Origin of the sequence: Ruegeria sp. HKCCA5929 (assembly GCF_013034525.1) — a bacterium.
Taxonomy (GTDB): domain Bacteria; phylum Pseudomonadota; class Alphaproteobacteria; order Rhodobacterales; family Rhodobacteraceae; genus Ruegeria.
Window position 1 is genome coordinate 1 of sequence record NZ_WQGE01000010.1, and the last position, 55609, is coordinate 55609.

At 56.9% G+C, this 55609-nt stretch carries 56 protein-coding genes (1 of these 56 cut by a window edge); 25 read left to right on the top strand and 31 right to left on the bottom strand.

Annotation, left to right across the window (positions count from 1 at the left end; genetic code table 11):
- Positions 1-338: 338 nt before the first annotated feature.
- From GOV90_RS18805 to GOV90_RS18830, 6 genes are all read right to left on the bottom strand, one after another.
- Complete coding sequence (locus GOV90_RS18805) at positions 339-1853, bottom strand: sulfatase-like hydrolase/transferase (protein WP_171172878.1); 1515 nt, start codon at positions 1851-1853, stop codon at positions 339-341.
- Positions 1854-2116: 263 nt separating this feature from the next.
- Positions 2117-2947 (bottom strand): alpha/beta fold hydrolase, encoded by an 831-nt coding sequence (locus tag GOV90_RS18810; protein ID WP_171096319.1) that lies wholly within the window; start codon positions 2945-2947, stop codon positions 2117-2119.
- 35 nt (positions 2948-2982) lie between these two features.
- Positions 2983-4134, bottom strand: coding sequence for a CaiB/BaiF CoA-transferase family protein (locus tag GOV90_RS18815; RefSeq protein WP_171096317.1), 1152 nt, complete (start codon positions 4132-4134; stop codon positions 2983-2985).
- Positions 4134-4778, bottom strand: a complete 645-nt coding sequence (locus tag GOV90_RS18820; protein WP_171096314.1) for an enoyl-CoA hydratase/isomerase family protein — start codon at positions 4776-4778, stop codon at positions 4134-4136. Before GOV90_RS18820 ends, GOV90_RS18815 begins: the two co-directional genes overlap by 1 nt.
- Complete coding sequence (locus GOV90_RS18825; protein ID WP_171096312.1) at positions 4775-5503, bottom strand: class II aldolase/adducin family protein; 729 nt, start codon at positions 5501-5503, stop codon at positions 4775-4777. Before GOV90_RS18825 ends, GOV90_RS18820 begins: the two co-directional genes overlap by 4 nt.
- A complete protein-coding gene (locus tag GOV90_RS18830) occupies positions 5503-6591 on the bottom strand; it encodes an aromatic ring-hydroxylating dioxygenase subunit alpha (RefSeq protein ID WP_171096310.1) in 1089 nt (362 codons plus the stop codon). Before GOV90_RS18830 ends, GOV90_RS18825 begins: the two co-directional genes overlap by 1 nt.
- 134 nt (positions 6592-6725) lie before the next feature.
- On the opposite strand from GOV90_RS18830, the gene GOV90_RS18835 reads away from it, so the two are divergent.
- Entirely contained in the window at positions 6726-7625 is a 900-nt protein-coding gene (locus GOV90_RS18835) for a LysR substrate-binding domain-containing protein (RefSeq protein ID WP_171096308.1), read from the top strand.
- A 31-nt stretch (positions 7626-7656) separates the two neighbouring features.
- Here the strand turns inward: GOV90_RS18835 and GOV90_RS18840 are convergent, their stop codons facing one another.
- Positions 7657-8529, bottom strand: a complete 873-nt coding sequence (locus GOV90_RS18840) for a LysR family transcriptional regulator (RefSeq protein ID WP_171096307.1) — start codon at positions 8527-8529, stop codon at positions 7657-7659.
- A gap of 99 nt (positions 8530-8628) precedes the next feature.
- On the opposite strand from GOV90_RS18840, the gene GOV90_RS18845 reads away from it, so the two are divergent.
- From GOV90_RS18845 to GOV90_RS18865, 5 genes are read left to right on the top strand one after another with little or no spacing between them, the layout of a single operon-like run.
- The gene (locus tag GOV90_RS18845; RefSeq protein ID WP_171096305.1) at positions 8629-10074 is read left to right on the top strand and encodes an aldehyde dehydrogenase family protein; all 1446 of its coding nucleotides are present in this window, start codon (positions 8629-8631) and stop codon (positions 10072-10074) included.
- Entirely contained in the window at positions 10074-11048 is a 975-nt protein-coding gene (locus GOV90_RS18850) for a membrane dipeptidase (RefSeq protein WP_171096303.1), read from the top strand. The genes GOV90_RS18845 and GOV90_RS18850 overlap by 1 nt, the downstream gene beginning before the upstream one ends.
- 4 nt (positions 11049-11052) lie before the next feature.
- Complete coding sequence (locus tag GOV90_RS18855; RefSeq protein WP_171096301.1) at positions 11053-12741, top strand: hypothetical protein; 1689 nt, start codon at positions 11053-11055, stop codon at positions 12739-12741.
- A complete protein-coding gene (locus GOV90_RS18860; protein WP_171096299.1) occupies positions 12738-13367 on the top strand; it encodes a DUF3726 domain-containing protein in 630 nt (209 codons plus the stop codon). Before GOV90_RS18855 ends, GOV90_RS18860 begins: the two co-directional genes overlap by 4 nt.
- Before the next feature lie 12 nt (positions 13368-13379).
- Positions 13380-14387: an Ldh family oxidoreductase gene (locus GOV90_RS18865; RefSeq protein ID WP_171096297.1), complete on the top strand. Its 1008-nt coding sequence runs from the start codon at positions 13380-13382 to the stop codon at positions 14385-14387.
- 123 nt (positions 14388-14510) lie between these two features.
- Here GOV90_RS18865 and GOV90_RS18870 read toward each other — a convergent pair whose 3' ends face one another.
- From GOV90_RS18870 to leuB, 5 genes are all read right to left on the bottom strand, one after another.
- The gene (locus tag GOV90_RS18870) at positions 14511-16046 is read right to left on the bottom strand and encodes a trimethylamine methyltransferase family protein (RefSeq protein ID WP_171096295.1); all 1536 of its coding nucleotides are present in this window, start codon (positions 16044-16046) and stop codon (positions 14511-14513) included.
- Positions 16033-17379, bottom strand: coding sequence for an MmgE/PrpD family protein (locus GOV90_RS18875; RefSeq protein ID WP_171172879.1), 1347 nt, complete (start codon positions 17377-17379; stop codon positions 16033-16035). The genes GOV90_RS18870 and GOV90_RS18875 overlap by 14 nt, the downstream gene beginning before the upstream one ends.
- Before the next feature lie 166 nt (positions 17380-17545).
- Positions 17546-19027, bottom strand: a complete 1482-nt coding sequence (locus GOV90_RS18880) for an aldehyde dehydrogenase (RefSeq protein WP_171096291.1) — start codon at positions 19025-19027, stop codon at positions 17546-17548.
- The gene (locus GOV90_RS18885; RefSeq protein ID WP_171096289.1) at positions 19024-20676 is read right to left on the bottom strand and encodes a GMC family oxidoreductase; all 1653 of its coding nucleotides are present in this window, start codon (positions 20674-20676) and stop codon (positions 19024-19026) included. The genes GOV90_RS18880 and GOV90_RS18885 overlap by 4 nt, the downstream gene beginning before the upstream one ends.
- Entirely contained in the window at positions 20673-21758 is a 1086-nt protein-coding gene (gene leuB, locus GOV90_RS18890; RefSeq protein WP_171096287.1) for a 3-isopropylmalate dehydrogenase, read from the bottom strand. The genes GOV90_RS18885 and leuB overlap by 4 nt, the downstream gene beginning before the upstream one ends.
- Positions 21759-21857: 99 nt before the next feature.
- Between leuB and GOV90_RS18895 the strand changes: the two genes are divergently transcribed.
- On the top strand, positions 21858-22751 hold the full coding sequence (locus GOV90_RS18895) for a LysR substrate-binding domain-containing protein (protein ID WP_171172880.1): 894 nt from the start codon (positions 21858-21860) through the stop codon (positions 22749-22751).
- Between the two features lie 181 nt (positions 22752-22932).
- On the opposite strand, the gene GOV90_RS18900 is transcribed toward GOV90_RS18895, so the two are convergent.
- Complete coding sequence (locus GOV90_RS18900) at positions 22933-24135, bottom strand: zinc ABC transporter substrate-binding protein (protein WP_171096283.1); 1203 nt, start codon at positions 24133-24135, stop codon at positions 22933-22935.
- Between the two features lie 57 nt (positions 24136-24192).
- Here GOV90_RS18900 and GOV90_RS18905 point away from each other — a divergent pair, with 57 nt between their 5' ends.
- Genes GOV90_RS18905 through GOV90_RS18915 form a run of 3 tightly spaced genes read left to right on the top strand, consistent with a single transcriptional unit; the run spans position 24193 to position 26251 of the window.
- Entirely contained in the window at positions 24193-24705 is a 513-nt protein-coding gene (locus GOV90_RS18905; RefSeq protein ID WP_171096281.1) for a transcriptional repressor, read from the top strand.
- A 2-nt stretch (positions 24706-24707) separates the two neighbouring features.
- Positions 24708-25454 (top strand): metal ABC transporter ATP-binding protein, encoded by a 747-nt coding sequence (locus tag GOV90_RS18910; RefSeq protein ID WP_171096279.1) that lies wholly within the window; start codon positions 24708-24710, stop codon positions 25452-25454.
- Positions 25454-26251 (top strand): iron chelate uptake ABC transporter family permease subunit, encoded by a 798-nt coding sequence (locus GOV90_RS18915; protein WP_171096276.1) that lies wholly within the window; start codon positions 25454-25456, stop codon positions 26249-26251. The genes GOV90_RS18910 and GOV90_RS18915 overlap by 1 nt, the downstream gene beginning before the upstream one ends.
- 12 nt (positions 26252-26263) lie before the next feature.
- Here GOV90_RS18915 and GOV90_RS18920 read toward each other — a convergent pair whose 3' ends face one another.
- Together GOV90_RS18920 and GOV90_RS18925 are read right to left on the bottom strand one after the other, a co-directional pair.
- Positions 26264-27778 (bottom strand): malonyl-CoA synthase, encoded by a 1515-nt coding sequence (locus GOV90_RS18920; RefSeq protein ID WP_171172881.1) that lies wholly within the window; start codon positions 27776-27778, stop codon positions 26264-26266.
- 81 nt (positions 27779-27859) lie between these two features.
- Positions 27860-28456, bottom strand: coding sequence for a LysE family translocator (locus tag GOV90_RS18925; RefSeq protein WP_171096272.1), 597 nt, complete (start codon positions 28454-28456; stop codon positions 27860-27862).
- A gap of 73 nt (positions 28457-28529) precedes the next feature.
- Here GOV90_RS18925 and GOV90_RS18930 point away from each other — a divergent pair, with 73 nt between their 5' ends.
- Together GOV90_RS18930 and GOV90_RS18935 are read left to right on the top strand one after the other, a co-directional pair.
- Entirely contained in the window at positions 28530-28982 is a 453-nt protein-coding gene (locus tag GOV90_RS18930; protein ID WP_171096270.1) for an Lrp/AsnC family transcriptional regulator, read from the top strand.
- Positions 28983-29101: 119 nt separating this feature from the next.
- Entirely contained in the window at positions 29102-29680 is a 579-nt protein-coding gene (locus GOV90_RS18935) for a PA14 domain-containing protein (protein WP_171096268.1), read from the top strand.
- A 45-nt stretch (positions 29681-29725) separates the two neighbouring features.
- Here GOV90_RS18935 and GOV90_RS18940 read toward each other — a convergent pair whose 3' ends face one another.
- Positions 29726-30688, bottom strand: a complete 963-nt coding sequence (locus GOV90_RS18940) for an L-malyl-CoA/beta-methylmalyl-CoA lyase (RefSeq protein WP_171096266.1) — start codon at positions 30686-30688, stop codon at positions 29726-29728.
- Positions 30689-30983: 295 nt separating this feature from the next.
- Between GOV90_RS18940 and dgcN the strand changes: the two genes are divergently transcribed.
- From dgcN to GOV90_RS18955, 3 genes are all read left to right on the top strand, one after another.
- Positions 30984-31985, top strand: a complete 1002-nt coding sequence (gene dgcN, locus GOV90_RS18945; protein WP_171096264.1) for an N-acetyltransferase DgcN — start codon at positions 30984-30986, stop codon at positions 31983-31985.
- Positions 31986-32059: 74 nt separating this feature from the next.
- On the top strand, positions 32060-33025 hold the full coding sequence (dgcA, locus tag GOV90_RS18950) for an N-acetyl-D-Glu racemase DgcA (protein ID WP_171096263.1): 966 nt from the start codon (positions 32060-32062) through the stop codon (positions 33023-33025).
- Positions 33026-33035: 10 nt separating this feature from the next.
- Positions 33036-33896 (top strand): D-amino-acid transaminase, encoded by an 861-nt coding sequence (locus GOV90_RS18955; RefSeq protein ID WP_171096260.1) that lies wholly within the window; start codon positions 33036-33038, stop codon positions 33894-33896.
- 39 nt (positions 33897-33935) lie between these two features.
- Here GOV90_RS18955 and GOV90_RS18960 read toward each other — a convergent pair whose 3' ends face one another.
- The 3 genes from GOV90_RS18960 to GOV90_RS18970 all read right to left on the bottom strand — a co-directional run bounded on the left by GOV90_RS18960 (position 33936) and on the right by GOV90_RS18970 (position 35395).
- Complete coding sequence (locus GOV90_RS18960; RefSeq protein ID WP_170469595.1) at positions 33936-34250, bottom strand: DUF1244 domain-containing protein; 315 nt, start codon at positions 34248-34250, stop codon at positions 33936-33938.
- Between the two features lie 80 nt (positions 34251-34330).
- Positions 34331-34570, bottom strand: a complete 240-nt coding sequence (locus GOV90_RS18965) for a DUF6868 family protein (RefSeq protein ID WP_171096259.1) — start codon at positions 34568-34570, stop codon at positions 34331-34333.
- Positions 34571-34657: 87 nt separating this feature from the next.
- Positions 34658-35395 (bottom strand): N-formylglutamate amidohydrolase, encoded by a 738-nt coding sequence (locus GOV90_RS18970; protein ID WP_171096257.1) that lies wholly within the window; start codon positions 35393-35395, stop codon positions 34658-34660.
- Between the two features lie 141 nt (positions 35396-35536).
- Here GOV90_RS18970 and pyk point away from each other — a divergent pair, with 141 nt between their 5' ends.
- The 6 genes from pyk to GOV90_RS19000 all read left to right on the top strand — a co-directional run bounded on the left by pyk (position 35537) and on the right by GOV90_RS19000 (position 40893).
- Complete coding sequence (pyk, locus tag GOV90_RS18975; RefSeq protein ID WP_171096255.1) at positions 35537-36982, top strand: pyruvate kinase; 1446 nt, start codon at positions 35537-35539, stop codon at positions 36980-36982.
- Between the two features lie 252 nt (positions 36983-37234).
- A complete protein-coding gene (locus tag GOV90_RS18980; protein ID WP_171096253.1) occupies positions 37235-37672 on the top strand; it encodes a universal stress protein in 438 nt (145 codons plus the stop codon).
- Positions 37673-37685: 13 nt separating this feature from the next.
- Complete coding sequence (locus GOV90_RS18985; protein WP_171096251.1) at positions 37686-39236, top strand: sodium:alanine symporter family protein; 1551 nt, start codon at positions 37686-37688, stop codon at positions 39234-39236.
- Positions 39237-39420: 184 nt separating this feature from the next.
- On the top strand, positions 39421-39621 hold the full coding sequence (gene rpmI / locus GOV90_RS18990) for a 50S ribosomal protein L35 (RefSeq protein ID WP_005981143.1): 201 nt from the start codon (positions 39421-39423) through the stop codon (positions 39619-39621).
- A 14-nt stretch (positions 39622-39635) separates the two neighbouring features.
- Positions 39636-40001, top strand: a complete 366-nt coding sequence (gene rplT, locus GOV90_RS18995; protein WP_152457001.1) for a 50S ribosomal protein L20 — start codon at positions 39636-39638, stop codon at positions 39999-40001.
- 181 nt (positions 40002-40182) lie between these two features.
- The gene (locus tag GOV90_RS19000; RefSeq protein WP_171096250.1) at positions 40183-40893 is read left to right on the top strand and encodes a hypothetical protein; all 711 of its coding nucleotides are present in this window, start codon (positions 40183-40185) and stop codon (positions 40891-40893) included.
- Positions 40894-40908: 15 nt separating this feature from the next.
- Here the strand turns inward: GOV90_RS19000 and GOV90_RS19005 are convergent, their stop codons facing one another.
- The gene (locus tag GOV90_RS19005; RefSeq protein WP_171096248.1) at positions 40909-41370 is read right to left on the bottom strand and encodes a hypothetical protein; all 462 of its coding nucleotides are present in this window, start codon (positions 41368-41370) and stop codon (positions 40909-40911) included.
- Positions 41371-41494: 124 nt separating this feature from the next.
- Positions 41495-42886: an aspartate aminotransferase family protein gene (locus GOV90_RS19010; protein WP_171096246.1), complete on the bottom strand. Its 1392-nt coding sequence runs from the start codon at positions 42884-42886 to the stop codon at positions 41495-41497.
- 222 nt (positions 42887-43108) lie between these two features.
- Here GOV90_RS19010 and GOV90_RS19015 point away from each other — a divergent pair, with 222 nt between their 5' ends.
- Complete coding sequence (locus tag GOV90_RS19015; protein ID WP_171096244.1) at positions 43109-44737, top strand: acyl-CoA synthetase; 1629 nt, start codon at positions 43109-43111, stop codon at positions 44735-44737.
- Here GOV90_RS19015 and GOV90_RS19020 read toward each other — a convergent pair.
- The 8 genes from GOV90_RS19020 to hmgA all read right to left on the bottom strand — a co-directional run bounded on the left by GOV90_RS19020 (position 44734) and on the right by hmgA (position 52041).
- A complete protein-coding gene (locus GOV90_RS19020; protein WP_171096241.1) occupies positions 44734-45069 on the bottom strand; it encodes a DOPA 4,5-dioxygenase family protein in 336 nt (111 codons plus the stop codon). The two genes, GOV90_RS19015 and GOV90_RS19020, sit on opposite strands and share 4 nt — an antisense overlap.
- Before the next feature lie 86 nt (positions 45070-45155).
- A complete protein-coding gene (gene maiA / locus GOV90_RS19025) occupies positions 45156-45794 on the bottom strand; it encodes a maleylacetoacetate isomerase (protein ID WP_171096239.1) in 639 nt (212 codons plus the stop codon).
- An 11-nt stretch (positions 45795-45805) separates the two neighbouring features.
- Positions 45806-46003, bottom strand: coding sequence for a DUF2783 domain-containing protein (locus GOV90_RS19030; RefSeq protein ID WP_171096237.1), 198 nt, complete (start codon positions 46001-46003; stop codon positions 45806-45808).
- A 5-nt stretch (positions 46004-46008) separates the two neighbouring features.
- Positions 46009-47619 (bottom strand): FAD-dependent oxidoreductase, encoded by a 1611-nt coding sequence (locus GOV90_RS19035; protein WP_171172882.1) that lies wholly within the window; start codon positions 47617-47619, stop codon positions 46009-46011.
- Positions 47620-47750: 131 nt separating this feature from the next.
- Positions 47751-48701, bottom strand: a complete 951-nt coding sequence (locus GOV90_RS19040; protein WP_171096234.1) for an MBL fold metallo-hydrolase — start codon at positions 48699-48701, stop codon at positions 47751-47753.
- Positions 48702-48787: 86 nt separating this feature from the next.
- A complete protein-coding gene (fahA, locus tag GOV90_RS19045) occupies positions 48788-50044 on the bottom strand; it encodes a fumarylacetoacetase (RefSeq protein ID WP_171096232.1) in 1257 nt (418 codons plus the stop codon).
- A 21-nt stretch (positions 50045-50065) separates the two neighbouring features.
- Positions 50066-50689, bottom strand: coding sequence for a LysE family translocator (locus GOV90_RS19050; RefSeq protein ID WP_171096230.1), 624 nt, complete (start codon positions 50687-50689; stop codon positions 50066-50068).
- A complete protein-coding gene (gene hmgA / locus GOV90_RS19055) occupies positions 50686-52041 on the bottom strand; it encodes a homogentisate 1,2-dioxygenase (RefSeq protein WP_171096228.1) in 1356 nt (451 codons plus the stop codon). Before hmgA ends, GOV90_RS19050 begins: the two co-directional genes overlap by 4 nt.
- A 57-nt stretch (positions 52042-52098) precedes the next feature.
- Here hmgA and GOV90_RS19060 point away from each other — a divergent pair, with 57 nt between their 5' ends.
- Positions 52099-52551, top strand: a complete 453-nt coding sequence (locus GOV90_RS19060; protein WP_171096226.1) for a MarR family winged helix-turn-helix transcriptional regulator — start codon at positions 52099-52101, stop codon at positions 52549-52551.
- A gap of 39 nt (positions 52552-52590) precedes the next feature.
- Positions 52591-53862 carry an adenylate/guanylate cyclase domain-containing protein gene (locus tag GOV90_RS19065; RefSeq protein ID WP_253284814.1) on the top strand — a complete coding sequence of 424 codons (1272 nt, stop codon included), beginning with the start codon at positions 52591-52593 and terminating at the stop codon, positions 53860-53862.
- Positions 53863-54029: 167 nt separating this feature from the next.
- Here the strand turns inward: GOV90_RS19065 and GOV90_RS19070 are convergent, their stop codons facing one another.
- Both GOV90_RS19070 and GOV90_RS19075 read right to left on the bottom strand, forming a co-directional pair.
- Positions 54030-54311, bottom strand: coding sequence for an HlyU family transcriptional regulator (locus GOV90_RS19070; protein WP_171096224.1), 282 nt, complete (start codon positions 54309-54311; stop codon positions 54030-54032).
- A gap of 196 nt (positions 54312-54507) precedes the next feature.
- Positions 54508-55317, bottom strand: coding sequence for a division plane positioning ATPase MipZ (locus tag GOV90_RS19075; protein ID WP_171096222.1), 810 nt, complete (start codon positions 55315-55317; stop codon positions 54508-54510).
- 218 nt (positions 55318-55535) lie between these two features.
- On the opposite strand from GOV90_RS19075, the gene GOV90_RS19080 reads away from it, so the two are divergent.
- A protein-coding gene (locus GOV90_RS19080; protein ID WP_171105546.1) for an AEC family transporter crosses the window boundary here: on the top strand, positions 55536-55609 show its start. It continues 814 nt past the right edge of the window; only the first 74 of its 888 coding nucleotides appear in the window; it begins with the start codon at positions 55536-55538; the stop codon falls past the right edge of the window.

Below are 55609 nucleotides of genomic sequence, written 5' to 3' on the forward strand. Positions count from 1 at the left end.
TCCTACTCCCGCAACCAACGTCGGAAAATCACAACACAGACCCCTCGATCTACAAAAAGTCCAACAGACTGTGGGATTAACGATCAAACCTCCGCAGGATCATAACCAAAAGGTCAGAGGTTCAAATAGCGGAAATGTCAACTTTGACATATTTGACCGTCTAGTGATCGCTTTATCAAGATAATCCGAATTGCGTTAGCGCTCCGAAAGTTCGTCGATCCACAGCTTAGATGACCGTTTTTCCCTTGGTGGTTCTTTTGCACGTTTTACCATCGCATCTTCCTTTTCTTGCGTTCAGCGGCGGTCGGTTTCCGTTGCGATTATTCCAATAGCCAATCTCACACAGCGCTTGCATCGCGCATTTTTTCCTGCTCGCCTGGCGTGGGGGTGTGGTTGAAGCAATAGGCTGTCAGGCATGCTTCCTCTCCGCCCAGTTCGGCTATGCGCGCTTTCTGGTCCGCGAAGCACAATGTGTTGACGGTTTCCGGGTCGCAAATCTTTCTCAAACGATGTTCGCCTTCCGCTAATGCAGCTATTGTTTGCGGGTCATCTGCTTGTAGAGCCACAAGATCCTGAAGTTCATTAGGATCGTTTGTAAGCTCGAAAAGTTGCGGATCATGGCCGACATAGTGAACGTATTTCCAACGCTGCCACCGTATCATGAATGTCCCGGTGGTTGACCCACCATCATGGTATTCGCTCAGGATCGTGCGGTCGGGATTGTCTTCTTCAAGGGCCAGTTCGCGCAGAGAAATACCTGGCAAATCACTGCTTGTTTCGTCATGGGATACACCTGTGACGTCTACCGCAGTCGCGGCCAGGTCCACCAGTGAAGCTCCAGTGGTCACCTTGCGCCTTTTAGGAACGCCAGGCCCTGCGAGGATCATGGGCACACCGGCGGATTGTTCGTACATCACCTGTTTTGTCCAAAATCCCTGATCACCCATCATGTCCCCATGGTCCGAGACATAAACCACAACTGTGTCGTCTGCCTGACCACTTTTTTCCAGAGCGCTCAGAATGCGGCCGACGCAATCATCCATGAAACTCGTCAGGCCATAGTAGGCGGCTTTCGCTTCACGCATTTTTTGCTCATCAAAGTACTTCTCGTAATCGAAGAACTCAGCGACATTGCGCAATTCGGTGTGCTCTGGCCGGAAGAGATCCTCATAGCCGACCGGCAAGTCGATTTGTGCTGGGTCATACATGGTAAAATACTCTTCCGGGCACGTGAGCGGGTAATGGGGGCTGACCAGTGACACGAACGCGGCCCAGGGTTGATCCGAGCCTGTTTGTTTCTGCAGCCACGCTTCGGCAGCTTTCGTGATCTCTCGGTCGTAGTCGGTATAAGTGCTGTTTCCAACACCAACGTCGGCGGCCAATTCGGCCGCCGCATCATAAGGTTGAGGGGTTTCGCGAAGGAGACCGATGGGCCATCCGACGCCGCCCACGACGTGCATTGGCAGGATTTCTTCAGAGAAACCGTTGTCGTCCTCGGTCGACCGAAAGTGAAGCTTGCCGATAGATACAGTTTGAATTCCCTGATCGCGTAAATGACGCATCCAGCTTCGGATCCGTCCATCATAGGGCGAGGCGCTGTCCCAGTGTCGGGTCTTGTGAACGTAATCACCGGTTGCAATCGCGGCGCGGGTTGGCACACACATGGCCGATGGCGTGTAGGCATTGGTAAAAAGCGTACCTCGAGCAGCCAATGCGTCCAGGTTTGGTGTCTTGACGATTGGGTGCCCCATGCATCCCATCGCGTCCTTGCGATGCTCGTCAGAGATGATGATCAGAATGTTTGATCTTTCGCGACGCTGTGTTTTGTCTGCCTCGTTGGATTGATCGCTCATGGGGCTGCCCCTTCCTGCAACGTCTCACACCGGACGGTCGTTCAAAACGTCAATTCGGTCAAGGTTAGCGCACTGCTGCCGGTTGTTGTGTAGACGAGGGTAGCTCTGAGCGCTCTCAAAGAATGAACAGCGGAGTTTGCCAATGTTTCGGCGGTACTGGCCATTTCTCATATCTCGACGCAATTGCTACACTGATGACCCAAGCCCGCATAGTCGATATGGGCTTGGATTGTACGCTGGAACCCCGGATTGGTTTAGGTCCGCTATTCCTGTTTCCCGACAAACTCGGCCAGTTGGCTGTTGAATGCCTCCGCCCGTTCGATGTTGACCAAATGACCGGTTGCTGGAAAGCGATGCCATCTGACATCGGAAAGGACGTCGTTGAGAAAGGCATTTGTTTCGCCGACCAGATAGTAGTCGTCATCACCGGTCACGAGCATAACGGGCTTGTCGAACGCTTTTAGCCGGGCCACGTCGTCAAACAATGAGCGCCGGTTCCAATGCAGTGTGGACAGCACATGCACCGCCCCTTCGGGGGACTGATCGCGCAGGTTTGCGGCATATGTTGACCATCCTTCGGGATCATCTTTCTGAAAACTCTGATAGGCGGGGTCATCCTCCAGTACAGCAACGGCTCCATCACCGCCCCGGTCTTCGCGCAGCTGGATTTCGTGCCCGACCCAGGTTTTCCGATAGTTTTCACGTTCGTCCGCGTCCCGGGGCCCCGAGCTGTTGCCTACCAGCGTCACGCTCAATACGCGATCGGGATGGTTCAGCGAAAAGTCCAGGCTGGTGAAGCTGCCCATTGACGTTCCGACAAGATGCGCGGCTTCGATGTTAAGATGATCGAGCAGGGCCAACAGGTCGCCGGTCGATTGCTCTTGCCCATATTGTGCGCGGTCCGAAAGGATCGCTGACGGAAGAAACCCACGCGCCGAATATGTGATGCAGCAAAATGACCGCGACAGCTCTGATATCTGTCGATACCAGCTGCGATAGTCGCCACCGAATTCGTGAACAAACACAATCGGGTCGCCTGTCCCGGTCACCTCGTAATAAAGCGTTGTGCCGTCTGGCGTTTGAAACACGGGCATTCGAATGGTCCTGTCTTCGTCGGAGAGTTTTGAGTTCAGCGTGTCAAAGATGCGATGGTTGCATCGTCATATCCCAGTTCTGACAGAACTTCGCTTGTATGTTGTCCCAGGCGGGGTGCGGGGTTTTCCTGAAGGCCGCGATCAGCAATGGGGTTGCGCGCAAATCGCATATCTTTCCCTTCAGAGCTTACGGTGGAAAAGGCGGCGTATTCTTCTGCGATAGGATTGTCTGCAATGGTTTGGATGTTCTCGACCACCGAGCACGGAATGCTGTTGTCGATCAAAATCTTTATCCAATGAGATGCAGTGTGCTGTTTCAGATGCGCGCCCAAGACCTGATCCAAGGCGTCGCGATTGGCCAGCCGGGCCTCATCCCCCTGAAAACGAGGGTCGTCCAGCAGGTCAAGATATCCGATGGCCTCGCAGAACCGGGGCCAGTCCTTGTCGCTGCCCAGACCAATGACGATATCCCGATCCGCTGTTGGATATGGCTCAAAAGGGGTCATCGACGGGTGGCGTGAGCCAATGGGTTTTGGAACGATTCCGGCATTGAGATAGCGGGCAAACGCGTTTTCCAGGCAGACCCACTGACAGGCCAGCATGGACACGTCCAGATGGCTGGTGTCTTGAACCCCCTTTGCGTCGCGCTCGTACAGACGTTGCAGAATGCCGATTGTGGTGAAAAGCGCGGCCGAGATGTCGCCTATCGAAAAGCCGACGCGGGTAGGGTCGCCGTCCAACTCTCCGTTTATGCTCATCATGCCACTCATTGCTTGGACCACGATGTCATAGGCCGGGCGGTGCGAAAGGCTTCCGGTTTGCCCAAAGCCGCTGATCGAGGCCGAGATCAGGCGCGGGTTGATCCGTTTCAGATCGGCATCGCTGCATCCCAACCGGTCGCGCACACCGGGCCGCATGTTCTCGACAAACACATCTGCCGTGGCCAGTAGCTTGTGCAGGGCTTCTTTGCCCTGTTCGGTTTTCAGGTCCAGAACGACCGAGCGCTTGTTGCGGTTCAGGGACGCAAAATAGAGGCTGATGTCATTTTCGAACGGCGGAGTTGTGCGGGCAAGGTCACCAGCCGGGTTTTCCACCTTGATGACGTCGGCACCCAGACTGGCCATCAACCACGTGCAGAACGGCCCGGACAGGACGGATGTCATGTCGACAATTCGGATACCTTTCATCAAGAACTCCTTCCGAGCATGGATTTCAGGGTTTTCAGATGCCCGTCGGCAGAGGCTATGGCCGGGGCACACAATGCTTGGCAGGTGTCTGCTAAAACCTCTTGTGTCACCATTCGGTCGACCAGACCCCACATGGCTGCATCTTCTGCGCTGGCGGCATCGCCCCCCAACAGGATCGCTGCGCTCCGACCCGGGCCAATTAGGGCGTGTAGCCTGTTTACATCGTATTGACCGGGCAAAACATTGTTTTTGAGCACCGGGTAGGAAAACCGTGCTTCGGGCACACAAACCCGGATGTCGCACGCAAGGGCCAGGGTCATACCCCCGCCGATGCAAGGCCCGTTAATGGCAGCCAGGGTCAGCACCGGGATAGCTCTGAGCGCTTGGGCCATTTCGTCCCAGGGGTCCGGGCCGTTCACGTGGGTTGAAAGTGTGTTGAGATCCGCACCAGCGCAGAAAACGCGCCCGCCCGCGCCAGTAACAATCACGGCACGCAGCCCTGTGTCACTGGCGGCTTCAAGAAAAATGTCACGCAGAGAGACCAGCATCGGGGGTGTCAGTGAGTTGGCCTTTGCGGGCCTGTTGATCGTGACAGTCAGACAGGCACCGTCGCGTTGGGTTAGGATCAGGTCGTTGTCACTCATGACCGGAACTCCGGCGCGCTTCGATCCAGCATACGCATCAGTGCCGGCCACTGGACGCCCCCATGTGGTCCGTTTCGCGGCGCGCCCCAGTCGTGCAAGGCATCCATCGCATCGTCTGTGATCGTGATCGGCTTGTCCGTCGCACTCAGAATATCGACCTGAATTTTGCAGGCCATCTCAAGGTAGTAGTGATAAATGAAGGCTTCTGCCGCCGTGCGTCCGACCACCAATAGCCCGTGGTTCTGTAACAACATGGCAAAGTTGTTGCCAAGGTCGCGCGCCAACAGGGCTCCTTCGTCCTCAACTGCTGTAGAGTCCTGATAGGGATGGCTCGACAGCGTACCTAAAACAAACCCTGCATGTTGGGACAAAGCCAACAGCCCATTGGGCATGGCCGAAACGGCAACGCCAGCGCGCGTGTGGCTGTGGATCACGTAATTCACGTCAGGTCGGGCCGACAGAATGCCCGAGTGGATGATGTGCCCGGCCAGATTGACGATCTTCCCGCTATTCGGCCCGTCATCCACGGCCTGCCCGTCGAAAGACATCCGGGTCAGGTTCGACGCCGTGATTTCGTCGAACATCAAATCATGAGAGTTCAACAGGTAATGGTCAGGGTCCTCTGGCAGACGCGCCGAGATATGGGTCGATGTCAGGTCGGTCCAGCCGTAATGATGAGCAAGGCGGTAAAGCGCGGCCAAGTCCTGACGGATCACGTCACTCATCACGCCTCTCCCAACGCTTCGCGGTACAAATTGTGGAAATGGCGCAGTCCGACCTCACTCATCGCGCCGCAGCCGTCACCGATAACATAAGGCCCCGGCTCGAACGCGCGGCTTTGCATGCCTTTCTGGATTTTCGACACAACCACTTCGTCTTCGGCCCCGGTGGTTTCCTTGTGCTTGTGCATCAATGCGATCACATCCTCGTCCGCGATGTTGCCGCTCGAGAACCATCGATACCGATAGATCGTCTTGTTCCAGGCCACAGGCAAAAACTGACGGATCGTAAAGTACCCTCCGGGGTAACAGCACATCGATACATTGGGAAAGATCCAGTAAGCCCCATAATCATCAGCGCGTGGGCTGGCATTCAGATCGTAGTCATACTGCTTTTCGTTCTTCGTCTGCGCCTTGCCATCATGCCAGATTGTCTTGCCATGCGGGACCGTAGTGTATCCATCCATCTCAAGCACGCCATGGGTCAGCGAGCTCGCATGCACGGTCGGGCAATGGTAACATTCGTTGTAGTTTTCGACCGTAAGCTTCCAGTTGCTATCGTGCGTGATCTCGGTTTCGCAAACGAATTTCAGCTGGCCGGGGTCGGGGTGAAAGCTCAGCAGGTTCTGGCGGTATTCTTCCAGATCGGGGCCCATGGGTTCGGCATTTTCGTCCAGATTGACAAAGATAAATCCGCAAAACTCTTCGACCAGGATTTTACGCAGATTGATTTGGTCGCAGCTTAGGCCATCACTTTCGACCGAGCCGGGTGCGCGGCGCAGTCGGCCGCTAATTTCATACGTCCACGCATGATAGGGGCAGACCAACACCCTTTTGCCCTTGCCTGACCCTTCGACCAGAGGGTGACCACGGTGGCGACAGATATTGTAGTACGCTTTGATACCACCATCCTGCGCGCGAATGACAAAGATGTCCTCATCCACAATGGTAAAGGTCTTGAAATCGCCCGGATCGGCAATTTCGGACACATGGCATACGCATTGCCAGCTTCGGAAGAAGATTTTTTCCTTATCAACCTCGAACCAGTCCGGCTGAGTGTAATATTTGGCCTGCAAAGGCAAATCTCGTGGCATCTGAGGTCTCTCCTGGCTGGTTTGCCAAAGTGGCGCCAATTCGCGGGGATGTTGTTCAGCGTTAGCCTGCATTGCACTGACCCCTTTGCACAGATATAGAATCTTTACATCTAGGATAACTTGAAGTTGGTCTTATGAAGCAAAGCGGCAGTGTCGTTCCACCGCTCGGGGCGGTTCGTGTCTTTTGGATTGCCGCGCGGTATGGAAACTTCAAACGCGCAGCGACAGAGCTGGGCGTGACGCCCACAGCCGTGAGTTCGCAGATCAAATCGCTCGAGGCTCATCTGGGCTGTCCCCTGTTCGAACGCCACGCGCAGTCGGTTGTTTTGAACGAAGCAGGGCAGCAGTTTTCCGAAGCCTGCGAGGCGGTATTTGCGCGGCTTGACCGGGCCGTGCAGGACGTACGCCAGACAGCGAATAGATCGTCTATAACGGTTGGCGTCGGCGCGCTGATCGGGTCGCAATGGTTATCCCGCCGCCTGTTCAGCTTTTGGCAACGCTTTCCCGAAACGGGCCTGCATCTTCAGTATTCCCCGGGCGGGGTGGAGTTTTCGGACGGTCAGACCGACATGATGCTGGCATGGGGGGACGGAGATTGGCCGGGATTGACATCGGAACCGCTGCTGCGATTTCCAACGTCGCCCGTCATCAGCCCAACTCTGATCGCCGAGAGTGCGCGCCCTTTGAAGCCTGCGGATCTGCTGCGCCTACCTCTGTTGCACTGGAAGGATCAAGTCGACTGGCTGGAGTGGTTCGATGCACACGGGGTGGAAACCGGCGACCACCTTCCCGGCGTTATTATCGACGATTCGAGTGTTCTGCTTCGGGCGGTGTTGTCGGGTCAGGGTGTATCCCTTGGGTTATTGCCGTTGATTGAAGTCGAATTGCAATCTGGGCAGTTGATCCGACCGTTCGACAACGATTTTGCGCCTTCAAGATCCTACCATCTGGTTTACCCATCCGATGCAATTGAACAGCCGCAGCTAAAAGCTTTTCGGGATTGGATTGTGCAAGAAGCGGGCCAGAACGGTTGATGCTCGGCGCTGAGGTGATAACTTGCAGCCCTCAGGTCAGCTTTCTGGCAAGAATAAATGCGCTGCACGCATCTGCCAGGGCTTTGAACCGAGGTCTTTCCTTGACGTACAAATAGACCTGTCGCCTGTCGGGTAGATCGGACAACGTGCGAAAGGCCATGCTTTCAGGGATAATGCGAGCAACGGTTTGGGGAAGGATGGTGATCCATTTTCCAGTTGCCACCATTGCTATCAGGGACTGGGTGTTGTGAATCGTAACGTTGGTCCCTTCCAGCGCTTCAACATATTCCTGTGCCTCAATGAGATCGCATAAGGCATTTCGAACAAATGTGGGTGTTACCACCTCATCCACGGTCGGCGGATCGGCCATTTTATTCAGCGGATTGTCAGCCGTACAGACCAGACCGAATTGATCTTCGAAAAAGGGATAGGCTTTGACGCCCTTCACTGGATGAAAGCCAGACGCAATTCCAATGTCTGCTTTCCCGTCTGCAAGCGCATCCAGTACCTGTCGCGTATCAGCATCCCGAAGCTCAACTTTTACGCCTGGAAAACATTGTGTCATGTGTTCAAGCACGGACGGGAAAATCAACGCGGCGACCGAGGGGACGGACGCTATTCGGATCAACCCATTGGCAGCGTGGGCAGCAGCCTCGATGGATTGCACTGTCTCATCAAATTGGCGAACCTGTTTGAGGGATAACTCAAACACCTGCTCACCCAAAGCGGACAGATGGTTTTTACGTTCGCCGACAAACAGCTTTTTCCCCAGGTGATCTTCAAATTGCTTAAGGGTCATCGAGACAGCGGATTGGGTACGTCCCAGCCGGTCGGCAGCCTCAGACAGATTGCCAGTTTGTGCGACAACGCAAAAGCAACGCAGCATTTCAATCTTGATTGTCAAATTTCAGTTTTCCTGAAGTTTGGTAAATTTATTTGAATTTGACTGATATGGCTCCAAAAGTCCATTCTCGGGCAAACTTCCTTGAACTTGAGGCCCGTCGTGACCAACCTGAATCTCATCGCTGGCGAATGGCTTGCCGGTGAAAGTGAAATCGAAAACCGCAATCCGTCAGATCTGAGCGACCTGATCGGCCATTTCGCACAAGCCAGTGCGGATCAGCTTGAGGCGACACTGGACCAGGCGCGCATTGCGCAAGCCGAATGGGCCGCTTATGGGCTAGAACGCAAGCAGGCCGTGTTGATGAACATTGGCAACGAGCTGATGGCCCGCGCCGAAGAGCTGGGCACTTTGCTCAGCCGCGAAGAAGGCAAACCCTTTGCGGAAGGGAAGGGCGAGATCTATCGCGCCGGTCAGTTCTATACCTATTATGCAGCTGAATGCCTGCGTCAGATCGGCGAGAACGCGGATTCCGTACGTCCTGATATCGAGATTGACGTGCGCCGCGAGGCGGTTGGCGTTGTCGCCGTTATCAGCCCGTGGAACTTCCCGACCGCGACGGCTTCTTGGAAGATTGCTCCGGCGCTCTGCTATGGCAATGCGGTAGTCTGGAAACCCGCCAACATCACGCCTGCCTCTGCCGTGGCCCTGACCGAGATCATCAACGGTCAGGATATCCCCAAGGGTCTGTTCAGCCTTGTCATGGGCTCGGGTCGATCCATTGGGCAACGGCTGGTGGAAAGCCCGAAGGTCAACGCCATCTCGTTCACCGGATCGGTTCCGGTGGGCAAGGGGATCGCAGCGGCGGCCATCCAGAACCTGACCAAGGTTCAGATGGAGATGGGTTCGAAAAATGCGCTGGCCGTGATGGACGACGCCGACCTCGACCTTGCCGTTTCGTTGGCATTGGGTGGCGCGTTTGGAGGAACCGGTCAGAAATGTACCGCCTCATCGCGGCTGGTGGTTCATGTCGCTGTGCATGACGCGTTTGTCGAGAAACTGGTATCGGGTGCTCAGGCGATGAAAGTCGGTCACGCGCTGGAAGAGGGGACTCAGATGGGCCCTGTCGTCAGTGCGCAGCAACTGGCCGAGAACTTGGCCTATGTCGATCTGGGCAAATCCGAAGGGGCTGAACTGGCTTGCGGCGGACAGCGTTTGGAGATGCCGCATGATGGGTATTACATGAGCCCCGGCGTGTTCCTGAACACCACCAACGACATGCGCATCAACCGGGAAGAGATGTTCGCGCCATTGACCTCGGTCATCAAGGTCGACAGCTATGATGAGGCCTTGGCCACGGTCAACGATACCAATTTCGGTCTGACCTCGGGCATCGTTACGCAAAATCTGGCCCGGGCTACGCATTTCCGACGCAATGCGCGCACCGGGGTCGTGACGGTAAACCTGCCCACAGCGGGAACGGATTATCATGTACCCTTTGGCGGGCGTGGTGACAGCTCTTATGGCCCACGTGAACAGGGCAAGGCTGCGGCCGAGTTCTACACAACGGTCAAAACCGCATATATCAGCGCCGGAAAGCCGATCTGATGCGGATCGACGGGCTGCAATACGCCAACTGGTCCGAAAAGATCTTTCGGCAATTGCGCGAAGGGGGCGTGGACGCGATCCACGTCACCATCGCCTATCACGAGGATTTCCGCGAGACGGTTCTGAACTTTGAAAAATGGAACCGCTGGTTCGAACAATACCCGGACCTGATCATGAAGGGTCAATGGGCCAGCGACATTGATACAGCGCGGGAAACCGGGCGCACAGCAGTGTTCTTTGGGTTTCAGAACCCATCGCCCATCGAAGATGACATCGGCTTGGTCGAAATCGTGCATACACTGGGCGCGCGATTCATGCAGCTGACCTACAACAACCAATCGCTGTTGGCGACAGGCTGCTACGAGGCCGAAGACACCGGGATCACCCGCATGGGGCGTCAGGTGATCAAGGAAATGAACCGGGTCGGGCTTGTCGTTGACATGAGCCATTCAGCCGACCGGTCCACGATCGAGGCGGCCGAGCTGTCCGAGCGTCCGATTGCGATCACCCACGCTAACCCGTTTGATTGGGCCCCGGCCCTGCGCAACAAACGCGACGAAGTGATACGTGCGGTGACTGAAAACGGTGGGATGTTGGGGTTTTCGGTCTATCCTCATCACCTGAAGGACAAGTCGGACTGCACTCTTGAAAGCTTCTGCGAGATGATTGCGCGGACGGCTGAGAAATACGGAGCGGAACATCTCGGGATCGGTACGGATCTGTGTCAGGATCAGCCCGACAGCGTTGTCGAATGGATGCGGGTTGGCCGTTGGTCGAAGCAAATCGACTATGGCGAGGGGTCGGAAAGTAACCCCGGATTCCCCCCGATGCCGTCCTGGTTTCAGGACAATCGGGACTTTGGAAACATCGAATTCGGGTTGCGTGCGACCGGTCTGAACGATGAAGAAGTGGCCGGTATCATGGGTGAAAACTGGTACAGGTTCTTTGCCGAGAACTTCGGGCCTCAAGGGTAGATGAATGGAAAAACTGACGCAGACACAGATCGAAAGACGAGACCCGGCCACAGTTATGCGGCTGTCGCGGTTGGGTTCTTTGCATCAGTGTCGGCTGAGTTTCATGCGGCAATTGACCCGCCGAATGGCGCGGGAAAACTGGTCGTTCACACGGCCTGTCTTTGACATTGACACCAATGGTGTTGGTCGGGCGGTCTATACCGCTCAAGGGCCGGATCGGACTTATTCGCTGGTGGCCTTTGCTCATGACTTGCCACCGGAGCAACGCTCGGATCGGGTGATTGCCGAAGCGTGGGATGCCACCTTTGCTTTGTTCGACGGCATCCCGACCGAGGCCGACATTGACCGCCTTTCCCGAAACGTACCCCTGCAAGAGGCCGGGCGGGTGAGCGAAAGCGAGCTGTCCTTGTCTCGTGCCAATCGCTCGGTCCGCCTTTGGGACCATGTTGTGAAATCCTTGGCCGCAGGCCGGCAGCCGGATTTGGAGCAGATCTATCAGGTTGGCTACCTGATGCGGACAACTGCCGTATATGGCTCGGGCAAATTTGGCGCGGCGGATCGGGAAAAAGTTGCCGACCGGCCCGAGACGCAGGCCCCGTTTCAGGTCGAGATGCTCTCGGTCTTTCTGACCCGAGCGTTTGTGCGGGATCTGGTGCAACACATGGCGAATGTCCAAGGCGGCGATCAGGCTGCAACTTTGGACCCCGAGATTGCCCGCTGGCTGGGGATTGGTAACTCCACCGGGCTTGGCATGGCGCCGTTTATCGTCAACCACCCGGTTCTGTTCAACAACTGGATCATGGTACGGGAAGAAGCGATTGCGCGGGTTCGGTCTGTGGAAGTTGCCAGCGAGGCCGAGATCGCGCGGTTCCGCGAAGTTTTCGAACGCAGCCGACTGTCGGTTTCGTGGTGGCGATCTGAACATCAGATACAGGTCAAAAAGCTCGAGGCGTTGAAGGCCGACCTGTTGTTGATCTCCGAGTATCTGAGCCAAGATGATTTGACCGCAGATCGACCGTGGAATCGACTGGTGGACTGGTCAGAAACCGCGCTGAGCGAGGAAGGTCAGGAGTTGCTGGCGTCGCTGATCCTGGAGCCTTATGGCGATTTGGTGGACGGGCTGGCCTCGTGCATGGCAGATACCCGCTCGCAGGCGTTTGTGATAGATGGAACCATGCCTATCGGGACAGTCCGTGACCTGATCCGGGAAACATATGCCTGGGCTTTGGATCTGGATTGGGACGTCCGCGAGAATTGCGCGCGGGCGTGGTATGTTTCCGAAGAAAAGCTGGAACCCCGCATGGGGGAACGGTTTGATGAACCCATTTCTGACTATGAACAACCTCTGGCCCCGGCGCGGGATGCAGCGGCTGCCTATGACGCGCTGGGCGGGTGGGAAAACACCAAGCCCGTGGCCGAATTTCTGTTGCGCCACCCGGAACATCGCCACACGATCCGGCGCGTTCAAATGACCCCATCCGCACCCTATGGTGAAATCCGCGATAACACGATTGGGTCAAAGGTGCTGCCTATCGACATGCTGCGGGCAAAGCTGTCATTCTTTGGAGCAACCCATTTTGACCCCCGTTCGGATCGATGGGTGCGAATCTGCATGTATTCCGGTGCGCCGTACCCGGAGGAGCTGACTTCTGAAAACGCGGATCTTTGGGTCTACCCGCAGGAACCAACATGAATTTTTCGCTCAACGAGATTGAAGCAACCGCAAAACGGGCCACCCGCGGCGCGGGCTATTCCTGGGGCCAGGCCGAGGAGGCGTCAAAGGCGGCCCGCTGGCTGTGCGTGCAGGGGCTGGACGGGGCGGGGATTTTGTCCTCGTTGTTGGAGCAGGGGCTGGCTTCGGACCCGGCGGCGCATCGCCCTGGGCAGATTGATCGTCTCTGGCAGGGCCAAAGGGCGTTGTGCCCCTTGTCTGCGGGGCCTTTGTTGTCTGATGCGGCCCACTTGCTGAAAACGGGTCCAATCGAGATGCAGTACGTCGCAGTGCCCGCCTTGATGCTGCCGTTTGCGCGCCACGCCGCGCGTATATTGAATGAAGCGCTAACAATTGAGATCGACACTGTTCAGAGTGTCGTGGGCGAGGATTGGCTAACGGCCCCTGACAGTCTGCCTGATGCGGCCCACACGGTCGTGGTTTCCCGAGGCGGTGCACCGACCGCAACACGTGAACAAGAGACGCGCGCCTATCCTGACCCGCAGGATTGGGACATGCTGAACCGCTATGCCCACCGCACCTATGCCCCCGCAACCGAGGAATCCCGCCTGCTGGGTGCAGGGTCCGGGCTTTTTGACAATGATTGAAGAGACGCCAAAGTGACCGATACACAAACCCTGACCCTTACTGAGATCGAAGACCTGTCTTTCCGCGCGCTCGTAGCGGCTGGCACTTCCGAAGAAAATGCCCGCCCACTGGCGCAGGCCACGGCAGCAACCGAGGCCGATGGCGTTGCAAGTCACGGGCTCGCCTATATCCCGATCTATTGCGAGCATGTGCAATGCGGCAAGGTCGATGGTTTAGCGGTTCCCGTTCTATCACGCTCCAAACCCGGTGTCGTGGCGGTTGACGCCGCAACCGGCTTTGCGCATTCGGCCATTGACACAGGGTTCGAGGCCCTGATCCCGGCGGCCCGAGAACAGGGCGTCGCGGTGTTGGCCATTAAAAACAGCTATAACTGTGGCGTTTTGGGCTACCACACCTATCGGCTGGCCCAGGCCGGGCTAGTGGGGCTGGGGTTTACCAACGCCCCCGCTTCGATCGCGCCGTCCGGTGGATCGAAGCCTGTGGTGGGCACCAATCCTTTTTCCATTGCCGCGCCCGGTCCCGATGGTGAACCCGCCCTGCTGATCGACCAGAGCGCCAGTACCATCGCCAAAAGCGAGGTCATGAAACATGCGCGTGAAGGCAAGCCGATCCCAGTGGGATGGGCCTTGGACGCAGACGGCAATCCAACAACCGATCCTGAGGTTGGATTGAAGGGATCCATGGCACCGTCGGGTGGATACAAGGGTGTTGGGGTGGCTCTGACGGTAGAGCTTATGGCGGCGGCTCTGACAGGTGCCACTTTAGGCATCAACGCATCACCGTTTTCAGGAACTTTGGGCGGCCCCCCGAAGACAGGTCAGTTCTTCATTGCGATTGATCCAAGCGCGACGACGTCGAGTGGGTTTGAGACTGGGGTTGCCGAATTGGTTGGCGCGATCCGTGCTCAAGAAGCTGCGCATTTGCCCGGTGACGGCCGCAGTGCGAAGCGCCAGATCGCTCGTAAATCGGGTGTCGCAGTCAGCAAAGCCACACTCGACAAGATATCAAAATTTCTGTGATGTGCGGTTGTGCGGCCCTTGGGTTGCGGCTCTCTTAATTCGGATGCGCCGCGTTTCAACTGCCTCTGATGTAGCGCTGCAAATACCTCGACCTTTAAGTTGGGCCTAAGAGTTTCACCAACGTTACCGCAGGTCCCTTATGGGAAAATGTTGCCGTATCGCCTTGTCTATGTCTTTGGGGATATGTGTGGGGCTTGGATTGGCGAGTAGTTCTTGCGTGCGCAGTCGGGCGCGTTCCAAGACATCTTTATCAGGTGCCTCAGACCACTCCTGCGGCGTTCTGCGGTCCGCCATCGCCGGGTAGAAATAGTCGCTTTCCATTCGGTTTATGGTCTGCGCGTGACCCAGAAAGTGCCCCGGTCCTCCGACGCAAACATCGCGGATGGTTTCAAGTGACAATGTGTCTTCCGATACTTCGAACCCGCGGGTCGCCCGCATCACTGAACCAATGAGGTCATTGTCCAATACGAAACTTTCGAGCGATGCGCCAAGAAGCGAACCGTACATTCCTGCCGCTTCGTAGACCAGATTTGCGCCAGCAAGTGAGGCCAGAAGTTCCGTGTATCCCTTTTCGTACCCAGCTTGAAAATCAGGGAGTTTGCTGTCGGTCATGCCAGCGCTGACAGCGCATGGGATATCATAGTGGCGCGCCATTTGTGCGCAGGCGGCCATCAGCAAACCTTGCTCGGCGGACCCTCCGGACATGGCCCCGGTCCGCAGATCACTGACAAATGGCAACGCTGCGAAAGTGGCTGGGTGACCGGGATTCAGCAGGTTGACATAGACAATCCCGGCTAGGACCTCGGCGGTTTGTTGCGCCACGGCCCCGGCCAATGGGGCCGGGCTGGTCGCACCGGCCTGACCGGCTGAGACAAGCTTGAGCGGAATACCGTGCCGTGCCGCACATTCGATCACACCAAGTGCTTCTTCGGCGAATGTCAGCGGCGGGACGATAAAGCAGGTGGACACGCAAACCGGCGGTCGTGCACGCAAGGCATCGGGCCCGCCCATGAGAAGGGCAAGCATTCTGACAGCCTCTTCCATGACGTCCGGCGATCCAAAAGACGTACCTGTGGGTTTGCTTGTTCCTTTCAGACAGGCGTAGAGCGTATTGAGGTCCATTTCACGCGGGTCCGTAATGTCACGCGCGACAACAGTGCGTTGGAACATATGGATGTTCGGCAGTTGTTCGGCCAAGCGCGCCATGTCGTATAGGTCGCGCAGAGTTGTGTCGCGTATTTTGCCTGTTTGACTGTCGATGATGTGGACGGCAGCACCCGATGTGCCGAAATGCGTGCGCGACGAAGAGGGGTCGATGTCATTTTCGGGATCCAGACCGCAGAGTTTGAAGCCACGGCCTGCGATCTGAAGGGTCTTTCGAACCATTGCTTCAGGAAACAACAAACGCCCGTCATCTGTCAGGGATCCACCTGCTGAGCATAGTGTTTCGATGCATCGCGGCGTCGCGCCTTTCACGCCAATTTCCTCGAGAATACGCATGGCAGTGTGATCGACCATTTCAATCTCTGCCTGGGTGAGGGGCGCATATTGCCCGCCCTCAATTCCAGGCCAGATCGCGCGTGTCGGCCCAGACCCGGCCCCATCGTTTCTCGCTTGGTGTCGCGCCGCACGGCCACCTGATCGTCTACGCTGGTTCATTTGAATATCCCTTGAAGAACGTGGCACTGTCCTGTGCATCAGGCCATGCAAGAAGGTCGGTGAATGCGCGTTCCGGTTGTCCTGTGAGCGCGGTGTATTTTGCGGCCAGTTGTGCGTTGGTCATCGGGTTTTGCGATGCGCCAAGCGGGAAAGCGCAGGCTTCTGAAACTGCGCTCCCGTCATTAAATTCTATGCGCAGCAGGTCGGGTTGATCGGGGTCATAGTTGAGGTTCGGGTTTCGTGCGGGTTCGGCTGTCACACGCGTTAGTTGGATCAACCTTGAAACCGCAGGTGATTTCCAGAACGCGTCTTCGCTGTCTGCAACCGTAAGGCTACCCGAGGCCAGAATTTGACCGACGCAAGCTGGGATTGAAAACAAGGCTTCCGCGCGTGACATGGGGTGATTGAACGGCAATATCTCGGCGTGGAAATCGGGCAAGCGGGTATCAATCGCGGTGATGTCCCAAAGCCTTCCGTTAACCGCTGGGCGCAGGTTTGCCGCTGCGGTCATCAGCCGATGTGTATACCCGCAAGAGGGCCAGGGTTTAAGGACAAGGCCATATTCACCCAAAGCCCAAGGCGATCCCATTTTGCCCATCGCGGCGTTAAATACAGATGGATCGTAGTTTCCTTGAAGCCCGGCGAAGCCTCGCGCGTGATCCAGAACGTGCGGTTGGCCCGTCACGCCTTGCGCTGCCAACACAGCTGCTTCCAGGCCATTCCGTGCCGCCCATCCGGCTTGCAACGGTTTTGCATTTGACCCGAATTGCAGCGTGTAGCCTGACGCTGTCGAGGTTGCCAATGACAGGGCGTGCGCAGTCTGATCCACCGATAGGGCCAGCAGGCTCGATACCGCCCCGGCAACGCCGATCGTGCCCAATGTAGCCGTGGAATGGAACCCACGCGCATAGTGATCCAAGCTCACGGCTTCGCCAATGCGCATGATGATTTCGGTGCCGACTGCATAAGCCGCCAACAGCTCTGCCCCGGTGGTGCGGCGAAACGTACTGGCCGCGAGAAGGGCGGGCAGCAACACCACGGTAGGATGCGTGTTCCCCGGCTCCTCCCAATCATCCAGATCCCAGGCATGACCAGCGATCGCATTGACCTGAGGGGCAAAGAGCGCGCTCAGGGTCTGGTCCGTTCCAAATAGCGGGCAGGGGCCCGCGCCAAACCCGCCCAGGGCCCGGGTCGCGCGCATGGCAACTTCGCTTGTCGACCCGGCGAGGATGCATCCAAAGCAGTCGGCGATTGCCGGGGCAATCACTTTGCGTAGATCAGGCGGGGGAACTGCATGGACTGCAAACTGCGCCAGCCGGGAAATTGCGGTCATGAAACCGCACCCAGAGTTGCCTGGAACCTGACCTTTTCCCCCGCACATATCCGCATGGTGAGCAGCGGCCCAAGAACCGCAGCGGCACGGATATGTTGTGTTAATCTGCTGCCGTCGCCGAAAATGCCTTTCATGTCATTCTTCCTCTGCTGCGCAACACTGCCGTTCATGCAAACGGATCAAGCTGATGGGGATCTGTGGAGAGCCAGACAGATTTGGTTTGTAAGAAGCATCGCATCCCGTCCCAGCCGTTTTCGCGCCCATAGCCGGACTGTTTGTACCCCCCGACTGGAGATTGGGTCGACGCATTGAAGTAGTTGTTGATGTACACAGTGCCGGCTTCGATCCGGTCGGCCATCCGCATCGCTTTGGCCACGTCACGGGTCCAGATGCCCGCAGCAAGACCGTAGGGCGTATCGTTGGCGGTTCGGATCACATCTCTTTCGTTTTCCCAGCTCTCGGTGCTGACGACAGGTCCAAATACCTCGGACTGCGCAAGTTTCGCGTCGTTCGGTACGTCGGCAAAAATGGTTGGGCCGATGTAGTAGCCTTCGGATCGACAGGCCGTTCTGCCGTCAAGCAACAGCCTGTGCCCGGCGATTTCAGCATCTGCAATGTGCTGCAGAACGCGCTGGTAATGAGGTTTGTTGGCTATGGGGCCGATCTGTGTGGCTGGATCTAGCGGATCGCCGACACGGGCTTTTGCGACCGTTTCAACTAGCTTTTCCGAGAACACATCAATGATATCCCGATGCACCAAAAGGCGTGATCCTGCTATGCAGCTTTGCCCGGCCGGTGGGAAAATCCCCGACGCCACTCCATTGACGGCCAGATCAAGATCGGCATCCGGCAACACGATCTGAGGTGACTTTCCTCCCAATTCCATCACCACGGGTTTTACGCCCTTGGCAGCGGCAATGGCGGCCGCGCGCCCCCCGGCTGTGCCACCTGTAAAGCTGACCATGCGCGCGTCAGGATGTTCGATCATGGGTTGGGCCGTTGTCGCACCATATCCTGTGACAACATTCAACACGCCGGGCGGCAAATCCGCTTCCAGTAAAACCGCCATCAATTCCAGGGTCGAGCAACTGGATTGCTCGGATGGCTTCATCACCACCGTATTGCCTGCCGCCAGACACGGGGCGAGTTTCCAGAACAGAGTGCCCAGAGGCGAATTCCAGGGCAGCACCTGCGCCACCACGCCGAACGGTTCATATTTTACATAATTGTGGATGTTCGAAGCCTCCGCCGGGGTAACGCGGCCTTCGAATTTGTCGCACATCCCAGCGTAGTAATGGAAACTGTCCACCAGCCACGCACCCTCTCGTAAACCGGGCGTGATCATCGAAGGCAATTTGCCGTTGTCGCGGGTTTCGACCTGACCCAACCTGTCGGCATGGCGGGAAATCACGTCTCCCATTCTCCGTAAAATGCGCCCCCGCTCCGCAGGTTGCATCCGCCCCCAAGGCCCATCGTAGAAAGCCGATTTCGCGGCAGCGACCGCAAGCTCCACGTCCATCTGACGACAATCGGGTACTCTGGCCCAGATCTTGCCAGTGGCTGGGTTTTCACTGTCGATATAGCTGCCACCGAAAGGCTCATGCCAAGTATTGCCAGCAAAGAATTTGAAGGTTCGGATGTCACTCATAGGTCGTGCTCCATCGGGTATTCGGCCGCAAGCGGGGGGCGGCCAAGGATCATGTCGGCAGCTTTCTCGGCCATCATAACGACCGTTGCATAAAGATTGCCTGTGATCTGGCGTGGCATGGCTGAGGCATCGCAAACACGCAGCCCCTCAATCCCGTGCACGCGCAGCTCATTATCTAAAACCTCGCCCATTCGGGATGTGCATGCAGGATGGTGGCCTGTGTAAGCGGTGTTTCGAATGGCCTGTTCGATCTCGGCATCGGTTCTGGCGTTTTTCCAGACGCCGAGCTCTTCTGTTACGAGTTTGGCAATCGGGTTTTGCCCCATGATCTCGCGCATGACCTTAACGCCCCGCCGCAGGACGTCGATATCGTGGGGGTCGGAAAAATAGTTGGGGTCGATTACCGGATGCCTCCGAGGATCAGCACCGGCCAATCGAACAGATCCTTCTGATCGCGGACGTTCGAGATTGATATCGATCTGAACGCCGGGCCGCGCCATCTTGCGCCCCCTTACCAACAACCTGCGCCCCAAGCGCTGTAGCAAGGGCACATCTTCCCGCGCGCCGTTTCCCAGGTTTTCCTCGACAACCATTGGCGTCATGAAAACCTCGAGCTCGGGTAACATCGGATCCTCAAAAGCGTGGAACAAAACCGTAGAGAAGAACGCGCCACCTCCGGGGCCGCCGCCATTCAACAGCCAGTGGAGCATCAATTTCATAGCATGATCGAGGCGCTGATATCTGGCGTGGCTCAGGTCATGCCGCGTTGATCCCCATTGCATTGAAACATCCGGGTGGTCAGACAAATGCGCACCGACCGAAGGCAAGTCGGCCACCACCTTGACCCCATGAGAGCGCAAGTGATCGGCCGGACCGATCCCCGACAGCATCAAAAGCTGCGGTGTCCCAAAAGCACCCTGACAACAGATCACTTCGCGTTCGACTTCGATTACTTCACCCGCAAGCGTTTCAATCCCTGTTGCCCTGCCGCCTCGTGTCACGATCCGCGCGACATGAGTTCCGGTTCGAATTGTCAGGTTTGGCGGCGTTTTTCGAAGGTAGGATATAGCTGCAGATTGCCTGACGCCGTTGCTGACCGTGCTGTCATTCCGGGCTACACCAGTCCTTTCAGACCCGTTGAAGTCACTGGTTTCACGGTGCCCTGCGCAGATCGCTGCGTCGATAAAGGCTTGGTCCATCGGGCCAAAATTGCGCGCGGGTTCGGTCTTGAGAGGTCCGTCTGTGCCATGCCAGGCATCACGCCGGTCACGTGACCCTTCGGAGCGACGAAAATAAGGAAGAACCTCGGCGAAACTCCAACCGGGTTGTTGCCATGCGTCATAATCGGCGGCAACACCACGCATATAGATCATGCCGTTAACAATCGACGACCCGCCAAGCGCTTTGCCGCGTGGATAGTAAATTGCCCGCCCATTCAAACCCGCCTGAGGGACCGACACATATCCCCAATCGAGTTTGGGATTGCCAAAGACAAACCCGTTTCCTGCGGGCATTTGAATAAAAAGATCACGTCCGTGACCGCCTGCCTCAACCAGACAGACCGACACGTCGCGCTCTTCGGCCAGTCGCTCAGCCAGCACGCACCCGGCCGAACCTCCCCCGGCGATCACATAGTCGAACGCGCTCATCCGGTTAGCCTTTCAAGGATCGCTCGCGTCACCTCGGACCCAGTGGCGGAACCGCCAATATCGGGTGTCCTGATGCCGTCTTTCAGGGTGGCGTCTATTGCCGCTTCCACTTTGGTTTCGAATACAGGAAGTCCAAAACTGTAGGTGAACATCATCGCGACAGACAAGATTGTCCCTATTGGGTTTGCGATGCCCTGGCCTGCTATATCGGGTGCTGATCCGGCGGTGCTTTCGTAAATTCCAAAGACCTGTCCTTGATCCGTGTTGGCCGATAGGCAGGCAGAAGGCAGCATACCCAACGAACCGGCATAAACCGCCGACAGGTCGCTGAGAATGTCGCCCAGTTGGTTGCAGCTCAGGATCACGTCGAAATCATGTGGCCGCATCATCAGCTGATAGGCGCAATTGTCCGCAAACATGTTCTTGAACACGACATCCGGATAGTCGCGGGACATTTCCGTCACGACCTCGCGCCAGAGTTTGTAGCTTTCCATGACGTTGGATTTGTCGCAGCTGACAAGTCTGCCGCGCCTTTGCCGGGCCAGCTGAAATCCCCCATGCGCGAAGCGCGCCACCTCGGCCTCGTCATAGGCGGTCAGGTCATAGCCTTGCCGCAGACCCCCTACGTCGCGTCGTCCACGTTCGGTTGCAAACATGGCGCCGCCACACATTTCACGCAGGATCAGGACATCTGTCTGGTGTGCCAGATTTTCGCGAAACGGGGTTCTGCCCAGCAAAGGTGCCCGGGCACGTGCCGGGCGCAAACCCAGATAGGTTTGCAAATGATGACGCAAATACATCAGCCCGTCCTGGCATTCGGCGCCTCCGGGGACGCGGATGTTATCCCATTGGGGTCCGCCTACAGCGCCGATCAGAACAGCATCTGATATGCGTGCCTGCTGTAGAACGTCGTCGGTACAAAATGTCTGATGCGCTTCCCACGCCGCGCCGTGAAGCAGCCCGTGTGTGACCTCAACCTCGATCCCGGCAAGGGCTGCAAGCTGCTGAACGGTCTGCAACCCGTAGGTCAGGATTTCCGGGCCAATGCCATCTCCACCAAGCGCCAGAATACGTTTCTGCAAGACCTGTTCCCCTCGCGTTGTCCCCAGCATCATTTCGCGGTTGAAAATTTGAGGAAAGACGGAAACGATGAATGGAATACATTCACCTGAGGAATGATTGTGACGCGGCCGATCCCTCTTCACCAGATCAATGCATTTGATGCATCAGCGCGACATCTGAGTTTTTCGCGGGCCGCGCGGGAACTGAACGTCCAGCAGCCAGCGATCAGCCGTCAGATCGCCGCCCTTGAAGCAGAGCTGGGTACGCAGCTATTCCTTCGAAGTAAGCCGAAACTGACTTTAACCGAGGACGGAGCCCTTCTGGCCAAAGCCGTAGGCGCAGGTTTCGAGGCGATCCGAGACGGGTTTGAAGCGTTGCAAAGCCGTCACGCGGTTGACACCTTGAAGGTCAGTGCGAGTATCGGCTTCACTAGCCACTATCTGCTGCCAAGGCTGGCCGAGTTTCAGGCCACCTTTCCGGATGTCAAACTTCAGGTCATGACGCGAGATCAGAACGACGATTTCGATCCAAACGCCTGCGATGTCGTTATTCTGTTCGGGGAAGGGGGGCTGGCGCAAACTGTAAGTGGTTTGATTTTCAAGGAAAGCATGATCGCTGTGTGCCATCCTGATCTGTTGGACAACCGTGCGCCCTTCAATTTGCAATCGCTGTCGGAACAGAAACTACTGCACCTCAACAGCGCGGATCATCGTGGCGACTGGAATCGTTTCTTCGCCGGAACTGGGCTTGTTATTTCGCAACCGCCACCTCATGACACGTATGTCAGTTACATGGTTTACCTGCGCGCGATTTTGAACGGGCTCGGCTTTGGAATCGGCTGGTACCCGTTGATGCGTGAATACCTTACAAATGGATCGCTGGTACGCGCCTGCGATCATGAGCGCGAGACGTCACGAGGGTACTTTTGTTCGGTTACCCCATCGGGCGCTGGCAAGGCTGGCGCCGCACAGTTTTTGGACTGGATTGTACAATCGGATCGCAACACAAGCTGACTTTTGCGTGGTTTGTGTTGCCGCAAATGCCGAAAGCGATTAATTGCGCGCCTTTTTGAACCGGGTGTTGACGTGATTGTTTGAGCGCCCGGGGTAACGCTGTCACCCAACTGAAATACTCGCAAAAAGCGTTACCCCGGGCTGCAAGCAGCCCGACCTTGGCCGGGCTGAAACGACAGATTCAGAGGCACTCGGCCAGGGATTTCGCCAGACTACGAATGACATTTGGATAAAGATCGACACCCGGTTCCAGATTGGATCCCAGCGGATCAATCACGCTGGTTTTTGCCTCGACGCCACCCATGACGCTTTCAACGATGCCCGGATTGAACTGAGGTTCCGTCAATACGCAGTCGATACCTTCATCGCGGATACGCCCTTGAACTTCCGCAATGCGCGCTGGGCTGGGGTCGGACGCATCACCGATCGAAATTGCGCCCGAGGCGGGGAAGTCGAAGGCGTCCTCAAAATACTGGTAGGCGTCGTGGAACACGATGAAGCTGCCGCCCCGCACAGGGTCCAAGGTTTCGGCCACTTCAGCAGACAGCGCAGCCATTTCTTCGCGCGCAGCTGCGGCGTTGGCAAAATAGGTGCCAGCATTTTCAGGGTCCGCCGCAGACAGCTGCGCCGCGATCACATTCAGCCAGGTTTCTGCATTTGCCGGTGACAGCCAGGCATGGGGGTCATGGTCGCCATGGGCGTGCCCTTCGTGGCCATGGTCGTCGTGATCATCATGGTCATCCTTGGCGTGATCGTCATGATCGTGCTCGTCATGATCCTCATGATCTTGCCCATCTTCTTCGGCATGACCTTCGTGGCCATGATCGTCGTGATCATCATGCCCGTCGTGGTCCGCATGTTCTTCGTGATCATGGTCGTCATCTTTGGCATGATCGTCATGATCGTGCCCATCTTCTTTGGCATGATCATCATGGTCGTGATCATCGCCGTGGTCGTGATCGTCGTGATCCTTGTCTTCGGCGTGGTCGTCATGGTCATCTTCGTCCCCGTGATCATGCGCCTCGAACAGTGCGTTTTCGCGGAAATCAAGAAGAACAGTACCGTCAGCCTCCAGCATGGATGTGACGGTTGCACCGTCGGCCAGCGTATCGATCGCATTCTCCATCCATGGCGTCAGGTCTTCGCCCATCCAGAACACAAGATCGGCCTCTTGAAGCGCAGCGGCTTCAGACGGGCGAAGGTTGTATTCATGCGGCGATGCGCCCGGCGCAACGATCAGGTCCGGGGTTCCGACGCCGTCCATTACACGGGCGACCAGCGAATGGACCGGTGCAATATCAACCGCAACATTTGGTGCGTCCGCAAGGGCCGTTCCACCCATCAATGCAGCTGTGATCGACAATGGAAGAAGCTTTCTGGACATCAGACCCTCTGTGTGATTTTATAACGTTGCGAGTGGCAATACATGATATGAAATAACATGACAAGTGATGCACGCCCTGTACCGGCCAAAGACACGGCTCCGGTAGGGTTTCAAGAACATGACCATCAGACATGCGTCGAGACGGCCCTGGCCTCGGCTGAAGCCCGCTGTGCGGCTGAAGGGCTGCGCCTGACGCCAGTGCGCCGCAAGGTTCTTGAAATGCTGCTGCAAGAGCATCGCGCGATTGGCGCTTACGGAATTCTGGACCGGCTTCGCGCCGAAGGATTTGGCTCACAACCGCCCGTTGCCTATCGCGCATTGGATTTTCTGGTGCAGAACGGATTTGTCCACAAGATCGAGCGGTTGAATGCGTTTGTGGCGTGCTCGCATCCGGGGCAGTCGCATTCCCCGGCGTTCATGATCTGTAGAAAGTGTGATGCCGTTGCCGAAGCGCAATCAGCCCCCGCCAAAGGTGTTCTGGGCGCTGCCGCACGCGCGGCGGGTTTCGAGATTGAACGTACGGTTGTAGAAGCCGAGGGTCTCTGCCCCGACTGCACCGAAAAGGCATAAAGATGGCCTTGATCACCGTTGAAAACCTCAGCGTGCGCTATGGGGCGCATACCGTGCTGAGTCGTGTGGACATGGCCGTCGAACCGGGTGAAATCGTCACCATCGTCGGTCCCAATGGTTCGGGAAAAACCAGCTTGCTGCGGGCCATTATCGGTGCGACGCGTCCGTCTTCTGGGCAAGTGTCCCTGAAGCCAGGTCTGAAGATTGGGTATGTACCTCAGAAACTGCATGTCGACCCGACGCTGCCTATTTCAGTTGAACGGTTTATGCGCCTGACCGATCGTGTGTCGCGCAAGCAGTGTGTTGCAGCGCTGGAAACTGCCGGTGTGCCGGACCTGTTGCGCCGCCAGATGTCGCAATTGTCCGGTGGACAATTCCAAAGGGTTCTGTTGGCGCGGGCGTTGATCAACCGGCCTGATATTCTGTTGCTGGACGAGGCGACCCAGGGGCTGGATCAACGTGGGTCAGCCAGCTTCTATCAACAGATTGAGGCGGTGCGCCGTGAAACCGGATGTGCCATCCTGATGATCAGCCACGAATTGCACGTGGTCATGAGCGCCTCGGACAGGGTGATTTGCCTCAATGGACATGTCTGTTGCGAAGGCTCTCCGGCGGTTGTGGCATCGGCACCGGAATACCGGGCCCTGTTTGGCACGGGCACCGGTGGTGCGCTGGCGTTGTACCGGCACGAGCATGACCACAATCACGATCATGATCATGACCACCCACCCAAAGAAGCGGCAGAATAATGCTTGATGATTTCATGACTCGCGCGACGCTCGCCGGTGTCGGCGTGGCCTTTGCAGCGGCGCCTTTGGGGTGCTTTGTCGTGTGGCGGCGGATGGCGTATTTCGGGGATGCGACTGCACATGCTGCGATTCTGGGCGTGGCGTTGTCGCTGACCTTTCAGATGTCGATCTTCACCGGCGCACTGGCCGTTGCGTTGATCATGGCGCTGACCGTGACCCTGTTGGCCGGTCGCGGCTATGCGATGGATACCCTATTGGGCGTTCTGGCGCATTCTGCCTTGGCGTTTGGTTTGGTGGCTGTGTCGTTCTTGTCCGGCGTGCGCATCGATTTGATGGCGTATCTGTTCGGGGACATTCTTGCAGTCTCCCGTTCTGACCTCATCGTGATCTGGGGCGGCGCGGCGTTGGTTGTCGCGCTGATCACGTGGCGCTGGTCGCAGCTGCTGACGGCCACTCTGAACGAAGAACTGGCCTATGCCAGCGGCTTTGATCCTAAGCGAGAGCAGTTGATCCTGACACTGTCCCTGGCTGTCACCGTGGCAGTGGCGATCAAAGTTGTGGGCGTTCTGCTGATTGCGGCCATGCTAATCATTCCGGCCGCAGCGGCCCGCAACTTGGCGCGTTCACCCGAGTCCATGGCCCTGATTGCCGCCGGGATCGGCGCGTTTTCAGCCGTTGCTGGGCTAAGAGCGGCTTATGTTTTTGACACCCCTGCGGGACCATCGATTGTCTGTGTGGCGGCAGTTTTGTTTGCCTGCCTCAGCATTCTTGGATGGAAATCCCAAGGCAGGGTATAAAGACGCTCAACCTTAGGTGTTTGAGAACATGTCCTTGTACTGATCGCGTAAGATGTTTTTCTGAACTTTGCCCATGGTATTGCGGGGAAGTTCATCCATCACGATCAATTTGCGCGGATGTTTGAACCGCGCCAGGCTTTCACACACTGAGGTTTGTATCTGGTCCAAATCGGGGCTTTCTCCGGGCTCGGCCACGATCACACCCAGGACGGTTTCGCCGAAATCGGGGTGCGGGACACCAATCACCGCGCTTTCCAAAACGCCGGGCTGGTCATCCAGAACCAACTCGATCTCTTTGGGGTAAATGTTATACCCGCCCGAGATGATCAGGTCTTTGTTGCGCCCGACGATATGGACATATCCGTCCTCATCTATGCGCCCCAGATCGCCGGTGATGAAGAACCCATTCGCGCGCAGTTCCGCAGCGGTCTTCTCGGGCATCTGCCAATAGCCTTTGAAGACATTGGGGCCACGTACCTCTAGGACACCGATTTCTCCTTGCGGGAGGGTGTTGCCGTCAGCGTCACAAACCTTCAGCTCGACATCGGGCAACGGGAAGCCGACTGTCCCGGCGCGGCGCTCTCCGTCATAGGGGTTTGACGTGTTCATATTTGTTTCGGTCATGCCGTAGCGTTCCAGGATACGGTGGCCGGTGCGTTCTTCGAACTGCACATGAGTGTCGGCCAGCAAAGGGGCCGAGCCGGACACGAACAACCGCATATGGACCGTCAATTCTTTGGTGAAACGCGCGTCGCCCAGAAGGCGGGTGTAGAAGGTTGGAACGCCCATCATTGACGTGGCGCGCGGCATCCAGTCGATGATCTGGTCCAGATCGAATTTGGGCAGCCAGATCATGCTGCCGCCTACCGCCAACATCACGTTGGTCGCCACAAACAGCCCATGGGTGTGAAAGATCGGCAAGGCGTGCAGCAACACATCGTCTGAGGTGAAGCGCCATTCCTCGACCAATGTCTGCGCGTTGGACAACAAGTTGTTCTGGGATAACATCGCGCCTTTGGATCGGCCGGTGGTGCCAGAGGTATAGAGGAACGCGGCCAAATCCTCTCCGTCCCGGTCAACGGTCTCGAAATGCACGGGCATATCTTTTGCGTGATCCATCAAAGAGCCCGAGCCATCGGCGTTCAGGGTTTCAACCTGCGCATCAAGCCGGGCCGCTACCGGTTTTAGCTTTTCGAGAGCGGAGTGATCACAAACGACAAGAGACGCGCCGCTGTTTTCTATGAAATACGTGAGTTCATCGACGGTATAGGCGGTGTTGAGCGGCAGGAACACAAGGCCAGCCTGTGCGCAGGCGGCAAAAAGCGCCAACGCCTCGGGCGATTTTTCGATCTGCGCGGCCACGCGATCCCCGGGTTTCAGACCCAGCTTTGCCGATACATGCGCGATCTGAGCTGCGGCATTCAAAAACGCCTGATAGCTGAGGGTTTTACCATCAGGCAAATACAAAAAAGTTGTGTCTTTTCCTGCGTGGATACCGAACAAACCATCGTAGAGTAGGTTGGCCATCAGGGGTACCTTTCTTGCATGCCGCGTCGCGTTTCAGTTGCCATGCGGCATAGCTTAAGAACCACTGCTTGTCATCATCACTCAGTGTGGCCAAAGCACAGGGTAGAGCGAGGCGATAAGCAGCGCGGCCATCGCCCAGTTGAAGGTCACCAGCCTGCGCGGATTTGTCAGCACGCGCGCCATCTGCTGCCCAAGGACCGTCCAGGTGCTGACCGAGGGCAGATTGACCGCCCCAAAAACAAGGGCCACCAGCAGGATCGCGTGCAGCGTCTGATTGGGGGCATATGCCGTCGTGGCCGTCAGGGCCATGGCCCAGGCCTTGGGATTCACCCATTGAAAGGCGGCCGCTTGCAGGAATGTCATGGGGACACCCGACGCCTCGGATCCTTGGGCTGGTGCGGCATGTGCAATCTTCCAAGCCAGATACAGCAGATAAACGACGGAAACGATTTTCAACGCTGTGTGGCTGATCGGGTACCTGTCGAACACCTGTACCAACCCTGCACCAACCAGCAGCACCATGACCGTGAACCCCAGGCCAATGCCCAACATATGCGGGATCGAGCGTCGAAAACCAAAATTCGCGCCTGATGCCATCAGCATCAGGTTGTTTGGCCCCGGGGTGATCGAGGTCACGAAGGCGAAGACGATCAGGGCCATTAGGATGTCATAGGTCATGGCGCGCAGTATTGCCCGGGTCTGAAAGAATGAAATTGCTTTTTCGTGCGTTTTTTCGGTATGTCCGCAACTTATGATGAAGAATGATCAAAAAAACCGCCAGATATTGCGTGAATTAACACGTGATGGGCGGATCAGTAACCTGGAATTGGCCGAACGGGTCGGTCTGTCGCCCTCGGCCTGTCTGCGCCGCGTGCAAGAGCTTGAAAAGGCTGGGGTTATCACTGGCTATCGCGCGGTTCTGGACCCAGCCGCCATGGGGGTGGGCTTTGTTGCCTTTATCGGTGTTGGCTTGGGTGAGCACACAAAAGCCGCGCAAGAGGGGTTTGAACGCGCCCTGCAACAAGCCCCCGAGGTTGTCGAATGCCACAACATCACTGGCACCATCGAATACTTACTTCGGGTCGAATGCGCCGACCTACCGTCCTACAAGACTTTTCATACCGAGGTGTTGGGAACACTGCCCCATGTTACGTCGATCACGTCGTATGTGGTTATGGGATCGCCCAAGGACTTGCGCGCGTAACGTCTGAAATTGTGAAGCTTCACTCTCTTGCAGGGTAAAAATTCAGGGCCTAGTGTCACTGTAATGACGTTGCCAGGGGATAAGCCTAGCCAAAACGGCACGCAAACAGGGAGATAACGATGAAACTTGTTCAAACATTGGCAGCCGCAATTGCCGTGTCGGTGGTTGCCGGGGCTGCTTGGTCTGCACCGCTGAAACTGCAGCCTGCCAGTCCGCAACCCAGCCCGAAGGCAGGGTTGAACGTAAAGTACTTTGGTACGGGCAACCAGCACAAGAAGATCCGGGATTTGAGTCAGGCGAAAAGCCTATTGTCTAAAGCAAAGCCCGGACAACCGCTGCGGGGGTTAGATTACAGGGACACAAGCAAGGGCGAAGACGTTATGACGTTCGACCAAGCTTACAATGTTGCCGCCGAGGTGACGGGCTATATGCGGTTCAACTCGCCGGGGGTTTACGAGTTGGAAACGTGGTCCAACGACGGGATCGAGGCCTATGTAGGAGGCCAACAGATTGGCCGTGTATCCGGCATTCAAGGCTGTGAAGCCAATCAGCGCACCGAAGTAGAAGTGCCCAAAGCGGGTTGGTATCCGTTGAAGATCGTTTACTTCCAGAAATTGGGAACCTCTTGCTTGATGATGAAGTCAGGAAAAAAGGGTGAACGCTTTACGTGGACACCCAATGAAGTATTTGGTCGTTGAAGTATCGGCAAAAAAAGGGCGCTCGATTAAGCGCCCTTTTTTTACTTAGCTGCCTGCCGCAATCAGTTCGGCCTGTGCCACAATGACTTCAGCTTGCTTGATTGAGGCGATGTCGACCAAACGCCCTTTATAAACAGTCGCGCCTTCGCCATTTGCCTTGGCCTGTTCCATGGCGGCAAGAATTTCGCGCGCTTCGGACACGGCTTCGTCCGATGGGGTAAAGACCTGATTGGCCAGTGCGATTTGCTTGGGATGGATCGCCCATTTACCGACCATGCCCAAAGTCGCTGAACGTTTGGCCTGCGCGATATAGCCTTCGTCGTCGCTGAAATCACCGAACGGCCCATCCACCGGCAACACGCCATGGGTTCGGCAAGCGGCAACGATTGCGGCTTGCGCCCAGTGCCACGGGTCGGACCAGTGTTTTTCGCCATCGCGCAGCATATAGTAGTTTTCCTGCGTGCCGCCGATGCCGGTGGTCTGCATTCCCATCGAGGCTGCGAAATCCGCTGCCCCAAGGCTCATGGCCTGAAGGCGGGGGGATGAGGCCGCGATTTCTTCGACATGCGCGATGCCGGCAGAAGATTCGATGATGACCTCAAAGCTGATTGGTTTTGTGCGGCCCTTGGCGCGTTCGATGGCAGTGACCAGCGCGTCCACCGCATAGACATCCGCCGCGCATCCGACTTTGGGGATCATGATCTGGTCCAAACGGTCGCCTGCCTGCTCAAGAACGTCGACAACATCGCGGTACCAGTAGGGCGTGTCCAACCCGTTGATCCGGACGGACATGTATTTGTTGTCCCAATCAACGGTATTCAGCGCTTCAATGACATTGGCGCGCGCATCATCCTTGTCCGAAGGCGCAACCGAATCCTCGAGGTCAAGGTTGATCACATCCGCAGCCGAAGCGGCCATTTTGGGGAACAGCTTGGTGTTCGACCCGGGGCCAAAAAGCTGACAACGATTTGGGCGTGCCGGTGCGGCAGGTTGGATGCGAAAACTCATCTGGACCTCGTGTGAGTAATGAAATTGCGATTTTCCTGCTCAATGAGGTATTAAATTGCGCAAGGCGGCGCAAGAGCGATTGTGCATCTGCGGCAATGCGGTTGCAGAAAACAGCAATGGAGCAAGTCGAAGAAGGTGATTAAAGTTTAGTCACTTTGAAAACTTCGAAGATTTTTGCGCTTCTTGGCAAATCTGCGCATGATAATCGCGCGCCGACCATTCTGGGCGGACAAAAACGCGAAACGCTCGTTTTGCCGCTTCTCTAGCTTAGGCCGGAATCAAAGGAGTGACCGCAATGATCGAGACACCGTACCTGCTGTTTTTGGGCGATGCGCCCGACCAATTGGCGGCCAAAGTAGCTGTGGGCATCAAAGATTGGCGCCCCGAAAACGCCGTCGGCCAATACCGCATGGAAGGGTGCAAGGCTGACCTGGGTCTGACGGATATGACCCTGACCGAGGCAAAGGCAGCCGGTGCAAAGACTTTGGTTATTGGCGTGGCCAATCGTGGCGGTGTCATCAGCCAGGACTGGAAAAAGGTTCTGGTCATGGCGCTGGAGGAAGGATTCGACCTGGCTTCGGGCCTGCACAACCTTCTGCGCGACGAACCCGATCTGGTGGCCGTCGCCGAAGCAACCGGTCAAAAGTTGCACGACGTGCGTGTGCCTGAGGTGGATTACCCAATTGCCAACGGAATCAAGCGCAAAGGCAAGCGTTGCCTGGCTGTGGGCACCGATTGCTCGGTTGGCAAGATGTACACTGCGATGGCGATGGACGCGGAAATGCGCAAGCGTGGTATGAAGTCAACGTTCCGGGCGACCGGTCAGACCGGCATCCTGATCACCGGCGATGGTGTGCCGCTTGACGCAGTCATTGCGGATTTCATGGCCGGTTCAATCGAATGGCTGACGCCCGACAATGATGAGGACCACTGGGACCTGATCGAAGGGCAGGGTTCGCTGTTCCACGTGTCTTATTCCGGCGTGACGATGGCACTGATCCATGGGGGTCAGCCGGACGCGCTGATCCTGAGCCACGAACCCACCCGTGAACATATGCGTGGTCTGCCGACTTATCAGCAGCCATCGTTGGAAGCCCTGCGTGACACCGCGCTGGCGCTGGCCAAAGTTGCGAATCCGGATTGTCAGGTTGTCGGCGTTTCGGTGAACACGCAGCATATGTCTGAAGAGGATGCGACGGCTTATCTGGACAAAATCGAAGCCGACATGGGTCTGCCTGCAACCGACCCGTTCCGCTTTGGATCCGGCAAGTTGGTGGACGCACTGGCGGCTATGTGATCTGAGACACGTGCCGGTGGCGGGTCCTTCCGCCTCCGGCGGGAGTATTTGGAAAAAGATGAAGGAGCGGTTGCGTGCAGATAGAGGTCTCTCGCGATGTGTTTCGGCTGGCGCAGGTTTTTACCATCTCGCGCGGGTCGCGAACCGAAGCAAAAGTGCTGACGGTTCGGGTTTCGGATGGGACGCATCAGGGCTGGGGCGAGTGCGTTCCTTACGCGCGCTATGATGAAACGCTCGAGTCGGTTGAGGCCGAGATTGCCGCTCTGCCTGTGGACTTTAGCCGACAGTCGCTGATGGACCTGCTGCCTGCGGGTGCTGCCCGGAACGCCGTGGATTGCGCGTTGTGGGATCTGGAATGCAAACGCGCTGGCAAACGTGCTTGGGATCTTGCTGGCCTGCCGGTACCAGGTCCCGAGATCACGGCCTACACATTGTCGCTGGACGCACCGGAGGCGATGCAGGCTCAGGCGGCTGAGAATGCACATCGTCCTCTGTTGAAGATCAAACTGGGTACGCCTGATGATATGCCCCGGCTTGAAGCCGTGCGGGCTGGTGCGCCTGAATCCAAAATTATCGTCGACGCGAACGAAGGCTGGTCGGCTGCGGTTTACGCCGACCTCGCCCCGCATCTGGTACGGTTGGGCGTGGCACTGGTTGAGCAACCTTTGCCTGCGGGGGACGACGATGCGTTGATTGGGATGGATCGTCCTGTGCCGGTTTGCGCGGACGAATCCTGCCATGACCGCGCCAGCCTGCCCAAGCTGAAAGGCAAATATGATGTCATCAATATCAAGCTCGACAAAACCGGCGGTCTGACCGAGGCGCTGGAGCTGCGCAAGGCCGCAGTTGCCGAAGGCTATCACATCATGGTGGGTTGCATGGTTGGCAGTTCACTTGCCATGGCCCCTGCGACACTTCTGGCGCAGGGTGCGATGGTGACAGACCTTGACGGGCCGCTTTTGTTGGCCGAAGACCGCGACACCCCGCTGATTTTTGACGACGCCGGAGTGCACCCGCCGGTGTCCGCGCTCTGGGGCTGAGGAGACAAACATGACCCGAACCGTATACGTAAATGGCGAATACCTGCCCGAGACCGAAGCCAAGGTATCCATCTTTGACCGTGGCTTCCTGTTTGCAGACGCGGTTTACGAAGTCACCAGCGTTTTGGATGGCAAGCTGATCGACTTCGAAGGTCATGCGGTTCGCCTGAAACGATCGCTGGACGAGTTGGAGATGGCCGAACCCTGCACCAAGGACGAGTTGCTTGAGATTCACCGCAAGCTGGTTGAGCTGAACGAAATCGAAGAAGGTCTGGTTTACCTGCAGGTTTCACGCGGCAGCGATGGCGACCGGGATTTTGTTTTCCCATCCGCAGATACCAAACCCAGCCTTGTTCTGTTTACGCAGAACAAGCCCGGGCTGGCTGATAGTCCGGCTGCACAGAAAGGCGCCAAAATCATCTCGATTGAAGATATCCGCTGGGGCCGCCGCGATATCAAAACCGTTCAGCTGCTCTATCCGTCGATGGGCAAGATGATGGCCAAAAAAGCAGGCTGCGACGATGCCTGGATGGTCGAAGACGGTTATGTGACCGAAGGCACCAGCAACAACGCTTATTTCGTCAAAAACGGCAAAATCGTCACCCGCCCGCTGTCCAACGATATTTTGCACGGAATCACGCGTAAGGCTGTATTGCGCATGGCAGCCGAAGCGCAGATGGAAATCGAAGAGCGTTTGTTTACAATCGACGAGGCCAAAGAAGCGGATGAAGCCTTCACAACCTCGGCCAGTGCTTTTGTCATGCCGGTGGTCGAGATCGACGGGGTTGCGCTGGGCGACGGCACACCGGGGCCGATTGCCAAACGGCTGCGCGATATTTATCTGGACGAAAGCCGCAAGGCAGCGATCTAAAGAAAAGGCCCGCCGATTTGGCGGGCTTTTTATTTGGGCTCAGCCCTTTTTCGTTACATTTTCTTCGAAAGCAACTTTGAAGGCTGCCTGTTTCTCGGGGCTGGCGTCGGTCTGATAGTTGGCTTTCCATTCATCCATGGTCATGCCGTAAAACACCTCGCGGGCCTCGTCCTTGCCCATCTCGATGCCTTTTTCATTGGCGGCTTCCTGATACCAGCGCGACAGGCAATTGCGGCAGAATCCGGCCAGATTCATCATGTCGATGTTCTGAACGTCGGTGCGGTCTTCCATCAGGTGTTTTTGCAGCCGACGAAACGCGGCGGCCTGAAGTTCGATTTCGGTTTGCTTGTCCATAAGGCTGCTCCGGGTGGCTTTGTGTGCTGTGCTTGACCTAACAACCCCGCAGCCTTGTTACAATAAGCCGGCTGGCCCACCTACATCAGTTTCAAAGCCAGCCAGGGCACAATGCAAAAGACAAGGGTTAGAATCTTGTAATTGGCAAGATACCTGAAATACGCACGTTTCACGTCTGGCTGCTCCATTTGGAACAGCTTGCCATGAATGCCCGCAATCCAATCCTGCAACAGCAGGACCATGACAGTGGTGAACAGAAGAACCGCGATATTGAGGGCGGCCATCCAGCCGAAAAACGTTATCAGAAACTCATGTGTCACGACGATCCCCTTTCCCCTACTATATGGGGATCAAGCGGTGCGCTCACAACAGCGTGAAGTACGGATCGCAAAAAGCGACCTGCGTCTTCAAAGGTCGCTGGAATCCAGTGCGTCTTGCAAGACAACTGCCAAACGTTCGGCCCATTCCCTTTGCCCAGCGTGATCCGCAATCAGGTCATTTCGCAACTCGATCAAAGCGTTAGGACGGCCAAAAGCGGTGCAGTGCTTGTCAATCGCGTCACCCGGCAACACGCCAGTGTAAGGTTCGTTGACGCCAACACACAGATCATCTTCGGCTTGAAGACGTTCGATCAGGGGGCGTGAAAAACGTTCGTCCGGAGTGTGCAAGACGCCGATGTGCCAGGGGCGAGGATCACGTCCGCGCAGTTGGCGGGTGAAGGAGTGCATTGAAACGACCACCGCGTGGGGCAGGGCGGCCATCTGCGCCAGCGCCTCGTGATAGGGGCGATAGCACATGTTCAACCGCCGGACGCGCTCGGCGGTGTCCGCGTGGCGATTGCCGGGGATGATCGAACCGTCATAGAGCTTCATCAACAGGGTCGGGTCGTCCTCTCCACGGTTGGGGTCGATTACAAGACGCGAGAAATTGGCGGCAATCACTGGTGCATCCAAAATCTCACCCAGATGTTTGGAGACTTCGTATGCCCCGACATCATAAGCAATGTGGCGTTCCATATCTTCACGCGGCAAGCCAAGGTCGCCTCCGTTCACTTCTGGCGGCACGGTGTTGGTTGCGTGATCACATGTAATCAACCAGCGCGACGGGCGATCCGCGCCGTGAACAAAAAATGGGGTGTACGTCATGAGCCTGTCATCTAGTTTGTCGCAGGTGTAGGGCAGTTGCTTTGAAAAGGGAATTGCGCAATAAGCACTCAGCCGATGTTTGCGGTAACATTTTGCTGTACCCTAATCAGCAAGTAAGACGACGTAAGGAGATCAAGACCAATGCGACGCCTGAGAAATGTAAAAATCGTGGCGACGCTGGGACCGGCGTCGAGTGACTATGACACCATTCGTGCTTTGCATGAGGCAGGGGCCGATGTGTTTCGACTGAACATGAGCCACGGCAGCCATGATGAGATCCGCGAACGGCACAAGATTATTCGGCAGGTCGAAAAGGATCTGGACAGCCCGATTGCCATTCTGGCTGACCTTCAGGGGCCAAAGCTGCGCGTTGGCGTCTTTGCCAATGAGGCGGAAGAGTTGGAGGAAGGCGCGGCCTTCCGCCTTGATCTTGATCCCGCCGCCGGAGACATAAACAGGGTATGCCTGCCGCACCCCGAGATTTTTGCGGCGCTTGAGCCGGGTGCGCGCCTGTTGGTGAATGACGGCAAGATCCGCCTGACGGTTCAGGACTGCGGTCAGGACTTCGCCAACTGCACGGTCGAAGTTGGCGGCACCATCTCAAACCGAAAGGGCGTGAATGTCCCGGATGTTGTGCTGCCGCTGGCGGCGTTGTCGGCCAAGGACCGGGACGATCTGGAGTTTGTCTGTCAGCTGGGTGTCGACTGGCTGGCGCTGAGCTTCGTACAGCGTGCCAAGGATGTGTTCGAGGCCCGGTCTTTGGCTGACGGTCGTGCTGCGATCCTTTCAAAGATTGAAAAGCCCGCTGCGGTTGAGGCGTTTGACGATATTCTCGATGCGTCAGATGGGATCATGGTGGCGCGGGGTGATCTGGGCGTGGAACTGCCGGTCTCTGCTGTGCCGCCAATCCAGAAACGTCTGGTCCGTAGGTGCCGTGGCGCTGCCAAACCGGTCATTGTGGCGACCCAGATGTTGGAAAGCATGATCGAAAGCCCGATGCCCACCCGCGCCGAGGTATCGGATGTGGCGACGGCGATCTATGAAGGGACGGACGCCATCATGCTTAGCGCGGAATCGGCCGCTGGAGCCTATCCGGTTGAGGCTGTGCAGACCATGAACAAGGTCGCCATCGAGGTTGAGGCCGACCCGACTTATACCCAGATCATCTCCGCCTCGCGCACTGCCAAGGGTACCACTGTTGCCGACGGCATCGTAGCGGCAGCCCGTGAGATTGCAGAAAAGACCGACATCAAGGCCATCTGCTGTTTCACCCAAAGCGGCACAACGGCCTCTTTGACGGCACGCGAACGTCCAGGAGTGCCGATCATTGCCATGACCTCGCAACGCGGCACGGCGCGCCGGTTGTGTCTGAGCTGGGGCTGTAACTGCGTGATGACGCCTGAACTGCAACGATTCAAGGGTGCAGTGGTCAACGCGGCCCGTGCTGCACGTGCTGGGGGATTTGCGTCCGAGGCGGATCAGATTGTCGTCACGGCGGGCGTACCTTTCAATGTTCCGGGTACCACCAACATCCTGCGCGTGGCCCCCTGCGACGAACGCCTGATCTACAGCACCGATCCTGAATAGGCTTTTCCCCGGATAGTCCCGGAATCTAATTAGCGGCCGCTGGCAAAGCGGCCGTTTCCTTTTTTTGTACGCGAAAAACTTGATTTATAAGCGAAATTTGACCCGTACGGGCGAATTTGGCACAATGGGCTTCATTCGTGGGTAGAATTTCCAGATAAATGACCTAAGGGCAGTCTTAGCCAAAGTTCCAAGTTCCGGCTGCCCTGCCGGGGGCACGGGCCCCGGACTGAACAACAATAATGGAGGAACAAGATGACAACAAAGATTGTCATAGGACTCGACGGGACAGAGACCGGCGAACGCGCGATTGCCTTTGCCAAAGATCTGGCAAAGCTGATCGGAACATGCGAATTGCTGGTCGCCTATGTGATAGAATGGTCCCCTTACACATTTCAAACACCGGAAGAAAACGCCCTGCGCCACAAACGGCGCGAGGAAGAGGTCGCATTGGCGTCGTCACGTATCGTGACACCTGCCGTTGACGCCCTCAAGGCAGCTGGTTTCGAAGCGCATGGCGTCGTTCGACATGGCGATGTGGCGGAAACTCTGAATGCCATCACGGTCGAAAACGGCGGCTCCCAAATCGTTGTGGGTCGGGCTTCGGCGGATGGTATCAAGAAACGCATCTTCGGCAGCTCGACACAGAACCTTGTGATGCATGCCGACGTCCCGGTCACAGTTGTAAATTGAGGTGGGCAGGAAAATGAAAACGCTACAACACCTGTATCTTGCGGCGATTGCCGCCTTCATGGCCACTGCCGCTTCGGCGCAAGAGGCTCCGGGTCTGGATGACAAGATCAATCAGGCCTTTGCTGACGCAACCGGACCCTTTGTCAGCTTTATCTTCGCACCGTTTCCGGGAACCGGATTTCCGTGGATCGTGGGTTGGTTGGTTGTCGCGGCCACGGTTTTCACGCTGTATTTCGCTTTCGTGCAGTTCCGCTTCTTCGGGCACTCGATCAGCCTTGTCAAAGGCGACTATTCCGATCCAAACGACGCCGGTGAGGTCAGCCACTTTCAGGCTCTGGCCACGGCGCTGTCTGGTACTGTTGGTCTTGGTAATATTGCCGGTGTGGCGGTTGCCATCGGGATCGGTGGGCCGGGGGCCACGTTCTGGATGATCGTCGCGGGCCTGTTGGGCATGGCGTCGAAATTCACCGAATGTACGCTGGGCGTGAAATATCGCAACGAATACGAGGACGGCACCGTATCGGGCGGCCCGATGTATTATATGTCCAAGGGCTTTGCCGAGCTTGGATTGCCTGGCGGTAAGATCCTCGCGGTTCTTTTCTCGATCTTCTGTATCCTTGGTGCGCTGGGCGGCGGCAACATGTTCCAGGCCAATCAGGCGCACCAGCAGATCGCAGGAATCGTCGGGGATTACCCCGGTTGGATCACGGGTCTGGTCTTTGCGGCCATTGTCTTTGCGGTGATCGTAGGTGGCCTAAAGTCCATCGCGCGTGTGACTGAAAAGGTCGTACCGTTCATGGGCGTGATGTATGTGCTGGCAGCGCTGGTCATCATCATTATGCACGCTGATCAGATCGGCTGGGCCTTTGGCCAGATCTTGGCGGGTGCCTTCACGGGTCTCGGTGTTGCGGGCGGCATGGTCGGTGCGCTGATCCAGGGCTTCCGCCGAGCGGCGTTTTCGAACGAAGCGGGTGTGGGCTCGGCCGCCATTGCACACTCGGCTGTTCGGACCAAGGAACCGATCACCGAAGGCTTTGTATCGTTGCTTGAACCGTTCATCGACACCGTTGTGATTTGTACCATGACGGCGCTGGTGATCATTATCACACAGCAGCTGATCGTCGATCCGGCGACGGGCAACTACATGCTGAACGAGGCGGGTAACGCTATTGCCACCGTTGATGGCAACTCCGGCGTCAGCCTGACCTCCGCCGCCTTCGGTAGCGCGTTCAGCTGGTTCCCCTTCATCTTGGCGATTGCCGTGGTTCTGTTTGCCTTCTCAACGATGATTAGCTGGTCCTACTACGGCCTGAAAGCCTGGACTTACCTGTTCGGCGAAGGTCACACCAAAGAGCTGGTGTTCAAGATCATCTTCTGCATCTTCGTTGTCATCGGTGCGGCGGCCAATCTGGGCCCGGTCATCGACTTCTCGGATGCGGCGATCTTTGCGATGGCTGTGGTGAACGTCTTTGCGCTCTACTTCCTGATGAAAGTGGTGCGTCAGGAACTGGCATCTTATGCAGAACGGCTGAAAAGCGGTGAAATCCGCAAGTTCGGCCATTAACACAAACCACCGGGGCGGCAACCGTCGCCCCGGTGTCAGACCAACCGCGCACAAAGCGCAGATTCTGGTCGAATCCCCCTTGCCAGTATGACGGAACTTGCGTAAATGGCGCTTCTGATCGCGTGACCGGCCGAGATGGCATGCCGAGTCGCGTTTTGAACCGAACCCGAAAAAGGAGACGGAAATGCCTAAGATGAAGACCAAGTCGAGCGCTAAAAAGCGCTTCAAGGTGACTGCGACTGGTAAGGTCATGGCAGGCCAGGCCGGCAAGCGGCACGGCATGATCAAGCGGACCAAGAAGTTTATCCGCGACGCCCGTGGCACCACCACCCTGTCCGCCCCCGACGCCAAGATCGTCAAGGGCTACATGCCCTACGACCGCTAAGAGGAGATTAAGAGATGTCCCGCGTTAAAGGTGGAACCGTAACTCACGCCCGTCACAAGAAGGTCATTAAGGCTGCCAAAGGTTATTATGGTCGCCGCAAGAGCACCTTCAAGGTTGCCCGTCAGGCCGTCGACAAGGCCAACCAGTATGCAACCCGCGACCGTAAGAACCGCAAGCGCAACTTCCGCGCGCTGTGGATCCAGCGTATCAACGCTGCTGTCCGTTCGCATGACGAAGCTCTGACATATTCCCGCTTCATCAACGGCCTGAACCTGGCCGGTATCGAAGTGGACCGCAAAGTTCTGGCCGACCTGGCCGTGCACGAACCGGAAGCGTTCGGCGCGATCGTCGCCAAAGCTCAGGCCGCTCTGACTGCCTGATCTTCTGAAAAGAGACAGTGAAAGAAAAGCCGTCCCGGTTTGGGGCGGCTTTTTTGTTTTGGAAGAAGGGTCTGCGGACTTTGTGTTGTACAAGAAGTAAGGAAAACCTCCGTAGAAATGACACTTTTGTGGTGCGAAGATTATAAGAATTACACCTTTAGGTTGATTGAGGTGCTGAAGAATGAATTTATTGAAAGGCGCTTTAGAACAAATAGCTGTGGCGTTGATCCTGTCTGTCGGTCTGCCCGAAACCTTATTGGCGCAAGAGCAGGCGGAAGAAACAACTTCACCTGAAATCATCAGAGAAACCTTTGATGGAGAAGACCAGTCACTGATGCTGGGAGGGCAGGTTGACTTTTTCGGAGCAAAACCACCTTGGTCTGTCTATGTGGCCGATGGCTACCTGGTAATGGAAAACCGGCAGGAACTACGAAGCCTTCAGTTCAATGATATCCAATGGGTGAAGTTTCCCGGTGAAGACCGGGTGGAGACAACCGAAGATCTGGTTATTTCTGCCGTTGTAGATGGCGACGTCGTCGGAAATGGCGGTGTCGGGATTCTGGTGGGAAGCGGCAAGTCGGGGGTCTACACGGCTTTTACTGTGGACGACAAAGGGCGTTTCCTTCTTTTCAAGAAGGACGGTCGCCAACTGAGGCTGGCGCACAGTGGCGAACATGACGCGATTGTCGTCGGCGGGCCGAACGAGCTCAGTTTTCAAGTGCGCGGTGCGCAGGTTTTGTTCTATGCAAACGGGACCAGAGTCGTGCAGATCCCGTTCTCCAAAAGAACGTCGAATAGGAGCGGGTCGGACGGGCAGGCGGGCATTGGGCTCGCAGCGTTCGGGACAGGTACTTTTCGCTTTGACGAGGTCGAAATCTCCAAGCCCAATTGAGGCGCGGTGTTGAATTTACTTGTTGCCTTCCTTCTTCACCAATTGCGCCGCAAAGGCTACGCCCGTCCCCGGACCCGCATAGGTCACCATGATCACGTCATCCAAGTAAACGCCGTTGAATATACCTGCTGACACGTCATCCCCAGACAAACCGGCCTCGGCCAGAACAAAGCGGGTAGGGTCGTCTAAAGAGAAGGTACCCATCGCCTCTTCGACGATCCATTCGGTGTCGCCAATTCGACGCCAACGGTTGGTGGCCGTGATCAGGTTGCCGTCGAGCTTGGTGATCTCCAACTCCATTTCGGTCTTCAACAGGCCCTTTTCGTGGTTTGGGTTCGATTTGGCAAAACCCACCAGATAGGTGCCGTGCCAGGTGCCAACGATCTGAGGGAAGCCGCTGCCTGTTTCAGCTGTGGCTGAGGTTGCGAAGGCTAGAATAAGGATTGCAGCCCAGCTGCGGAATAGGTTGAGTAACATAAAGAAATCTCCTGCATAGGGTGCAAGCAGGCTACTCGAGTTCAGGAAATTGGCAAACTATCACGGCGGCACAAAAAACCGGCGCGATAGGCGCCGGTTTCGTTCATTTTAAGGTTGGTGCGCTTTACCCGAACACACGCCCCAGCGCACCATCGACTGCGTCGGTGATCTGGTCGATGTCATCCGCTGTTGCGATCAGCGCGGGCGAGAAACACAGCGTGTTGTTGCGGCTGGGGATCGAGCGGTTGGTGGCACCGATGATGACGCCCTGCGCCATACAATCGGCGACAACGGCCTGAACCCGCTTTTCATCCATCGGGTCTTTGGTCGCACGGTCGGTGACCAGTTCGGCCCCCAGGAACAGGCCCTTGCCGCGTACGTCACCAATGACTTTGTGCTTTTCCATCAGCGCTTGCAGGTTGCCCATCATGCGGTCGCCCATGTCGGTGCAATTGCCCAGCAGGTTCTCATCTTCGATGATGCGCATGTTCTCAATCGCTGCTGCCGGACCGGCCGTGCAGCCGCCAAAGGTCGAGATGTCACGGAAATAGTTCAGCGGATCCGACGCGTCGTCCTTGAACATGTCAAAGACTTCTTCAGTGGTGACCATGCAGGCAATCGCCGCATAGCCCGAGGCCACACCTTTGGCCATGGTCACGAAGTCTGGCTTGATGCCGTATTGCTGGTATCCGAACCATGTGCCGGTCCGGCCAACACCGCAGACAACCTCGTCGATATGCAGCAGCACGTCGTATTTCTTGCAGATCTCCTGCACGCGCTGCCAATACCCTTCGGGCGCTTCGATTACGCCGCCGCCAGCCGTTACAGGTTCAAGGCACAGGGCACCAACTGTGTCGGGGCCTTCGCGCAGGATGACCTCTTCGATCTGATCCGCCGCCCATTCGCCGAAATTCTCTTCCGGTGCGCCGTCCAGTTCGTGCTTGCGGTATTCCATGCAGTGCGGCACGCGTACGAAGTCAGGCGCGAAAGGTCCGTATTGCGCAGTCCGTTCATCCTGACCGCCGGCCGACATGGTTGCCAACGTCGAGCCGTGATAGTCGCGGTCGCGGTACAGAATCTTGGTCTTCTTACCGCCGTAGCGCTTGTGCGCGATCTGACGGACCATCTTGAAGGCTTTCTCGTTCGCTTCAGAACCGGAGTTTGTGTAGTAGACGCGGCTCATGCCGGGCATCTTGTCGATCAGCTGTTCGGCAAAGATTGCGCCGGGGATCGAGCCTGCCGAGTTGGCGAAATAGCACAGTTTCATCAACTGATCATAGACGGCCTTGCAGATCGATTCGCGGCCATAGCCAACGTTCACGGTCCACACTCCACCGGAAACAGCGTCCAGGTGTTCTTTGCCCTTCTGGTCCCAGACGCGCATGCCTTTGCCTTCGACAATGATGCGCGGGTCATTGGTTTCAAAGGGTTTATGCTGAATCAGGTGGTGCCAGATATGAGCGCGGTCGGCCTCGACCACGCGGGAAAGATCGTTTTCGTTGAACGTGCCGTCCATGACAAGTCCTTTCACTGAGATGCGCTTGAGGGGCTATTGGTCAGGCCATACCCCCGCCTGTGTTTAAGATGCTTCAGATCACCGCGAAAGGCCTGTTGTAAGTAGGGCCAGATCGCGCCATCCCATATTGCCAGAAGTTGGGCCTATCGTATTACTACGGATTTGTCAGAGCACCAAGATTATGCTCAAGTCGCGCGAACTGTGATTTGGGAGGATCAGCAGATGACAGCCACAAACATCTACGAGCGTCATTTGGACAAAAGCCGGGCCAATTACACGCCTTTGTCGCCGCTGACGTTCCTTGAGCGAACGGCGCAGGTCTATCCGGATTACCCCTCGGTGGTGTATGGGGACCGCCGGTATTGCTGGGCTGAAACCTATGCCCGGTGCCGACAACTGGCGGGTGCTCTGACCGCGCGCGGAATTGGTAAGGGTGACACCGTTTCAATCATCGCAGCGAATATACCCGAGATGTATGAGGCTCATTTTGGCGTGCCGATGGCAGGCGCTGTTCTGAACGCCATCAATACGCGCCTGGATGCACCAATCGTCGCTTTCATTCTCAATCACGCCGAAGCCAAGGTGCTGCTGGTTGACCCGGAATTTTCAGGTGTTGTGAAAGAGGCGCTGAAGCAGGTCGAGCGTGACATTTTGATTGTCGATATCGAAGACCCGAGCTTTGAGGGCGGTGAGACACTGGGCAGTCTGACATATGATGCTTTGCTGAGCGAAGGTGACCCGGAATTCAATTGGTCCTTGCCAGACGATGAGTGGGACGCAATCACGCTGAACTATACCTCTGGTACAACGGGCAATCCGAAAGGGGTTGTTTATCATCACCGGGGCGCAACCCTGAACGCGCAGTCGGACTTGCTGGATTGGGATATGCCCAAACATTCCGTCTACTTGTGGACACTGCCGATGTTTCACTGCAATGGCTGGTGTTTCCCTTGGGCCATGGCGGCGAATGCGGGTGTGTCTGTCTGTCTGCGCGCCGTGCGGGCCGAGCCGATCTATGCGGCGTTCCGCGATGAGAAAGTCACCCATTTCTGCGGTGCGCCCATCGTTTTGAACATGCTGGCCCATGCACCGGATGAGCTGAAAGACTTTGATCACCAGATCAAGGTAATGACCGCAGGTGCCCCACCGCCTGCGGCAGTGATCGAAGCGATGGAGGCGATGGGCGTCGAAGTCACCCATGTCTACGGCCTGACCGAGACGTACGGGCCCTCGGTCGTGTGTGCCTGGAAAGACGAGTGGAATGAGAAAGGGCCAGAAGATCGCGCTGCTCTGAAAGTACGGCAGGGTGTGCGGTACACGGCGCTGTCTGGCCTGATGGTGGCCGATCCCGAAACGATGGAACCCGTGCCTTCTGATGGCGAAACCATGGGTGAGATTTTCATGCAGGGCAACGTGGTGATGAAAGGGTATCTTAAGAACCCGGACGCCACGGACGGGGCCTTTAAAGGCGGCTGGTTTGCATCCGGCGATCTGGGTGTCATGCATCCCGACGGCTATATCGCGCTCAAGGATCGATCCAAGGACATCATCATTTCAGGCGGTGAGAATATCTCGTCCGTTGAGGTCGAGGGTATCCTTTATAAACACCCGGCGGTGATGGAGGCGGCTGTGGTTGCGCGTCCAGACGAAAAATGGGGCGAAACGCCGTGTGCTTTTGTCGAGCTGAAACCCGAAGCAACCGCGACCGAAGCAGAGCTGATTGCCTTCTGCCGGGACAATATGGCCCATTTCAAAGCACCTAAGACCGTCGTGTTTGGCACCCTGCCGAAGACATCTACGGGCAAGGTGCAAAAATTTGTCCTGCGGGATCAGGCGCGGTCGCTGGACTAAAGCTTGTCGAAGATCGAAAGGTTCAGATCCAGCATCTCACCCATCCAGATTGCCCGATCGCGGTGATCTTCCAGATGCTCACCGGTTTCGGGATGGGTGAACACGGTCAGGCCCTGCCGGTTCAGCATCAGCCATGGCATGACCTGATCAAAAGCGTCGGCGGCAAAGCCCAACTGGCAACTCCAGCGCGGATGAGGACCGACGTTGCGGGCATGCATACGCCCCATCTGAACCGGGAACAGCCTTGCGGCCTCTTCACAGACCTGTTGCGCCGTATCCTTCGTGTCGGCATCGAAATAGACATGGGCGTGGTAGCCGGTGATCTCGGGCATGGGGGACCTCATTTCTTTGATTTATCAAAGCTAAGGTCAAACAGGGCAAACGCCTAGGCGCACAGGCACACAGGGCCTGTGCAGGGTTATTGGGGTGCATGCGCGTCGGGGTGCGCTGCAACAAAGGCCGGATGACTAGCGCAGGCTGCTTCAACCCCCAGAACACGTGGCATGTCCGACAGGTCCACCTGCCAGCGGCGTGCGTTGTAGAGTTGGGGGATCAAGCAGATGTCGGCGAGGCCGGGCTCCGAACCGACACAATATGGTGTCTGTTCAAAGGTGCCCAACATGCTCTCAAAAGCTTGCAAGCCGGGCCGGATGAAGTACCGCATCCAATCTCCGGGCATGTCGGTTGCTTCTTTGCTTAACGACGTCGCATGACGTGCGACAGACAGGTTGCAGACCGGGTGAATATCCACCGCAATCGCATATGCAAGTGCCTGTACACGCGCGCGCTCGACCGCGTCGTCGGGTAGTAAGTTAAGTTGCTGCGTTCGGTCCAGATAGTCGAGGATGGCCAAAGATTGTGTCAGGCGGTGCCCGTCGACATCCAGTACCGGCACAAACCCTTGCGGATTGCGTGCCAAATGCTCAGCGCTTTTGTGTTCGCCACCTACCAGATCGACAAAAACCGGGTCATAGTCGATCCCGGCCAGGTTTAGGGCGATCCGCACACGATAGCTGGCTGAGGACCGCCAATAGTCGAAAAGAACGGGTTTGTTCACGTTAAAACCCGTCAGTTTTCGGTCAAAGCGGCTGCGCGAATGGCGTCGTACAACACCGTTCCGTCGCCGATGTGATTGGCAAGAACCAACACTAGCCGGGCGTTCAGCGCGTCGCTGTCGGCTTTTTCAAGCCCTTCATGCGCCGCCAAAAGGGTGGCGTAAAAGTCGTCGGCGTTGTCGAAATTGGGGGTTAGGATCAAGTCTGACATTGCGCTTACTCCTTACCGCAAGCTCTGCGGATTGCATGACGGAAACTGTTTTCTTCAAAGCTGTCCCGCCGAGCGGCTACGTGCTGATCCGGGCGGATCAGATACACAGCGCTGGTTGCATTACCCAAGTAACGACGTTTGAGAGCCAGCGTCAGGTCGTCTTTGACCGACAACGCCAGCCGAGTGACCTCAATCCCATCCTCTTCCAGAGTGTCTGGGGCATCGGCATCAATGGTCAGCAAGGTAAATTTGCCCGCCAGCTTGGGCAGAAGGAATTCATCGCCCAGCGGGGCATCCGGGCAGGCCGACCCCGGGCGTGTGCAGGCTGGGCCGTTCAGCGCATCGGCCGAGTTCAACGAAGACCCGTCATACGTGCAGGGTTGGCTCAAGCGCCCGGAATTCACCAGTGGTCGGGCAAATTCATACTGTTCGCTTAGATCCAGAACCGCATCGCGCAGAAGCCGCGACATCTCGGATTTTGGCGTGATGAAATCGGTCGACCGGCTGGATTTCTGGATATTTTCGTCGGCCCCCTGCACGCGTTCCGCGTTGTAGGTGTCCAACAGGCTTTCAGGGGCTTTGCCCTCGAGCACAAGCTTCAGTTTCCAGCACAGATTGTCGGTATCTTGCAGGCCCGAGTTTGCCCCGCGTGCGCCAAAGGGGCTGACCTGATGCGCGCTGTCGCCTGCAAACAGGACACGCCCCTTGCGGAAGCTTTCCATGCGGCGACACTGGAAGGTATAGATCGAGACCCATTCCAGCTGGAACTCGACGTCTTCGCCCAGCATCGCCTTGAGGCGTGGGATGACATTCTCGGGGCGCTTTTCACGCTCCTTGTCGATGTCCCAGCCCAATTGCAGGTCGATGCGCCAGACGTTGTCAGGCTGTTTATGGAGCAGTGCAGATTGACCGCGATTGAACGGTGGGTCGAACCAGAACCAGCGTTCTGATGGGAAATCGGCATCCATGATCACATCCGCGATCAGGAAGTTGTCTTCGAATACACGCCCTTCGAAATCAATGCCCAGCATCCGGCGGGTGGGAGAGGTGGCTCCGTCGCAAGCGATCAGCCATTCAGCCTCAAGCGTGTAGGGGCCTTCGGGGGTCTCGACCTCCATCCGAACGTGATCCTCGTGCGTGCCAATGGCCTCTACCTTGTTGCGCCCACGAATTTCTATCGGTGCGCCTTCTGCCTGCAGCTCGCGAACCCGTTGAACGAAGTAATCTTCGAAATGGTATTGCTGCAGGTTGATGAAAGCCGGATTGGCATATCCTTCATCCGGTTGCAGGTTGAAGTCATAGACCTGGCGATCATCGAAAAAGACCTTGCCGCGATCCCACAACACGCCTTTGTCGACCAAGCGGTGTCCACATCCCAGACGGTCGGCAATTTCCAAAGTGCGCTGAGAAAAACAAATAGCGCGGCTGCCGAAACTGACCTTGTCGTTCTCGTCCAGAACCACAACTTCGATCCCTTGTTGGGCCAGATCGATGGCGGCGGCCAAACCAACCGGACCGGCACCAATCACGATGACCTTGCGCCTGACGGGCGTGGGACTGTCCTGATCAGGGCTGCGTTCATAGCCATAAAGCGGCGTTTCAAAGATCTTGTTCATGGGCTCCCCCCAAGCAGATGCACCAAAGTGCTGCATATCCTGTCCCCCGGCGACAGGCGCCGGAGGCCTTGGCTTATGGTTTCATCGAATCCCGCCGCGCAAAACGATCTGGATCAAACCGGGTCGTTTTGTCATCCTTGCAGGGCTTCCCACATCTCAAGGTCGCGCTGGGCGGTCCAGATGCGCGGCGTGTCGATGCCGCGTGCCTCGTCATAGGCGCGCGCCACGTTGAACGGCAGGCAGTGTTCGTAGATCGCGTAGTCAGCGAATTTGGGGTCACATTCGGCGCGTACGGCGTCCCAGGCTTCTTTCAGGCTGCCGCCGCGTGCAGCCACCTTGGCGGCCGGGCGGTAGGTGCTGCTGACGAAATCGCGTGTATTTTCGATGGCCGCATTGACCATGTCCTTACCAACCAGCGCGTCGCCGCGTCCGGGCGCGATGGCGTCGACATCAAACCACTTGATTTCGTCCAGCGTGTCACCCCAGTCGCTGAAATGCCCGTCACCACAATAGCAGGCCGAGTGGTACTCGACGATGTCGCCTGTAAACATCACGTTTTGATCCGGCACATGAATTACGATGTCCCCGGCGGTGTGCGCACGGCCCAGATGCATCAGATCCACACGACGGTTGCCCAGATAGACGGTCATCGTGTCGCTGAACGTGGTGGTGGGCCAGGTCAGGCCGGGTATGCTTTCGTGCCCTTCGAACAGGCGCGGGAACCGTTGGAATTCGCTGTCCCAATCTTCCTGCCCGCGTTCCACGACCATGGCGCGGGCCATGTCTGACATCAGTATTTGCTGCGCGCCAAACGCGCTGGCACCCAGAACGCGAACGGCGTGGTAGTGGGTCAGGGCCACATGCGTGATCGGCTTGTCTGTAACTGATCGAACGCATTCGATCACCTTGTTGGCCAGACGCGGTGTCGCCTGCGCCTCGACAATCATCACGCTGTCATCGCCGATGATGACGCCCGAGTTCGGGTCGCCTTCGGCCGTAAAGGCATAGAGTCCTTCGCCCACCTCGGTGAAGCTGATCTTTTTCTCAGACATGTCCCCCTGGGACGCGAATGCTTTGGCCATCTTGGTATTGTCCTTTTGCGCTTGCGCGGAAGGCTGCGGTTGGAAGCCTTCGGCGGGAGTATTTGGAAAAAGATGAAGTCAGTGCGTCATCGTTCGAAAGGGGAAGTAAGGGCAGGCAGAACGGTGCCAACACAGTCACCGAAGCCGATTGTATAGCCGTCGCCTTTGGCCGCGCCGGTCAGGGTGAGTGTGTCGCCGTCCTCGATGAAGCTGCGGGTTTCACCGCTGTCCAGCGTCAGAGGTTCCTTGCCGCCCCAGCTGAGTTCCAGCAACGAACCGCGTTCGGGTTTGGTTGGTCCGGAAATGGTGCCCGACCCCAGCAAATCACCTGCATTCATCGGACAGCCGGACGTCGTGTGGTGGGCCAGTTGCTGCGCGGCGGAATAGTACATCTGGTTGTAGTTGGTCTGTGCAATTGTCGTGGCAGGCCGTCCGACAGGAGCCATGGAGATCGACAGGTCGATATCATAGAGCATCGGGCCGCAGTCTTTCAGGTGATCCAGCAACTCGAACTCACGGGCCGGCGTGTCACAGCGGAAAGGCTCCAGCGCTGCCTTGGTGACAATCCAGGGGCTGATTGAGGTTGCGGTAGCTTTGGCCTGAAACGGACCGAGTGGCTGGTATTCCCAAGCCTGGATGTCGCGCGCAGACCAGTCGTTCAGCAGGACGTAGCCAAAAATATTGTCGTCCGCCTCTTGCACCGAGATTGGGCCATCCGAAGGGGTGCCGACAATCGCGCCCATCTCAAGCTCGATGTCAAAACGGCGGCTGGGCAGAAAGGCGGGTATATCTTGGTCTGGCGCTTTTAGCTGCCCCCACGGGCGGCGAATATCCGTGCCCGATACCACGACCGAAGACGCGCGCCCGTTGTACCCAATGGGAATATGCAGCCAGTTTGGCGGCAATGCGTTTTCCGGCCCCCGGAACATCGTGCCCACGTTGAATGCATGGTTCCGGCCTGCGTAGAAATCGGTGTATTCACTGACAGCGAAAGGCAGGTGCATCTCGGCGTCGTCTTGTTTGACAAGCAATGGTTCAACCTTGCTTTGCTCGTCCGAGCCCTCGGTCAGAAGGCTGATCAGACGTTCCCGCAGGGCGGCCCAGACAGCGGGGCCTTCTTCCATCAACGGGTTCCAGAACGGCATGTCGAACAGGGGCTCATCGCTCAGGGTGATCAACCCTTCGGCTTCGGCGGCGGTGACGTCGAGGATCATGTCCCCAATGGCCACACCGCAGCGCGGATCGTCGCCCACGGTCGAGAAGACGCCATAAGGCAGGTTGTTCAGTGGGAACGGATGTGTCGCGTCATTGGCCGACGTCACCCAGGATGTCATTAGAGGCATACGATGTCCCTGTTTTGTTGGTTAAGTTGAGGGGCGAAGGGATTTCAGCCCCAACAAGATAGCAGCCAGGATCATGAAGCTGCCGCCAATGCGGTCAAGCCACAGCTTTGCCGGACCTTGCAAACGGCGGGCCAGCCAGCTTGCGCTGCCGCCATATGCGGTCAGGAACATCCCGTCCATGACCAGATAGGTGGCCGAAAGAATGGCGAATTGCGGCCAGAGAGGCAGTGCTCCGTCAATGAACAACGGGAACAGGGCTGCAAAAAAGACCACGGCCTTGGGATTCGCGGCAGAAGTAACAAATCCTTGCATCCAAAGCGATTTGCGGCTGGCCTTGGGTGCGGTTTGCGCATCAGACACGCGCGCTTTGAGGATCTGTTTGACCCCAAGGTAAACCAGATAAGCCACACCCAGCCATTTGATGACTGTCAGCGCGGTGGCGGATGTGGCAATCAGCGCGGCCAGGCCCAGCCCAGCCGCCAACATCTGCAGAAAGTTCGCCGTCAGATCTCCGGCAGCGGTGAATAGCCCGCGCCGAAGCCCGTTGGTGGCTGAGTTTGACAACATCAACAACTGGCTAGGTCCCGGTGTGCTCATCAGCAGCAGGACCGTTGCCACATAGGTGAACCAGATATCCAAGCTCATTTCTTACCCGGTGTTCCGTCGAACTTTTTCTCGAGCGATGTCCAGCAGTCGATATAATCATCCTGCAAAGGCGCTTCGGTGGCGGCAAATGGCGTCAGATGCTGCGGGAAGCGGGTTTCGAACATGAACGACATTGTCTTGTCCAGCTTGTCCGGCCCCAGGTTGGAGTACGATGCCTTGTCAAAGGCTTCCCGGTCGGGGCCGTGCGGGATCATCATGTTGTGCAGGCTTGTGCCGCCGGGCACGAAGCCCTGTGGTTTTGCATCATACTGGCCGTAAATGTTGCCCATGAGCTCGGACATGATGTTTTTGTGGTACCACGGCGGGCGGAACGTGTCCTCCATCACCATCCAGCGTTCGCGGAACAGAACAAAGTCGATATTGGCCGTGCCGGGCTGGCCAGACGGTGCCGTCAGAACCGTAAAGATCGACGGGTCGGGATGGTCGAACAGGATCGCGCCAACCGGGCAATAATTGCGCAAGTCATATTTGTAGGGCGCATAGTTGCCGTGCCATGCGACCACATCCAGCGGGCTGTGCCCGATCTTGGTGGTGTGGAACTGGCCGCACCATTTGATCGTCACGGTCGACGGGGTTTCGCGATCTTCAAACGCAGCTACGGGCGCTTTGAAGTCGCGCGGGTTGGCCATGCAGTTTGCGCCAATCGGGCCACGGCCCGGCAGTTCAAACTTTTGCCCGTAGTTTTCGCAGACAAAACCGCGCGCGGGGCCTTCCAAAACCTCGACCCGGTACAGCAGACCACGCGGAATAATTGCGATCTCTTTGGGTTCCAGATCGATGATTCCCAGCTCGGTCGCAAAACGCAGGCGTCCTTCCTGCGGAACAACCAACAGCTCGGAATCGGCCGAGAAGAAGTAGTCATCCACCATGGATTCGGTGACCAGATAGATGTGGCTGGCCATGCCCACTTGCGTGTTCACGTCCCCCGCCGTGGTCATGGTCCGCATCCCGGTCATCCAGTTCAGACCTTCATCAGAATGTGGGACGGGATCCCAGCGATACTGACCCAGGCTGATCACATCCGGGTCGATGCACGGTGCCGATTTCCAATAGGGGAGGTCGATTTTTTCGTAACGATGTGAATGCTTCACCGACGGGCGAATGCGGTAACACCAAGTGCGTTCGGGCGGGTTTGCAGTGAAGGCGGTGCCGCTCAGCTGCTCTCCGTAAAGGCCATAGTTGCAGCGCTGTGGGCTGTTCATCCCTTGTGGCAGCGCGTCGGGCAGGGCCTCGGTCTCAAAGTCGTTTCCAAAGCCGGGCATATAGCCGGCATGTGTGCCGACCGGCGTTGCAGCCTGCGTCAGCATATGCGGATCACTCGGACGATTCATGATGGTTTCCTCCGTTTGCTGCTTGTCGGGTAATAGTTGATTTTGTAACTAACAAGCATGTCACACGTAGAATCCAAAAAAAATGATGAGTTTGATCTGCAAAATTTTCTGCCCTTCCTGCTGAACCAGGCGGCTGAACAGGCGTCATTGGAATTTCAGAGCGTATACAAAGGCCGTTACGGGATGCTCAGAACCGAATGGCGGGTGCTGTTTCATCTCGGGCTATTTGGCGAGATGACCGCGAAAGAGATTTGCAAACGTGCCAGAATGCACAAGACCAAGATCAGCCGCGCGGTCGCCAAGCTGGAACAGCGTCGTTACTTGAAACGCACACGCGATGAAGCGGACCGGCGTGCTGAATGGCTGACTCTAACACCGGCTGGGCAAACCGTGTATCGTGACTTGCATGGCGTCGCCGCAGACTATGATGCGAAACTGTCGGGCCTGTTTGATGCGGAGGAAGCCGCTCTGCTGCGTAAAATGCTGCAAAGATTGGCTGGTTTGGACTGACCACTGGCAATTGATGTGCATGATCCCCAGATGGGATGCATGCTTGATACGGACACCAATATGACCTCGCTGGACTCTTCGTCGGTACCCACACACAACCTGATCGATTGGTTGGTCAATAAGGGGCTTGAAGGGGCTGGTCAGGAAGAATTGCTGGAAGGCTTTTGCACCCGGCTGGTCGACATGGGCATCCCGTTGATGCGCTTTCACGCAGCCCAGTCCACTTTGCACCCAGTTTACGGCGGTATGGGTTACAGTTGGTACAACGGCACAGGCGGTGAATTCGAGCGGTTTGAAAATACTGATGAACCCAGCGAGGTTTGGCAGCAAAGCCCGCTGTATGCCCTGTTGCATGAGGATCTGGATGAAATCCGGGTCAAACTGGTCGAACATAATGAACCCTGTCGCTTTCCGCTGTTGAACGACCTGCGGGAAATCGGGGCAACCGATTATTATGCCACGGGCTTGTCTTTTGAAGGGGCTAAGCAGTTGCGCCCCAATGGCGCAAAGAAGGTCAGCGATGGCGTTCTGATGTCCTGGACCAGTGACGCACCAACCGGTTTTGACGACGGCGATCTGAGCCAAATCCACACCGTTCTGCCGCATTTGGGTCTGGCGCTTAAGTCCGCCAAGAACCAGAACCTGACCAAGGATCTGATGCGTGTTTACCTGGGCCGCGACGCCGGTCGTCGGGTTCTGTCTGGTGAAATCCAGCGCGGGTCTTTGCAGCAGATCGATGCGGTAATTTGGAACTTCGACCTCGAAGGCTTCACCACCCTGTCAGAGGATCTACCGGGGCACGAGATTATTGACATGCTAAACGACTATCTGGCCGTGGCAGTGGGCGTGGTGCATGACAGGGGCGGTAATATCCTGAAATTCATGGGCGATGGTCTGATGGCCATGTTCGATGTCGGCGAAATCGACGAAGATGCCCGCGCCGCGCTGAGCGCGGTTCCCCTGTTGCAGTCGCGTATGGATGCGTTGAACGCTCAACGACAGGAGCAAGGCCTGCCAGTGGCCAACTACACGCTGGCTCTGCATTCAGGCGAAATTCTCTATGGTAATATCGGTTCCGAGACGCGGTTGGATTTCACAGTCATCGGACCAGCCGTCAATCAGGCCGCCCGTATTGCGGGGATGCACCGGTCACTGGGACAGAGAATCCTGATCTCGGACGACGTCGCCCGCGCCGCACAACCCTGCGTGCAAGAGCTTGTGTCAGTGGGTCGTTACATGCTACGCGGAGTGAACGAACCGAAAGAGTTGTTTACGGTGTACAGTCCCAGTGGGCAATCCGTAACCGATTGAAACTGAGCCTGTTCCTAAGTTGATGGACCTTGCAGAACGTCTTGGTTCCTTCCTTCTGCGGTCGTACCCTACATTGACGCTATTGGCTGCATGAACAAGGCCGAGGGTGTGTCGTTCGGCAAGCGCAGGTCACATGGTAATCGTCGTTCGCATCTCGGACAAAAAAGCTATCGGTTTCCAGCATCGAATATGCGTTCGCCCTGCTCGTCAATCACCTGCTTCGCCTTGGTGATGCTGAAGCTCTCGGCCTGATCCCGGCTTTCAAAGACATCTGCCCGGATCACCGCTTGCGTTTTACGCTCTCCGTCGATGGTCTTTTCGATTCGGGCCGAAAGGCGATACTTGCCACCCTCGGCAATCAGGTCCGGGAAGATTTCGAACCCTTTGTATGCGACCGGCTCAGGACCCGACTTTTCGCCGCCACCAAAGAGTTTTGAGAAGAGTGACATGGACCAGCTCCTTTCAGCTTGTTTGGATCAGAGACTAACGCGGCTAGGGGCGGGGTTGAAGTGCGCCGTACGGTCAGTTCACCGGATCCTCGATGCTATTGCATCCTGGCTGCCAACGCAAAGCGCCTAGAGCAGCCACTCAGTGCTGGAATCCAACTGCTGGATTTGTTTACACAGCGTCCGACAGGGCCTTGGATCAGAAATCGATCTCCACGCCCGGCAAGCTCAGCTCTTTCATCATGTCGCGCAGTTCCTGACGGGCGGCGATGTTCGAGATGTTCAACTGCTTTACGCCGATATCCTTGAGATCCAGCAGGGTCAGGCCACGGGGGAACAGTTCGCGGAAGATAACCCGTTCGGAAAAGCCCGAAGCGACGCGAAAGCCGATGCGCTGAGACAGCATCTCGATCGCGCGCTGCATCTTTTCCTTGTTGACCATACGCTGCGTGCCGACCCGGTTGCGGACCACGACCCAGTCGATGGGTTTCAGCCCAGCTTGGGCCCTTAACTGACGCGCGTTCCAGACCATTTCGGAATAGACCGATGGGCCGAGGATCTTTTCCCCCTTCGAGTCGATCCGCGCCAAAAGGTCGAAGTCGATGAAGCTGTCGTTCAGCGGCGTGATCAGCGTGTCGGCCAACGAGTGCGCCACCTGGCTGAGCCGGGTGTGAGAGCCCGGGCAGTCGATCAGGATGAAGTCGCTGTCGCTCTCCAGTTGCGATACGGCGGCAGACAGGCGGTGGTCATAGATGTTCTCGCCAGGTTTCAGCGTGGCGGCATCGATTTCGGGCAGGTCGTGATGGCGCGGGCTGGGCAGGGTTAGGTCCGAGCTTTTGAGGAAGTTGTTCCGGTTCTCGAAATAGCGTCCCAGACTGCGCTGGCGCAGGTCCAGATCCAGCGTGCTGACCTTGTGCCCCAATCGGGCCAGCGCGGTTGCCACATGCATCGACACGGTCGATTTGCCTGCGCCACCCTTTTCGTTCCCGACCACAATGATATGTGCCATGCTTGTTTTCCCAAGTCCCGCCGTGCTTCGCTACACGTTGTTGGCACCCACTATATGTTGTGTCGCGTTGGAAGGAAAGAACCTCAAGCGGCGGTTTCGGGCAATATCAGACCCTATTTTGGAAAACCCTGCGCGGTGCGCGGGTTACGGGCGCGCGCTTGCCAATGCGCCGGACCTGATTCACAGTCAGCATGCAGGTTGAGCAGGGAGAATGCAGTTTGGAACACCTGTTCCTGAACGTTTTGAACGTGGTTTTGCCGGTCCTGATCTGCGCCGGGATTGGCTATGGCCT

Excerpts from the sequence above, each read along its gene's own strand:
- GOV90_RS18805 (WP_171172878.1), bottom strand. The coding sequence starts at position 1,853 with ATGAGCGATCAATCCAACGAGGCAGACAAAACACAGCGTCGCGAAAGA.
- GOV90_RS18810 (WP_171096319.1), bottom strand. The coding sequence starts at position 2,947 with ATGCCCGTGTTTCAAACGCCAGACGGCACAACGCTTTATTACGAGGTG.
- GOV90_RS18815 (WP_171096317.1), bottom strand. The coding sequence starts at position 4,134 with ATGAAAGGTATCCGAATTGTCGACATGACATCCGTCCTGTCCGGGCCG.
- GOV90_RS18820 (WP_171096314.1), bottom strand. The coding sequence starts at position 4,778 with ATGAGTGACAACGACCTGATCCTAACCCAACGCGACGGTGCCTGTCTG.
- GOV90_RS18825 (WP_171096312.1), bottom strand. The coding sequence starts at position 5,503 with ATGAGTGACGTGATCCGTCAGGACTTGGCCGCGCTTTACCGCCTTGCT.
- GOV90_RS18830 (WP_171096310.1), bottom strand. The coding sequence starts at position 6,591 with ATGCCACGAGATTTGCCTTTGCAGGCCAAATATTACACTCAGCCGGAC.
- GOV90_RS18835 (WP_171096308.1), top strand. The coding sequence starts at position 6,726 with ATGAAGCAAAGCGGCAGTGTCGTTCCACCGCTCGGGGCGGTTCGTGTC.
- GOV90_RS18850 (WP_171096303.1), top strand. The coding sequence starts at position 10,074 with ATGCGGATCGACGGGCTGCAATACGCCAACTGGTCCGAAAAGATCTTT.
- GOV90_RS18855 (WP_171096301.1), top strand. The coding sequence starts at position 11,053 with ATGGAAAAACTGACGCAGACACAGATCGAAAGACGAGACCCGGCCACA.
- GOV90_RS18860 (WP_171096299.1), top strand. The coding sequence starts at position 12,738 with ATGAATTTTTCGCTCAACGAGATTGAAGCAACCGCAAAACGGGCCACC.
- GOV90_RS18870 (WP_171096295.1), bottom strand. The coding sequence starts at position 16,046 with ATGAACCAGCGTAGACGATCAGGTGGCCGTGCGGCGCGACACCAAGCG.
- GOV90_RS18875 (WP_171172879.1), bottom strand. The coding sequence starts at position 17,379 with ATGACCGCAATTTCCCGGCTGGCGCAGTTTGCAGTCCATGCAGTTCCC.
- GOV90_RS18880 (WP_171096291.1), bottom strand. The coding sequence starts at position 19,027 with ATGAGTGACATCCGAACCTTCAAATTCTTTGCTGGCAATACTTGGCAT.
- GOV90_RS18885 (WP_171096289.1), bottom strand. The coding sequence starts at position 20,676 with ATGAGCGCGTTCGACTATGTGATCGCCGGGGGAGGTTCGGCCGGGTGC.
- GOV90_RS18900 (WP_171096283.1), bottom strand. The coding sequence starts at position 24,135 with ATGTCCAGAAAGCTTCTTCCATTGTCGATCACAGCTGCATTGATGGGT.
- GOV90_RS18905 (WP_171096281.1), top strand. The coding sequence starts at position 24,193 with ATGACAAGTGATGCACGCCCTGTACCGGCCAAAGACACGGCTCCGGTA.
- GOV90_RS18910 (WP_171096279.1), top strand. The coding sequence starts at position 24,708 with ATGGCCTTGATCACCGTTGAAAACCTCAGCGTGCGCTATGGGGCGCAT.
- GOV90_RS18915 (WP_171096276.1), top strand. The coding sequence starts at position 25,454 with ATGCTTGATGATTTCATGACTCGCGCGACGCTCGCCGGTGTCGGCGTG.
- GOV90_RS18920 (WP_171172881.1), bottom strand. The coding sequence starts at position 27,778 with ATGGCCAACCTACTCTACGATGGTTTGTTCGGTATCCACGCAGGAAAA.
- GOV90_RS18925 (WP_171096272.1), bottom strand. The coding sequence starts at position 28,456 with ATGACCTATGACATCCTAATGGCCCTGATCGTCTTCGCCTTCGTGACC.
- GOV90_RS18930 (WP_171096270.1), top strand. The coding sequence starts at position 28,530 with ATGATGAAGAATGATCAAAAAAACCGCCAGATATTGCGTGAATTAACA.
- GOV90_RS18935 (WP_171096268.1), top strand. The coding sequence starts at position 29,102 with ATGAAACTTGTTCAAACATTGGCAGCCGCAATTGCCGTGTCGGTGGTT.
- GOV90_RS18940 (WP_171096266.1), bottom strand. The coding sequence starts at position 30,688 with ATGAGTTTTCGCATCCAACCTGCCGCACCGGCACGCCCAAATCGTTGT.
- dgcN (WP_171096264.1), top strand. The coding sequence starts at position 30,984 with ATGATCGAGACACCGTACCTGCTGTTTTTGGGCGATGCGCCCGACCAA.
- GOV90_RS18955 (WP_171096260.1), top strand. The coding sequence starts at position 33,036 with ATGACCCGAACCGTATACGTAAATGGCGAATACCTGCCCGAGACCGAA.
- GOV90_RS18960 (WP_170469595.1), bottom strand. The coding sequence starts at position 34,250 with ATGGACAAGCAAACCGAAATCGAACTTCAGGCCGCCGCGTTTCGTCGG.
- GOV90_RS18970 (WP_171096257.1), bottom strand. The coding sequence starts at position 35,395 with ATGACGTACACCCCATTTTTTGTTCACGGCGCGGATCGCCCGTCGCGC.
- pyk (WP_171096255.1), top strand. The coding sequence starts at position 35,537 with ATGCGACGCCTGAGAAATGTAAAAATCGTGGCGACGCTGGGACCGGCG.
- GOV90_RS18980 (WP_171096253.1), top strand. The coding sequence starts at position 37,235 with ATGACAACAAAGATTGTCATAGGACTCGACGGGACAGAGACCGGCGAA.
- GOV90_RS18985 (WP_171096251.1), top strand. The coding sequence starts at position 37,686 with ATGAAAACGCTACAACACCTGTATCTTGCGGCGATTGCCGCCTTCATG.
- rpmI (WP_005981143.1), top strand. The coding sequence starts at position 39,421 with ATGCCTAAGATGAAGACCAAGTCGAGCGCTAAAAAGCGCTTCAAGGTG.
- rplT (WP_152457001.1), top strand. The coding sequence starts at position 39,636 with ATGTCCCGCGTTAAAGGTGGAACCGTAACTCACGCCCGTCACAAGAAG.
- GOV90_RS19000 (WP_171096250.1), top strand. The coding sequence starts at position 40,183 with ATGAATTTATTGAAAGGCGCTTTAGAACAAATAGCTGTGGCGTTGATC.
- GOV90_RS19005 (WP_171096248.1), bottom strand. The coding sequence starts at position 41,370 with ATGTTACTCAACCTATTCCGCAGCTGGGCTGCAATCCTTATTCTAGCC.
- GOV90_RS19010 (WP_171096246.1), bottom strand. The coding sequence starts at position 42,886 with ATGGACGGCACGTTCAACGAAAACGATCTTTCCCGCGTGGTCGAGGCC.
- GOV90_RS19015 (WP_171096244.1), top strand. The coding sequence starts at position 43,109 with ATGACAGCCACAAACATCTACGAGCGTCATTTGGACAAAAGCCGGGCC.
- GOV90_RS19020 (WP_171096241.1), bottom strand. The coding sequence starts at position 45,069 with ATGCCCGAGATCACCGGCTACCACGCCCATGTCTATTTCGATGCCGAC.
- GOV90_RS19030 (WP_171096237.1), bottom strand. The coding sequence starts at position 46,003 with ATGTCAGACTTGATCCTAACCCCCAATTTCGACAACGCCGACGACTTT.
- GOV90_RS19035 (WP_171172882.1), bottom strand. The coding sequence starts at position 47,619 with ATGAACAAGATCTTTGAAACGCCGCTTTATGGCTATGAACGCAGCCCT.
- GOV90_RS19040 (WP_171096234.1), bottom strand. The coding sequence starts at position 48,701 with ATGGCCAAAGCATTCGCGTCCCAGGGGGACATGTCTGAGAAAAAGATC.
- fahA (WP_171096232.1), bottom strand. The coding sequence starts at position 50,044 with ATGCCTCTAATGACATCCTGGGTGACGTCGGCCAATGACGCGACACAT.
- GOV90_RS19050 (WP_171096230.1), bottom strand. The coding sequence starts at position 50,689 with ATGAGCTTGGATATCTGGTTCACCTATGTGGCAACGGTCCTGCTGCTG.
- hmgA (WP_171096228.1), bottom strand. The coding sequence starts at position 52,041 with ATGAATCGTCCGAGTGATCCGCATATGCTGACGCAGGCTGCAACGCCG.
- GOV90_RS19060 (WP_171096226.1), top strand. The coding sequence starts at position 52,099 with ATGTCACACGTAGAATCCAAAAAAAATGATGAGTTTGATCTGCAAAAT.
- GOV90_RS19065 (WP_253284814.1), top strand. The coding sequence starts at position 52,591 with ATGCTTGATACGGACACCAATATGACCTCGCTGGACTCTTCGTCGGTA.
- GOV90_RS19070 (WP_171096224.1), bottom strand. The coding sequence starts at position 54,311 with ATGTCACTCTTCTCAAAACTCTTTGGTGGCGGCGAAAAGTCGGGTCCT.
- GOV90_RS19075 (WP_171096222.1), bottom strand. The coding sequence starts at position 55,317 with ATGGCACATATCATTGTGGTCGGGAACGAAAAGGGTGGCGCAGGCAAA.